This is a genomic window from Streptosporangium sp. NPDC049644 (assembly GCF_040675205.1).
Lineage (GTDB): Bacteria > Actinomycetota > Actinomycetes > Streptosporangiales > Streptosporangiaceae > Streptosporangium > Streptosporangium fukuiense.
Genome location: NZ_JBFAOJ010000043.1, coordinates 1 through 57,671 on the forward strand (window position 1 = coordinate 1; position 57,671 = coordinate 57,671).

The 57,671-nt window shown below is 70.2% G+C and carries 48 protein-coding genes; 29 read left to right on the forward strand and 19 right to left on the reverse strand.

Annotation, left to right across the window (positions count from 1 at the left end; genetic code table 11):
- Nucleotides 1–87 precede the first annotated feature (87 nt).
- Nucleotides 88–1,002 carry a TIGR03621 family F420-dependent LLM class oxidoreductase gene (locus tag AB0J58_RS23505; protein ID WP_364218729.1) on the reverse strand — a complete coding sequence of 305 codons (915 nt, stop codon included), beginning with the start codon at nucleotides 1,000–1,002 and terminating at the stop codon, nucleotides 88–90.
- Between the two features lie 119 nt (nucleotides 1,003–1,121).
- Between AB0J58_RS23505 and AB0J58_RS23510 the strand changes: the two genes are divergently transcribed.
- The 10 genes from AB0J58_RS23510 to AB0J58_RS23555 all read left to right on the forward strand — a co-directional run bounded on the left by AB0J58_RS23510 (nucleotide 1,122) and on the right by AB0J58_RS23555 (nucleotide 10,569).
- A complete protein-coding gene (locus AB0J58_RS23510) occupies nucleotides 1,122–1,901 on the forward strand; it encodes a phytanoyl-CoA dioxygenase family protein (protein ID WP_364218731.1) in 780 nt (259 codons plus the stop codon).
- 35 nt (nucleotides 1,902–1,936) lie between these two features.
- Nucleotides 1,937–2,953, forward strand: coding sequence for a phosphotriesterase-related protein (locus tag AB0J58_RS23515; protein ID WP_364218732.1), 1,017 nt, complete (start codon nucleotides 1,937–1,939; stop codon nucleotides 2,951–2,953).
- Nucleotides 2,940–4,142: a cytochrome P450 gene (locus tag AB0J58_RS23520; protein WP_364218733.1), complete on the forward strand. Its 1,203-nt coding sequence runs from the start codon at nucleotides 2,940–2,942 to the stop codon at nucleotides 4,140–4,142. Before AB0J58_RS23515 ends, AB0J58_RS23520 begins: the two co-directional genes overlap by 14 nt.
- On the forward strand, nucleotides 4,136–4,948 hold the full coding sequence (locus AB0J58_RS23525) for an SDR family oxidoreductase (protein WP_364218735.1): 813 nt from the start codon (nucleotides 4,136–4,138) through the stop codon (nucleotides 4,946–4,948). The genes AB0J58_RS23520 and AB0J58_RS23525 overlap by 7 nt, the downstream gene beginning before the upstream one ends.
- Nucleotides 4,945–5,799 carry a Gfo/Idh/MocA family oxidoreductase gene (locus AB0J58_RS23530; protein WP_343964031.1) on the forward strand — a complete coding sequence of 285 codons (855 nt, stop codon included), beginning with the start codon at nucleotides 4,945–4,947 and terminating at the stop codon, nucleotides 5,797–5,799. The genes AB0J58_RS23525 and AB0J58_RS23530 overlap by 4 nt, the downstream gene beginning before the upstream one ends.
- A gap of 424 nt (nucleotides 5,800–6,223) precedes the next feature.
- Nucleotides 6,224–7,177: an ABC transporter substrate-binding protein gene (locus AB0J58_RS23535; RefSeq protein ID WP_364218737.1), complete on the forward strand. Its 954-nt coding sequence runs from the start codon at nucleotides 6,224–6,226 to the stop codon at nucleotides 7,175–7,177.
- A gap of 72 nt (nucleotides 7,178–7,249) precedes the next feature.
- Complete coding sequence (locus AB0J58_RS23540; protein WP_364218827.1) at nucleotides 7,250–8,251, forward strand: iron ABC transporter permease; 1,002 nt, start codon at nucleotides 7,250–7,252, stop codon at nucleotides 8,249–8,251.
- A gap of 67 nt (nucleotides 8,252–8,318) precedes the next feature.
- A complete protein-coding gene (locus AB0J58_RS23545; RefSeq protein WP_364218739.1) occupies nucleotides 8,319–9,092 on the forward strand; it encodes an ABC transporter ATP-binding protein in 774 nt (257 codons plus the stop codon).
- A 176-nt stretch (nucleotides 9,093–9,268) separates the two neighbouring features.
- The gene (locus AB0J58_RS23550) at nucleotides 9,269–9,916 is read left to right on the forward strand and encodes an adenosylcobinamide amidohydrolase (RefSeq protein ID WP_364218829.1); all 648 of its coding nucleotides are present in this window, start codon (nucleotides 9,269–9,271) and stop codon (nucleotides 9,914–9,916) included.
- Nucleotides 9,917–9,942: 26 nt separating this feature from the next.
- Nucleotides 9,943–10,569: a Uma2 family endonuclease gene (locus AB0J58_RS23555; protein WP_364218741.1), complete on the forward strand. Its 627-nt coding sequence runs from the start codon at nucleotides 9,943–9,945 to the stop codon at nucleotides 10,567–10,569.
- Here the strand turns inward: AB0J58_RS23555 and AB0J58_RS23560 are convergent.
- On the reverse strand, nucleotides 10,550–12,331 hold the full coding sequence (locus AB0J58_RS23560) for a hydantoinase B/oxoprolinase family protein (protein ID WP_364218743.1): 1,782 nt from the start codon (nucleotides 12,329–12,331) through the stop codon (nucleotides 10,550–10,552). The two genes, AB0J58_RS23555 and AB0J58_RS23560, sit on opposite strands and share 20 nt — an antisense overlap.
- The gene (locus AB0J58_RS23565) at nucleotides 12,328–14,412 is read right to left on the reverse strand and encodes a hydantoinase/oxoprolinase family protein (protein WP_364218745.1); all 2,085 of its coding nucleotides are present in this window, start codon (nucleotides 14,410–14,412) and stop codon (nucleotides 12,328–12,330) included. The genes AB0J58_RS23560 and AB0J58_RS23565 overlap by 4 nt, the downstream gene beginning before the upstream one ends.
- A 642-nt stretch (nucleotides 14,413–15,054) precedes the next feature.
- Here AB0J58_RS23565 and AB0J58_RS23570 point away from each other — a divergent pair.
- The 4 genes from AB0J58_RS23570 (at nucleotide 15,055) to AB0J58_RS23585 (ending at nucleotide 20,189) form a co-directional block, all read left to right on the forward strand.
- The gene (locus AB0J58_RS23570) at nucleotides 15,055–16,632 is read left to right on the forward strand and encodes a hypothetical protein (RefSeq protein WP_364218747.1); all 1,578 of its coding nucleotides are present in this window, start codon (nucleotides 15,055–15,057) and stop codon (nucleotides 16,630–16,632) included.
- The gene (locus tag AB0J58_RS23575; protein WP_364218749.1) at nucleotides 16,632–18,179 is read left to right on the forward strand and encodes a serine/threonine-protein kinase; all 1,548 of its coding nucleotides are present in this window, start codon (nucleotides 16,632–16,634) and stop codon (nucleotides 18,177–18,179) included. Before AB0J58_RS23570 ends, AB0J58_RS23575 begins: the two co-directional genes overlap by 1 nt.
- A gap of 87 nt (nucleotides 18,180–18,266) precedes the next feature.
- The gene (locus AB0J58_RS23580) at nucleotides 18,267–19,448 is read left to right on the forward strand and encodes a histidine kinase (protein ID WP_364218751.1); all 1,182 of its coding nucleotides are present in this window, start codon (nucleotides 18,267–18,269) and stop codon (nucleotides 19,446–19,448) included.
- 78 nt (nucleotides 19,449–19,526) lie between these two features.
- Nucleotides 19,527–20,189, forward strand: coding sequence for a response regulator transcription factor (locus AB0J58_RS23585; protein WP_364218753.1), 663 nt, complete (start codon nucleotides 19,527–19,529; stop codon nucleotides 20,187–20,189).
- Here the strand turns inward: AB0J58_RS23585 and AB0J58_RS23590 are convergent.
- Nucleotides 20,129–20,833, reverse strand: a complete 705-nt coding sequence (locus AB0J58_RS23590) for a hypothetical protein (protein ID WP_364218755.1) — start codon at nucleotides 20,831–20,833, stop codon at nucleotides 20,129–20,131. The two genes, AB0J58_RS23585 and AB0J58_RS23590, sit on opposite strands and share 61 nt — an antisense overlap.
- Before the next feature lie 197 nt (nucleotides 20,834–21,030).
- On the opposite strand from AB0J58_RS23590, the gene gdhA reads away from it, so the two are divergent.
- The gene (gene gdhA, locus AB0J58_RS23595) at nucleotides 21,031–22,374 is read left to right on the forward strand and encodes an NADP-specific glutamate dehydrogenase (RefSeq protein WP_364218757.1); all 1,344 of its coding nucleotides are present in this window, start codon (nucleotides 21,031–21,033) and stop codon (nucleotides 22,372–22,374) included.
- Nucleotides 22,375–22,546: 172 nt separating this feature from the next.
- On the opposite strand, the gene AB0J58_RS23600 is transcribed toward gdhA, so the two are convergent.
- The 3 genes from AB0J58_RS23600 to AB0J58_RS23610 form a co-directional block, all read right to left on the reverse strand.
- Nucleotides 22,547–23,434 carry an aminoglycoside phosphotransferase family protein gene (locus tag AB0J58_RS23600; protein ID WP_364218759.1) on the reverse strand — a complete coding sequence of 296 codons (888 nt, stop codon included), beginning with the start codon at nucleotides 23,432–23,434 and terminating at the stop codon, nucleotides 22,547–22,549.
- A gap of 171 nt (nucleotides 23,435–23,605) precedes the next feature.
- Nucleotides 23,606–24,229, reverse strand: coding sequence for a hypothetical protein (locus tag AB0J58_RS23605; protein WP_364218761.1), 624 nt, complete (start codon nucleotides 24,227–24,229; stop codon nucleotides 23,606–23,608).
- A 149-nt stretch (nucleotides 24,230–24,378) separates the two neighbouring features.
- Complete coding sequence (locus AB0J58_RS23610; protein ID WP_364218763.1) at nucleotides 24,379–25,236, reverse strand: leucine-rich repeat domain-containing protein; 858 nt, start codon at nucleotides 25,234–25,236, stop codon at nucleotides 24,379–24,381.
- A 350-nt stretch (nucleotides 25,237–25,586) separates the two neighbouring features.
- Between AB0J58_RS23610 and AB0J58_RS23615 the strand changes: the two genes are divergently transcribed.
- The 5 genes from AB0J58_RS23615 (at nucleotide 25,587) to trpS (ending at nucleotide 31,655) form a co-directional block, all read left to right on the forward strand.
- A complete protein-coding gene (locus AB0J58_RS23615) occupies nucleotides 25,587–26,501 on the forward strand; it encodes a hypothetical protein (protein WP_364218765.1) in 915 nt (304 codons plus the stop codon).
- Between the two features lie 138 nt (nucleotides 26,502–26,639).
- Nucleotides 26,640–28,712 (forward strand): DUF6421 family protein, encoded by a 2,073-nt coding sequence (locus tag AB0J58_RS23620; protein ID WP_364218767.1) that lies wholly within the window; start codon nucleotides 26,640–26,642, stop codon nucleotides 28,710–28,712.
- Nucleotides 28,709–29,350: an SDR family oxidoreductase gene (locus AB0J58_RS23625; RefSeq protein ID WP_364218769.1), complete on the forward strand. Its 642-nt coding sequence runs from the start codon at nucleotides 28,709–28,711 to the stop codon at nucleotides 29,348–29,350. The genes AB0J58_RS23620 and AB0J58_RS23625 overlap by 4 nt, the downstream gene beginning before the upstream one ends.
- A gap of 77 nt (nucleotides 29,351–29,427) precedes the next feature.
- Entirely contained in the window at nucleotides 29,428–30,489 is a 1,062-nt protein-coding gene (locus tag AB0J58_RS23630; RefSeq protein ID WP_364218771.1) for a low specificity L-threonine aldolase, read from the forward strand.
- A gap of 200 nt (nucleotides 30,490–30,689) precedes the next feature.
- Complete coding sequence (gene trpS, locus AB0J58_RS23635) at nucleotides 30,690–31,655, forward strand: tryptophan--tRNA ligase (RefSeq protein WP_364218773.1); 966 nt, start codon at nucleotides 30,690–30,692, stop codon at nucleotides 31,653–31,655.
- A 99-nt stretch (nucleotides 31,656–31,754) separates the two neighbouring features.
- On the opposite strand, the gene AB0J58_RS23640 is transcribed toward trpS, so the two are convergent.
- Both AB0J58_RS23640 and AB0J58_RS23645 read right to left on the reverse strand, forming a co-directional pair.
- Nucleotides 31,755–32,054, reverse strand: coding sequence for a DUF3467 domain-containing protein (locus AB0J58_RS23640; protein WP_030921269.1), 300 nt, complete (start codon nucleotides 32,052–32,054; stop codon nucleotides 31,755–31,757).
- 74 nt (nucleotides 32,055–32,128) lie between these two features.
- Nucleotides 32,129–32,767, reverse strand: a complete 639-nt coding sequence (locus tag AB0J58_RS23645; protein WP_364218775.1) for a DUF305 domain-containing protein — start codon at nucleotides 32,765–32,767, stop codon at nucleotides 32,129–32,131.
- A gap of 133 nt (nucleotides 32,768–32,900) precedes the next feature.
- Here AB0J58_RS23645 and AB0J58_RS23650 point away from each other — a divergent pair, with 133 nt between their 5' ends.
- Nucleotides 32,901–33,620, forward strand: a complete 720-nt coding sequence (locus AB0J58_RS23650) for a DUF3105 domain-containing protein (protein ID WP_364218777.1) — start codon at nucleotides 32,901–32,903, stop codon at nucleotides 33,618–33,620.
- Between the two features lie 28 nt (nucleotides 33,621–33,648).
- On the opposite strand, the gene ald is transcribed toward AB0J58_RS23650, so the two are convergent.
- Nucleotides 33,649–34,767, reverse strand: coding sequence for an alanine dehydrogenase (gene ald, locus AB0J58_RS23655; RefSeq protein WP_364218779.1), 1,119 nt, complete (start codon nucleotides 34,765–34,767; stop codon nucleotides 33,649–33,651).
- A 654-nt stretch (nucleotides 34,768–35,421) separates the two neighbouring features.
- Here ald and AB0J58_RS23660 point away from each other — a divergent pair.
- Complete coding sequence (locus AB0J58_RS23660) at nucleotides 35,422–36,474, forward strand: excalibur calcium-binding domain-containing protein (protein WP_364218781.1); 1,053 nt, start codon at nucleotides 35,422–35,424, stop codon at nucleotides 36,472–36,474.
- Nucleotides 36,475–36,501: 27 nt separating this feature from the next.
- Here AB0J58_RS23660 and AB0J58_RS23665 read toward each other — a convergent pair whose 3' ends face one another.
- From AB0J58_RS23665 to AB0J58_RS23680, 4 genes are all read right to left on the reverse strand, one after another.
- Nucleotides 36,502–37,878 (reverse strand): NCS2 family permease, encoded by a 1,377-nt coding sequence (locus AB0J58_RS23665; RefSeq protein WP_364218783.1) that lies wholly within the window; start codon nucleotides 37,876–37,878, stop codon nucleotides 36,502–36,504.
- A 36-nt stretch (nucleotides 37,879–37,914) separates the two neighbouring features.
- Nucleotides 37,915–40,158, reverse strand: coding sequence for a molybdopterin cofactor-binding domain-containing protein (locus tag AB0J58_RS23670; RefSeq protein ID WP_364218785.1), 2,244 nt, complete (start codon nucleotides 40,156–40,158; stop codon nucleotides 37,915–37,917).
- Between the two features lie 129 nt (nucleotides 40,159–40,287).
- On the reverse strand, nucleotides 40,288–43,260 hold the full coding sequence (locus AB0J58_RS23675; protein WP_364218787.1) for a BTAD domain-containing putative transcriptional regulator: 2,973 nt from the start codon (nucleotides 43,258–43,260) through the stop codon (nucleotides 40,288–40,290).
- A 93-nt stretch (nucleotides 43,261–43,353) separates the two neighbouring features.
- Nucleotides 43,354–43,788, reverse strand: a complete 435-nt coding sequence (locus AB0J58_RS23680) for a helix-turn-helix transcriptional regulator (protein WP_343963969.1) — start codon at nucleotides 43,786–43,788, stop codon at nucleotides 43,354–43,356.
- A gap of 1,520 nt (nucleotides 43,789–45,308) precedes the next feature.
- On the opposite strand from AB0J58_RS23680, the gene AB0J58_RS23685 reads away from it, so the two are divergent.
- From AB0J58_RS23685 to AB0J58_RS23700, 4 genes are all read left to right on the forward strand, one after another.
- The gene (locus AB0J58_RS23685) at nucleotides 45,309–46,583 is read left to right on the forward strand and encodes a helix-turn-helix transcriptional regulator (protein ID WP_364218831.1); all 1,275 of its coding nucleotides are present in this window, start codon (nucleotides 45,309–45,311) and stop codon (nucleotides 46,581–46,583) included.
- A gap of 82 nt (nucleotides 46,584–46,665) precedes the next feature.
- Complete coding sequence (locus AB0J58_RS23690) at nucleotides 46,666–47,292, forward strand: copper resistance CopC family protein (RefSeq protein ID WP_364218789.1); 627 nt, start codon at nucleotides 46,666–46,668, stop codon at nucleotides 47,290–47,292.
- Nucleotides 47,289–49,331, forward strand: coding sequence for a cytochrome c oxidase assembly protein (locus tag AB0J58_RS23695; protein ID WP_364218791.1), 2,043 nt, complete (start codon nucleotides 47,289–47,291; stop codon nucleotides 49,329–49,331). The genes AB0J58_RS23690 and AB0J58_RS23695 overlap by 4 nt, the downstream gene beginning before the upstream one ends.
- Nucleotides 49,332–49,509: 178 nt before the next feature.
- A complete protein-coding gene (locus tag AB0J58_RS23700; protein ID WP_343963961.1) occupies nucleotides 49,510–49,923 on the forward strand; it encodes a hypothetical protein in 414 nt (137 codons plus the stop codon).
- 34 nt (nucleotides 49,924–49,957) lie between these two features.
- Here AB0J58_RS23700 and map read toward each other — a convergent pair whose 3' ends face one another.
- Nucleotides 49,958–50,806: a type I methionyl aminopeptidase gene (gene map, locus AB0J58_RS23705; protein WP_343963959.1), complete on the reverse strand. Its 849-nt coding sequence runs from the start codon at nucleotides 50,804–50,806 to the stop codon at nucleotides 49,958–49,960.
- A 44-nt stretch (nucleotides 50,807–50,850) separates the two neighbouring features.
- Here map and AB0J58_RS23710 point away from each other — a divergent pair, with 44 nt between their 5' ends.
- Nucleotides 50,851–51,033 (forward strand): hypothetical protein, encoded by a 183-nt coding sequence (locus AB0J58_RS23710; RefSeq protein WP_030921218.1) that lies wholly within the window; start codon nucleotides 50,851–50,853, stop codon nucleotides 51,031–51,033.
- A gap of 34 nt (nucleotides 51,034–51,067) precedes the next feature.
- On the opposite strand, the gene AB0J58_RS23715 is transcribed toward AB0J58_RS23710, so the two are convergent.
- Nucleotides 51,068–51,646: a hypothetical protein gene (locus tag AB0J58_RS23715; RefSeq protein ID WP_364218793.1), complete on the reverse strand. Its 579-nt coding sequence runs from the start codon at nucleotides 51,644–51,646 to the stop codon at nucleotides 51,068–51,070.
- 123 nt (nucleotides 51,647–51,769) lie between these two features.
- Between AB0J58_RS23715 and npdG the strand changes: the two genes are divergently transcribed.
- Entirely contained in the window at nucleotides 51,770–52,435 is a 666-nt protein-coding gene (npdG, locus tag AB0J58_RS23720) for an NADPH-dependent F420 reductase (protein ID WP_364218795.1), read from the forward strand.
- A 391-nt stretch (nucleotides 52,436–52,826) separates the two neighbouring features.
- On the opposite strand, the gene AB0J58_RS23725 is transcribed toward npdG, so the two are convergent.
- The 3 genes from AB0J58_RS23725 to AB0J58_RS23735 all read right to left on the reverse strand — a co-directional run bounded on the left by AB0J58_RS23725 (nucleotide 52,827) and on the right by AB0J58_RS23735 (nucleotide 55,094).
- Complete coding sequence (locus AB0J58_RS23725) at nucleotides 52,827–53,882, reverse strand: TIGR04500 family putative peptide maturation system protein (protein WP_364218797.1); 1,056 nt, start codon at nucleotides 53,880–53,882, stop codon at nucleotides 52,827–52,829.
- The gene (locus tag AB0J58_RS23730) at nucleotides 53,879–54,871 is read right to left on the reverse strand and encodes an MvdC/MvdD family ATP grasp protein (RefSeq protein WP_364218799.1); all 993 of its coding nucleotides are present in this window, start codon (nucleotides 54,869–54,871) and stop codon (nucleotides 53,879–53,881) included. The genes AB0J58_RS23725 and AB0J58_RS23730 overlap by 4 nt, the downstream gene beginning before the upstream one ends.
- Nucleotides 54,872–54,938: 67 nt before the next feature.
- Complete coding sequence (locus tag AB0J58_RS23735) at nucleotides 54,939–55,094, reverse strand: hypothetical protein (protein WP_364218801.1); 156 nt, start codon at nucleotides 55,092–55,094, stop codon at nucleotides 54,939–54,941.
- A gap of 263 nt (nucleotides 55,095–55,357) precedes the next feature.
- On the opposite strand from AB0J58_RS23735, the gene AB0J58_RS23740 reads away from it, so the two are divergent.
- Nucleotides 55,358–57,526, forward strand: coding sequence for a peptidase domain-containing ABC transporter (locus AB0J58_RS23740; protein ID WP_364218803.1), 2,169 nt, complete (start codon nucleotides 55,358–55,360; stop codon nucleotides 57,524–57,526).
- Nucleotides 57,527–57,671 lie beyond the last annotated feature (145 nt).

The window sequence follows — 57,671 nt, forward strand, 5'->3', positions numbered from 1 at the left end:
CCAATCTCCAGCCCCCCCCCCCCCCACCCGGCCCGCCGCCCCCGCCCCCCCCCCGGGGGGGGGGGGGGCCCCCCCCCCCGCCACGGGTCAGTGGCCCGCGAGCTCCTCGGCGACCGGGATGAAGGCGTCCAGGTCGCGCTCGTGGTGGAGCACGAAATAGGACAGGTCGTGGGTGTCGCGCCAGTGGCGGAGCTTGTCGACGACGTCCTGGCGGGTGCCGAGCAGCACCTGTGGCGTCTCGTCCTGCCGGGAGGAGTCGGCGGCGCTCCACGGCTCGTCCCGCTTGCGGACGCCGAGCTGCTGCACGCTGGTGCCGAGCTCGATCCGGTCGTAGCGGCCGGCCGCGGCCCGCCGTACCAGGTCGATCTTGGCGAGGAAGGCGTCCAGACCGCCGTCCCCGCCGTCGGGGCCGGTGCCGTCGGCGCGTACCCGCATGCCGAGGTTGATCACGTCGGCCTCGCGGGCGGCCAGCCCGAGCATGCGCGGGCCGCCGCCGCCGAGCAACAGCCGAGGGTGGGGGCGGCTCGGGGGCTTGGGGGTCTGGTCCAGGGCGGTGATCCGGTAGTGCCTGCCGTGGAAGGTGAAGGGGCCGTCCGCCCACAGACCCTTGAGCACGGTGATCGCCTCGGCCAGCCGGTCCACCCTGACCCCCGGCGGCTCGAACGCCAGCCCGGCGCCGGCGTAGTCGGCGGCCATCCAGCCGGTGCCGAGGCCCAGCTCCAGCCGGCCCTCGGAGAGCAGGTCGACGGTGGCGGCCTCCTTGGCGAGCACCGCGGGGTGGCGGAAGTCGTTGGCGAACACCAGCGTGCCGACCCGCAGGCGGCTGGTGGCGCACGCCGCCGCGGTCATCGCCGCGACCGGCGCGAAGCGGGGACCGACCAGATGGTCGGGGACGAGCAGCACGTCGAAGCCCGAGTCCTCAAGGCGGCGTGCCGCCTCGGCCCAGGCCCTGGCCGAACCGGCCTCGCGGATCACGGCGGCGAACCGGAACGGGCGATCCATCGGCATCCCCTTTTTTCAACCAAGCGCTTGCTAAGCATAGAGGTGCCGCCCGGGCACGGAAAGGCGACTGTTGTTACCAAGCGCTTGCTTTAGCGGGCGGGAGGTTCGACACTGAGCCAATGGCTGACGACAACCTGGTCCGCGAGGTGACCGACGACGAGGTCGCCTTCTTCGCGGACAACGGCTGGGTAAGGCTGCCACGCCTGGTCGAAGGCGGCTACGTGGCCCTGCTCCGCGACCGTGCCCGGGAACACCTCGCCGAGCGCTCGCGGGTGGTCGCCTCCAAGGTCGACCAGGCGTTCGGCCAGTCCAGGGACATCGCCGAGACCGACGAGCACTTCCGGGACCTGGCCTTCGCCCCGGCCCTCGGCCGCGCCGCCACCCGGCTGCTGCACGGGGTGGCCGGGGTACGGATCCAGGTGACCAACCTGCTGATCAAGGAGCCGGACGGCGGGCACGGCGCCACCGAGTTCCACCAGGACTTCCCGTGGATGCCGATGGACCGCTCGGCCATGCTCACCGTCTGGCTGGCCCTGGTCGACGTGCCCGCCGACATGGGCTCGCTCCGGTTCCTGTCCGGTTCCCACCGGTACGGCCTGCTGGGCCGCTCCTTCGCCAGGGACGGCGACGACCAGTTCAGCCAGCATCCGTGGCTGAAGGAACTGGAGACCTCCCCGCCGCTGGACCTCTCGGCCGGGGACGCGACCGTGCACCACGCGCTGACCGTCCACGGGGCGGCCGCCAACCGCAGGGACGGTGCCAGGCTGTCGTTCACGGTCACCTACTTCGACGCGGACGCGCTCTACACCGGCACGCCGTACGGGCAGACCGACGGTCTGGGGCTGGTCGTCAACCAGCCGTTCGAACACCCGAGGTTCCCGGTCGTCGCGCACGCGTGAACGGGACGGCGACGAGCGAGGAGTGGTGAGCGGACATGAGTGACAGCCCCGTCCCGAGCGTCGAGACGATCACCGGCCCCATCGGGGACCCGGGCGCGACGCTCATGCACGAGCACATCTTCGGGCTCAGCCCGGAGATCCTGTGGAACTGGCCGGACATTCCCGAGGGCTGGGACCTCGAAGCGCGCGCCCAAGAGGCCGCGGCCAAGCTGAACGACCTGAAACGGCACGGCATCGACACGGTGGTCGACCTGACCGTGGTCGGCCTGGGCCGCTACGTGCCCGCGGTGCAGCGGGTGGCCGAGCTGACCGAGGTCAACATCGTGGTCGCCACCGGTCTCTACACCTACGACGCGCTGCCGCCCTACTTCGGCAACCGCGGGCCGGGCTCGCTGTTCGGCGGCGCCGACCGGCTGGCCGAGTTCTTCGTCAGGGACATCACCGAGGGGATCGGCCGTACCGGGGTGAAGGCCGGCGTCCTCAAGTGCGCCACCGACCACCTCGGCATGACCGCCAACTGCGAGCGGGTCTTCCGCGCGGTCGCCGAGGCGCACCTGGAGACCGGGGTGCCGATCTCCACCCACTCGCACAGTGCCTCGGGCGGCGGCCTGGAGCAGCAGAAGCTGCTGTCCCGGCTGGGCGTGGACCTCTCCAGGGTCGTCATCGGGCATGCCGGAGACGCGACGGACGTCACCTACCTGGAAGAACTCATCGCGAACGGCTCCTACCTGGGCATGGACAGGTTCGGCATCGAGACGATCAGCTCGTTCGAGGACCGGGTGGCGATCGTCGCCGAACTCGCCGCGCGCGGCCACGCGGACCGGATGGTCCTCTCCCACGACTCCTACTGCTTCAACGACCGCTTCGACGCCGACGTCGTACGGCGACGCCACCCCAACTACCACCTGCTCCACATCTCCAGGGACGTACTGCCCGAGCTCCGCAGGCGGGGCGTCACCTCCGAGCAGATCGACCTGATGCTCATCGCCAACCCCCGCCAGATCCTCGCCCGGCGCGAGCCGTACCGAGAGGCAGGTCATGATCACCGCTGAGGACTTCGACGTCAGCGCGGCCTGGCACGTCGCCGCGCCCTACGACTTCCTGCGCAGGCTCCGCGACGAGCGCCCGGTGTTCCACAGCGAGCACCTGGGCGCCTACGTCATCAGCCGGCACGAGGACGTGCGCGCCGCCTACGGCGACCCCGGGCGCTTCTCCTCCGAGGGCTCGCTGACGATCTCCCGCAGCCTCGCCGGCGAGACCAGGCGGATGCTGGGCGAGCACGGCTCGTTCCTGTCCAGCTTCGTGGCCAACGTCGACCCGCCCACCCACACCCGGCTGCGCCGCTCGGTCTCGCGCGCCTTCACCCCGCGCGCCGTCGCCGCGATGGAACAGCGCTTCCGCGACCTGAACGAGGAGGTGCTCGACCGGGTGATCCCGAGCGGCGGGGGAGACCTGGTCGCGGAGATCGCGCACGTGCCCTCGGTCAAGCTCACCGCCCGCTTCATCGGCGTCCCCGAGGAGGACGAGGCCTTCGTCAAGGAGCACGTGAAGGACTGGTTCCAGCTCTTCCTGTCGCCGCAGCCGCCCGAGCGCCAGCTGGTGCTGGCGGCGAGCTTCCTGACCTACCTCGACTACGTCGACAAGCTGGTCGCCTCCCGCGCCGCAGAGCCGCGCGACGACTTCGTCTCGCTGATGACCTCGCTGATCGGCACCGAGCTGTCGCACCGCGAGGTCGTCGAGCTGATCTCCACGATCCTGCTCGGCGGCAACGACACGGTACCCAACCAGCTCGGCAACAGCGTGTTCAGGCTGCTGCGCGAGGGGATCTGGCCGGTGCCGCCCGCGCTGGTGCAGAACGCGGTGGAGGAGTGCATGCGCATCGACGGCGCCAGCCTCGGCTCCTTCCGGTATGCCACCGTCGATGTGGAGATGCACGGCGTGACCATCCCGAAGGGCTCGCTCTGCCTGCTCTCCACCGACTCCGCGGCCCACGACGAGCGCGTCTTCGACGAGCCGGACGAGTTCCGGATCGACCGCGGCAACGCCGACGCGCACATGACGCTCGGCTACGGCATCCATTTCTGCGTGGGGGCCGCGCTCGGCCGCCTGCAGCTCCGTACCGCGCTGAAGGTGCTGGGCCGCCGCCTCCCGGGGCTCCGCCTGGCATCGGGCGGACCGCCCGTCACCTACCGCACGTCGCTGGTCGGGCGGGGTCTGACCGCGCTGAACGTGGAATGGTGACGCGCTTCGACGGCCGGGTGGCGCTGGTCACCGGTGCCGCCTCGGGAATCGGCGCGGCGACCGCGCGCCGGCTGGCCGCCGAGGGCGCCTGCGTCGGGGTCGCCGACCTGTGGGCCGCGGGCGCGCGCTCGGTGGCCTCGGCGATCAGGGCCCGCGGCGGTACGGCGTGCGCGCTCCACTGCGACGTGTCGAACGAGGCGGAGGTGAAGGCGGCCGTGGCGCAGCTGACCGGCTCGTTCGGCGGGCTGGACGTGCTGCACTCCAACGCCGCCTGCCTGGACCGCGACGTCTACGGCCGCGACCAGGACCTGCTCGACCTGGACGTCGGGATCTGGGACCGCACCATGGCCGTCAACCTGCGAGGGGCGATGCTCATGGTCAAGCACGCGGTCCCCGCGATGCGCGACGGCGGCGCGATCGTGCTGACCTCGTCGGTGTCCGGGCTGGTGGGCGACGCCGACCACGCGGCCTACGGGACGTCCAAGGCGGCCCTGACCGGATTCACCCGCTACGTCGCCACCATGTACGGCTCGCGCGGCATCCGCTGCAACGCGGTCGCCCCCGGCCTCGTCATGACCGACGCGGCGCGCGGGGCGATGTCCCCGCGGCGGCTGGCGGAGAAGGCCGCCGAACGCCTGCTGCCCTGGGCGGCGGAGCCGGACGACGTGGCGGCGCTGGTCGCGTTCCTCGCCTCGGACGAGGCGCGGTGCGTGACCGGCCAGACGATCGTGGTCGACAGCGGGACGACGGCGCACCGTCCGGAGCACGCGATCAGGGCCTGGGAGCGTGCGAAACTGGATCCGTGACGTTATCTGTGGGTCTGGTAGGTGCCGGGCCGTGGGCCGAGATGGTGCACGCGCCGATGCTGGCGGCTGGTCCGAACACACGTCTGGCGGGCGTGTGGGCTCGTCGCCCCGAGGCAGCGGCCAGATTCGGCGCTCCCGTCTTCGAGCGGATCGAGGAACTGTTCGACAACTGCGAGGCGGTCGCGTTCTCGGTGCCGCCCGCCGTCCAGGCGGAGCTCGGCGTGCTCGCCGCCAAGGCGGGCAAGGCACTGCTGCTGGAGAAACCGCTCGCCGCCGACCTGGACGGCGCGCGGCGGCTGGCCGAGGCGGTCGCCGAGGCGGGCGTGGCCTCACAGATGGTCCTCACCTGGCGTTACTCGCCCGCCACCCGGGCCTTCCTGGCCAGGGTCACGGCCATCGAGCCGTTCGGCGGCCGGGCGGCCAACATCTCGGGGGCGATGCTCGGCGGGGACTTCGCCACCTCCTGGCGGCTGGAGCGCGGCGCGATCCTCGACGTCGGCCCGCACATGATCGACATGTTGGACGCCGCGCTCGGCAGGGTCGTCGGGGTCCGCGCCCACGGCAACCCACTGGGCTGGGTCGGCTTGCTGCTGGAGCACGAGACCGGCGCGGTCAGCGAGGCGTCGCTGTGCATGAGCGTGCCGGGCGAGAGCCCGCCCTCCGACGTCGAGATCTACGGCCGCCTCGGCCGGGAGAGCATGGACGACACCCGGCTGGGCTCCGACGTCTTCTCCCTCATGCTCATGGAGTTCGAGCGGACCGTGCGGCGCGGTGGCGGCCACCCCCTGGACGCCGCGCACGGCCTGCGCCTGCAGGAGATCATCGCCGCCGCCGAGGAGCAGCTCGGCTGAGAGGCGCCCCCGCCGAACGACGGCCCGCCGGACGAGCGCGGCCTGCCAGGGGGACGGAGAGCGGCTCTTTCGAAGAGCGGGCCGGGGGTCTGGCGGGCGGTCCGGCCGGAGCGCGGCCTGTCGCGGGACGGCTCGCCGGTGGCGTTGTACCTGGAGAGCGGTCCTTGGCGCGGCCTACCCGGGGAGCCACAGAGCGGTCTGTCCGAAGCCTCGGCATAGAGGCTGTTCGGGGGAGTTGATAGCGTTTGTCCAACGCGTGGTGTGAGCGAAGTCCGGTGTGAGTCCGGCGCTGTCCCGCAACTGTCATGGCCCCTCGTGGGTCGAGCCAGGTCGCCTCCGCCGCGTCGTCGACGCCGACCCTCGTGGAAAAGGGTGACCCGTCCTTGCCTGGGTCCCTCGGTTCCGGTAACTGAAAGGACCTCCCTTGAGGCCCGTACGCAGCGCCCTCGCCGGCGCCCTGCTCGCCACGCTGACCCTCGCCGGATGCGGCCAGACATCCCCCGCGACCTCGCCTTCCACCACCTCCGCAAGTGCCGCCGCGACTCCTTCGGCGGCGGGCTTCCCGGTCACCGTCGAGGCGGGCAACGGCTCCGTCACCATCGAGAGCAGGCCCGAGCGGATCGTCTCGCTCGCGCCCACCGCCACCGAGAGCCTGTTCGCGATCGGCGCCGGAGCACAGGTCGTCGCGGTGGACGACCAGTCCAACCACCCCGCCGAGGCGCCGAAGAGCGACCTGTCCGGTTTCAAGCCGAACGTCGAGGCGATCATCGCCCAGAAGCCCGACCTGGTCGTGCTCTCCGACGACATCGACGGCATCGTCGCCGCGCTGGGCAAGGTCGGCGTACCGGTGCTGCTGGAGCCCGCCGCCGCCAAGCTCGACGAGGCCTACGACCAGATCATCGACCTCGGCGCCGCCACCGGCAACGGCGAGCGGGCCACCGAACTCGCCGAGCGGATGAAGAAGCAGATCGACGAGCTCGCCGCCGCCGCGCCGAAGGACGCGAAGCTCACCTACTACCACGAGCTGGACGTCACCCCCTACGCGGCGACCTCCGCCACCTTCATCGGCCAGATCTACGGGCTGTTCGGCCTGACCAACATCGCCGACAAGGCCCCCGACGCGGCGGGCGGCTACCCCAAGCTCTCCGCCGAGTTCGTCGCGCAGGCCGACCCCGACCTGATCTTCCTGGCCGACACCAAGTGCTGCGGCCAGTCGAAGGACACCCTCGCCAAGCGTCCGGGCTGGTCCAAGCTGTCGGCCATCAAGAACGACCGGGTCATCCTTCTCGACGACGACATCGCCTCCCGCTGGGGACCGCGGGTCGTGGACCTCGCCCAGCAGGTCGGCGAGGTCGTTCAGAAGGCCGCGGCCAGCTAGTTGACAGATCTCCCCCGCTCCTCCGGCGTCCCCGGCGGCACGGCCGGGCAGGCTGCCCGGCTCAGCCCGGCGGTGACGGCCGCGGCCGTGGCCCTGCTGCTGGCGAGCATGCTCGCCGGGCTGCTGGTCGGTGCCGCGGACATCGCGCCGCGCAGCGTACTGATCCAACTGCTCGACTGGTTGCCGTTCGTCTCGGCCGACTCCGGGCTGGCCCCGGTCGAACTGAGCCTCCTGGCCGAGATACGGCTGCCCAGGGTCCTGCTCGCCGCGATCGTCGGCGGTCTGCTGGCCGTCGCGGGAGCCGGCTACCAGGGGGTCTTCCGCAACCCGCTGGCCGACCCCTACCTGCTGGGAGCCGCCGCGGGCGCCGGTCTGGCGACCACGGCGGCGATCGTTCTCAGCAAGGGCGACGGCGAGGCGATCGGCATCCCCGCCGCGGCCTTCGTCGGCGCCGTCGGCGGCGTCCTGCTCGCCTACGCGCTGGGCAACGCGGCGGGCCGGGGCGGCGGCACCGCCACGCTGGTCCTCGCGGGCGTGGCGGTCACCTCCTTCCTCACCGCCGTCCAGACGTTCCTGCAGCAGCTCAGGGTGGAGGAGCTCCAGCGCATCTACGCCTGGATCCTCGGCAACGTCGGCGGCGGCTGGGGTCAGGTCACGCTGGTGGCCCCGTACGCGGTCGTCTCGGTGACGGTCATGCTGCTGCACGGCAGGCTGCTCGACGTGCTCTCGGTCGGTGACGACGAGGCGGTCACCCTCGGCCTGAACGCCGCCAGGGTCCGCCTCGTCGTGCTGTTCGCGGCCTCCCTGGCCACCGCGGCGGCCGTGGCGGTCAGCGGGCTGATCGGCTTCGTCGGCATCGTCGTGCCGCACGTGGTCCGCCGCCTGACCGGCTCCTCGTACCGGGTCGTGCTGCCGATCTCGCTGATCGGCGGTGCCGCCTTCCTGGTCCTCGCCGACCTCATCGCCAGGACCGTGCTCGCCCCCGCCGAGCTGCCCATCGGGGTGGTGACCGCCTTCTTCGGCGCGCCGTTCTTCGTGGCCGTACTGCGCATGACCCGCCGGGTGGAGACATGAGCGTCCAGGTCCGTCCGTACGGGGCGCACGCGACCGTGGCCCGTGCGCCGCGCGGAGGGGAGATCCGGTGAGCCGCCTCGCGGTGAGTGACCTGTCGGTGGTGCTGGACCGGCGGACCGTGCTGTCCGGCGTCGGGCTCGACGTCGATGACGGCGGCTGGCTGGCCGTCATCGGCGCCAACGGCGCGGGCAAGTCCACGCTGCTGCGCGCCCTGGCTGGGGTGCTGCCCTGTGCGGGCGAGGTGCTCGTCGACGACGTGCCGGTCAGACGGCTGCGGCCCAGGGACCGGGCCAGGCTGCTGGCCTACGCCCCGCAGTCCCCGGCGCTGCCGGTCGACATGACGGTGTTCGACTACGCCCTGCTCGGGCGTACCCCGTACATCCCCTACCTGGGCCGCGAGGGCCGCCGCGACCGCGAGGTGACCGCGTCGGTGCTGGAGCGGCTGGACCTGTCGCACCTCGCCACCCGGCGGCTCGGCCGTCTGTCCGGAGGCGAGCGCCAGCGCGTGGTGCTCGCCAGGGCCCTGACCCAGCAGGCCCCGGTGCTCCTGCTCGACGAGCCCACCACCGCCCTCGACCTGGGACATCAGCAGCAGGTGCTGGAGCTCGTGGACCGGCTCCGGCTGGCCGACGGACTCACTGTTGTCACGACATTGCATGATTTGAGCCTGGCCGGCCAGTACGCTGACTCGATGATGTTGCTCTCGGGCGGCCGGATGGCGGCCTCCGGCACCCCGGCCGAAGTACTGACCGGAGAGCTGATCGGCGAGCACTTCGAGGCCCGCGTCCGCGTCGCCACCGGCCCCGGCGGCAGGCCCGAGGTCCACCTGGAGCGTCCTTGACCGGGTCTCATCCGAGCCCTCCCGAGTGGGGAGGTTCGTCCGAAGGGTTTCCGCGCGGGTCCGAGTTTCCTCCGGGTGTTCCTGAGCGGGTGCCAGGTTCGTCCGAAGGGGCGCCGAGCGGGTCCGAGGTTCAGACGGACGCATTCGATCGGCTCCGAGGTCCGGACGGGGTCTCCCTGAGGCTGAGTCACCGCGAGGAGGACGGCGCCCGGCTGGCCTCGCTGCTCTGGGAGTTCGGCCCCGGGTGGCGGGCGATCTCCTCGGCCATGGTCGGCGGCGGCATCGGCCCGGCCGCCTGGGCGCTCAACGCGCAGGTGGTCGGTGGATACTCGCGGATGGACCCGGTGGAGCACCTGCTGGAGCTCGCTCCGCCGGGCCCGGGGGTCGGCATGCTCACCGCCGCCTCCGTCGACCACTTCACCCGGGCCGCCGACGGGGGAGTGGAGGTCATGGCGACCGTCGGCCTGCGCGTACCCACCTGGGCAGCCGCCCCCGAGGGCGTCCCGGATCCAGAACTGGCCCCCATGTACCTGCCGGGAACCATCAACATCGTCGTCGCCGTACCGATCGCGATGAGCGACGCCGCCCTGGTCAACGCGGTCATGACGGTGACCGAGGCCAAGACCCAGGCCCTGCTGGAGGTCGGTTTCCCCGGCACCGGGACCGCCTCCGACGCCGTCTGCGTGGCGGTTCCGGAACACGGCCCGGAGGAACTCTTCGGCGGCCCCCGTTCCACCTGGGGCGCCCGCGTCGCCCGCGCCGTCCACACCGCCGTCCGCCAGGGCGCCCAGCAGTGGGCAAACCGTGATGTGTTGACCACTTAAAGTAATGGAGTTGTGGGAAGTAGCATGTGAGCGAGGGCGAGACTCCCGATACTGAGCAGGTGACCACGATGGCGACGAAGGAGCCGGCGGCCAGGCGGACGGTTCTCCAAGGAGAGCCGCCGTTCACTGTCGACGACCTGCTCAAGTTCCCCGACGACGGGAACCGCTACGAGCTCTTCAACGGGAGCCTGCTGGTGAGTCCTTCCCCTGTCCCCCTGCATCAGTACGCAAGTCTGCGTCTCGCGCGCATTCTCGAAGACGCTGCGCCGCCAGATTTCCAGCCGCTGCAGGAGGTAAACCTCCGGGTGGGTAGTCGTGACTTCTTCATCCCTGACCTTGTTGTGGTGCCGACGGAGACCGTCGATGAGAGAGGGCTGATGTTCGCGCCACGCGACATCCTCTTGGCCGTCGAGTTGGTCAGCCCGAGCACCCAGTCGCGAGACCGTCACCTCAAGAGGGCCGCCTACGCCGCTGCGGGCATTCCCGCCTACTGGCGGATCGAGTTGTCCGAAGGCCCGTCCGTCCACGTCCACGAACTCGCCGGGGACGAGTACAAACCCGCAGAAAGATACGAGGCGGGCGAGGTCGCGAACCTGCTCGCGCCGTTCGAGGTCTCCTTCGACCCCGCCGCGCTCACCCGGCCACGCGGGTAGCCCTGCCGTCGGGGTGAAGGGTGACCCCGTAGTCGGCGAGGGCGCCGTGCGGGGTGACGCGGCCGGTGTCGAGGTCGGCGAGGACCTCCGCGACGGGCCGCTCGTACGGGGAGCCGATGCCGCCGCCGCCGGTCGTCTCGATCACGAACGCCTCGCCCGCGCCGAGCCGGACGTTGTTCACCTTGGAGGCGAGGCGTTCCAGCGAGCCGTCCGCGCGCCGCAGGTAGAAGCCGCCGAGCCGGCCGGGCAGGCCACCGGAGCGCCCGGGCGGGGCGTTGCGCAGCCGGTCGCCCCGGGTGGTGACGTGGGCGTCGGCCAGAAAGCGGATCACCGTGCGGGAGCCGAGGCCGCCCCGGTGCCTGCCGGGGCCACCGGAGTCGGGAACGGTCTCCACCGACTCCACGACGAGCGGGCAGCGGGTCTCGACCGGCTCGACCTGGGGTACCGAGTTGCGGCCGATGCCGAAGTGCACGCCGGTCGCGTCCGGGCCGTCCTTGCCCTGCCGGGCGCCGACCCCGCCGAAGTCGTACGACAGGTGGATCCAGTACGGCGCCCCGACGGCCGCGATGGAGAAGGGCTGCAGGATGCCGCTCGCCGCGATGGCACGTTCGGGCATCGCGTCCGACAGCGCCTGGAAGACGGCCTCCATCGCCGCGTAGATGGGCACGAACCGGCCACCGCACGGGTAGGGGGAGCGCGCGTTGAGCAGCGATCCGGGTGGCAGTCGCACCTCGATCGCCCGCAGGCAGCCGTCGTTCATCGCGATGGACGGGTCCAGGAAGCAGCGCATCGCGAACACGGCGGCGGCCAGCGACTGTGACGAGGAGGAGTTGATCGCCGCGGGGACCTGGGGGTCGGTGCCGTCGAAGTCGAGCACGGCTCCCGCACCGGGGGTCAGGGTGACCGCGACCCTGACGGTGTGCGAGGTGGTGAGGTCGATGCCGTCGTCGTCGATCGGGTAGGACGCCTCGTAGCGCCCGGCGGGCAGGGCGAGAAGGGCCGCGCGGGTCAGCGTCTCGGTGTGGTCGAGATAGTCGTCGATCCCCCGGGCGAGCCCGGCCGGGCCGTACTCGCCGACCAGCGCCTCGATCCTGGCCGCGGCGACCGCGGTGCCCGCGACGAGCGCGCGCACATCACCCATGACCTTGTCGGGGGTACGGCTGTTGGCCCGCAGGATCGCCTCGATCGCCGGTTCCACGCCGCGCGAGGTGGCCAGCAGGACCGGGGGGAGTTGCAGGCCCTCAAGGAAGATGTCGGTGGCGAGCGGGGCCATGCCGCCCGCGGACAGGCCGCCGAGGTCCGAGACGTGGATCATCGTCGCGGTGAAGTAGGCGGGCTCGCCGGCGACAAAGACCGGCCGGTAGACGAGCAGGTCGTTGGTGTGCACCCCGCCCCGGTAGGCGTCGTTGAGCACGAACACGTCACCGGGCCGCATCCCGGCGGCCGGGATGTCCTTCAGCAGTTCGGGCAGCGCGACCTTCAGCGCCATGCTGTTCATGAGCGTGGTCGCCATCGACTGCGCGACCAGGCGCCCGCCCGCGTCGAGGATCGCCGCCGAGGCGTCGGACCCCTCGACGATGAACGTCGAGTAGGCCGAGCGCACCACCACGATGCTCGCCTCCTCGGCCGCCACCACCAGCGCGTTCCGCAGCACCTCCGCGGTCAGCGTCTCCGCCGTCGACCGACTCGCCCCTTCGGGGGGATCCCCGGTGAGGACCCCTCGTGCCGGCCGCCGGTGCGCCGTCGGGGGTTCCTGCGTCATGGTGTTCCGCCCTCGGTGAGGATTACCGACATGTCGTCCGCGAGCCTGGCCGTCCAGCCCGGTGGCACCACGATCGTCGCCTCGGCGTCCTCGACGATCGCCGGTCCCGCCGCCTCGCGCAGGGCCGCCCTGGTGAGCACCGGCACCTGTACGTATCCGCCGAGCTCGGGAAAGTACGCGGCCCGCCGCACCTCGGCGGTGCCGGAGGCATCGTGGGCCTCCGGGCGCTTCGGGGGCCCACCCGGTTCCCGGGCTCCGGGCACGGCGCGGGAAGGGGGAGGCGCGGGCGCGCTGCCGACCGGGGAGTGCCGGGCGGTCTGGGTGACGCGGACGCGGTAGCCGACGACCTCGATGGGGCCCCGCTGCTCGATGCCGTACACCTGCCGGTATCTCGCGAAGAAGCGGTCGGCCAGTTCGGTGGGGGAGTCGCTCCATCGCACGGTCAGGTCGTGGGCCTGTCCGGTGAAGCGGACGTCGGCTGAGCGGGTGACCGAGACGCCGGGGGAGCCGAGGGGCACGTTCAGGTCGGCGGCGGCGGTCTCGGCCAGGATGGCGAAGACCCGCACCGGGTCGGCACCCGGGGCGGACAGGACGCGGTCGGTGGACAGGTCGCCGGCCAGCAGGCCGGCCGCGGAGCCGACCCCGCAGTGCGCGGGAACGACCACCGTGGAGATGCCGAAGCGGGAGGCGACCCTGGCCGCGTGCATCGGGCCCGCGCCGCCGAAGGCGACCATGACGAACCCTCGGGGATCGATGCCCCGCTGCACCGTCACCACGTGGACCGCCGATCCCATCGAGGCGTTGGCGATCTCGTGGACGGCGTGCGCCGCCTCGGCGCGGGAGACCCCGAGCGGGCCGGCGAGGCGGCGGTCGACCGCCTTCTCCGCGAGGTCGAGGGAGAGCGACATCGTCCCGGCGGCGAACGAGGCGGCGTCGAGGTAGCCGAGCACCAGGTTGGCGTCCGTCACCGTCGGCTCGTCGCCGCCCAGGCCGTAGCAGGCCGGGCCGGGTTCCGAACCGGCCGAGCGCGGGCCTGCCCGCAGGGTGCCGGCCGGGTCCACCCACGCGATGCTGCCCCCTCCGGCCCCCACCTCCGCCAGGTCGATCGCCGGGATCTTGACCGGCACCCCGGTCCCGGCCCTGCGCCCGCCGAAGCTGCCCTTGCCGCCCACGTGGAACTCGTGGGTGATCTCCGGCTCGCCGTTCCTGATCACGCAGGTCTTGGCGGTGGTCCCGCCCATGTCGAAGGAGACGACGTCCGGATGGCCGGACGCGGCGGCGGCCAGCACCCCGGCCGCGGGCCCGGACTCGATGGTGGCCACGGCCCGCCGGGCCGCCAGTTCGGCGGACATCACGCCGCCGCCCGAGTCCATGACGTGCACCGGCGCGGTGATTCCGATGCCGGCCAGCCGAGCGGTCAGCCGCCGCAGGTATCCCGCCATGACGGGCCCGACGTAGGCGGACATGATCGTGGTGGTCGCCCGCTCGTACTCGCGCAGTTCCGGCCAGACCTCCGAGGAGATCACCACGGTCGGCACGACGCGCCGGAGGATCTCGGCGACCCGCCGTTCGTGCGAGGGGTTCGCGTACGAGTGCAGCAGGCAGACGGCGGCCGCGGTGACGCCCCGCCGCGCGATCTCCTCGCCGACGCGGGTCACGGCCGCCTCGTCGAGCGGTTCGAGCACCTCGCCCCGGTGGTTCACCCGCTCGGGCACCTCGAAACAGTCACCGGCGGCGACCGGCGGCGCGGGAGGGTCGAAGCGGAGGTCGTAGCGGTCCTCCTCGACCCGCGCGTAGCGGCCCAGGGGGATCGCCGAGCGGAAACCCCTGGTCGTGACATAGGCGACGCGGACGCCTCTGCGTTCGAGCACGGCGTTGGTGGCCAGCGTGGTCGCGTGCACGACCCTGGTCACCAGGGAGGGGTCCCTGCGGCCGAGCGCGGCGACGATGCCCGTGACGATGCCGTCGGCCGGGTCGTCGTGGGTGCTCAGGCACTTGGCGACGCTGATCCCGCCATCCGGCCCGCGGAGCACCACGTCCGTGAACGTCCCTCCGACGTCGACCCCGATCGAGTGGCTCAACGGCTCTCCCCGTCTGATCGTCCGGCGCTCCGGGCAGGTGGCCCGTCGCGACGCGGGGGCGGGTTCCGCGCCCGCCCGCCCACGAAGGGCAGGCTATTTCCCTAGCAAGCGCTTGTCCATGGGGGTGCCGGGGCCGCGTCCGGGCGATCGGCTCGCCCGTGTCCCGGTGGCCCTCGCCCTCCGCTCCTCTCGCGTTTTCGAATTCGTGGGCCCTCCAATCGCTTCGTGGGCCCTCCACCCGCGTACCGGAGGAGCCTCCTCGGGCGGACGGGGAGCAATGAGAGCTTTATCCCTTTTATTGCTTATTAGATGGAAATATCGAGAAATATGGGGTTTTCATCCCGCTGGATTTGGGTGACCGCGGGCCGTTGGGCGAGACGAGGGAGCCGGTCCCCTCGCGGTATACATTGTCGCGCCGGGGCCCGGTCGGGATTAGACTTTGCGTAACTGTCCGCGACGGGGGGTGGACATGGTGAAAGGCATGGTCGGCGCCGGGGTGGTGATGGTGAGGACGGGGCGGAGACATCCGTTTCGTGACCAGGTGCGGGCAACGGCGGAAAGAAAGCCAAGCCCTCGGGCCTGAATGGTTCACTTATTCACTCTGGTTTGCGACCCTTGTCCTATCCCCTGTAGGGAGTGGCGATGCGGCGGTTCGGTTCGGCGGCGGTGTTCGGAGGCCTCCTGTTGGCGGTCGCCGGGGTGGCGCCCGCCCTGGCTCACGAGCACCCCAGCGGGATCACCGACCTGGTGACCCCCGCGGTGGCCAGGATCGAGACCACGGCGCGCGTGGACATCACGCTCCTTGACCACATCGGCGAGCTGGTCCACGTGGAGCGTTCCTACGAGGTGCCGATCGGCAGCGGCACCGGCACGGTGATCAACCCCGACGGGGGCATGGTCACCCTCACCCGGGTGGTCAAGAACGACAGGGACGTCCGGATCTACGCCGCCAACAAGATCTTCGCCGAGCACCACAAGCTCAAGGTCCCCGCGGACTTCGAGCGGCACAAGCTCAAGGACGACCTGCTCGACCACCACCTGCAGGAGTGCTACCCGCCCAAGCAGCCCACCGCCACCTGCATCATCGACGTCACCACAGAGATCAGGGTCTTCCCCAACATCACCCCCGCCGACAAGGAGGGGTTCAAGGCCGAGATCGTCCGCGTCGGCGACAAGCCCGACAGCCCGGCGGTGCTGAGGCCCGTCGGCCGCGCCGACGGGAGCGCGGGCCTGCCCACCGCCCCGCTCGCCGCCGAGGTGCCCGCCAAGGAGGGCTCGCCGGTGGCGATCGCCGGGTTCACCGGGCGACCGGCCGCGAACCTGCCGGAGACCGTCGACATCGCCCACCTGCGGGCGGGTGGCGCCGGTGAGGGCGGCCGGCAGTTCAAGGACCCGGAGAACAAGGTCAACGAGCCGGAGAAACTGGGCGCCCTGGTCGACAGGGGGCTGCTCGGCGGCCCGGTGATCGAGGACAAGAAGGGCGAGGTCGTCGGCCTGCTGCTCGGCGGCGGCAAGGACGCCCGGATGATCGGTGTCAGGGAGGTCACCAAGGCCCTGGCCGAGGCGGACGTCGCGCCCGCCCGCGGCCCGATCGACGCCGCCTTCGAGCAGGCGCTGACCCGCTTCCACACCCACTACTACGGTGACGCGGTCCCCGCCTTCCAACGGGTGCTGGACCTCTACCCGGGCCACACCGTGGCCGCCGCGCACCTCAAGACGGCCCAGGCCAAGCGCGGCACCGCGGAGGACGAGGGCACCAAGAAGACGGCGGCCTCCACCGACGCGTCCGGCGGCGCGCCACTGTGGCCGTTCCTGGTCGGCGGCGGCCTGCTGGTGCTGGTGGTGCTGGCCACCGCGATCCTGCTCTGGCGCCGCAGGCTCTCCGACCACGAACCGGCGCCGGAGCCGAGCCCGCCCGCCGACACCCTGCCCCCCATCCCGCCTCCCAGCGTGAACCCGCCGCCCGTGCAGGCGAGATCGGTCTTCGACGAGCAGGTCGACTCAACGATCGTGGTCGGCCGCTCCTTCCCCGCACTGCCCAAGATCTCTTCGACCTCGCCCGGCCAGCCGGTGCTGGTGGCGCGCGATCCGGGCTCCAACACCGCTCCGGACCCCAGACCCGCCGAGACGACGGTGCAGAAGTACTGCACGGGCTGCGGGATGCGGCTGGGGCCCGCCCACAGCTTCTGCGGCTACTGCGGCCAGCCGGCCAAGACGTGATGTCAGCCAACGACAGGGCGCTGATCGGCCGGGAGGTGGCCGGCTACCAGATCGAGGACATCATCGGCAAGGGCGGCATGGCCGTGGTCTACCTCGCGGTCGACCCCAGGCTCAACCGCCGGGTGGCACTGAAGATCCTCAACCCGCTCCTCGGTGAGGACGAGCGGTTCCGTCAGCGCTTCGTGCTGGAGTCGCGCACCGTCGCGAGCATCGACCACCCCAACATCATCCCGATCTACGAGGCCGACACCGCCGACGACGGCACCCTCTACATCGCGATGCGCTACGTCAACGGCCCCGACCTGCGCAAGCTCTTCTACGACCGGGGCCCGATGCCGGTCAGCCAGGTCAACCGGACCTTCGCCCAGGTGGCCGCCGCGCTCGACACCGCGCACGCCCACGACCTGGTTCACCGCGATGTCAAGCCGGCCAACATCCTGATCGCCGCCCACACCGAGGGCGACCACGCCTACCTCACCGACTTCGGCATCACCAAGCACCGCACCTCGATCTCCGGACTGACCCAGACCAACCAGTTCATCGGCACCCCCCGCTACATGTCGCCCGAGCAGATCAACAAGGAGCACATCGACGGCCGCTGCGACCAGTACGGCCTGGCCTGCGTGGTCTACGAGGCGCTGGCCGGGAGGTTGCCCTTCCAGCGCGACAACGAGATCGCCCTGCTCTGGGCACACCTCGCCGAGACCCCCACCCCGCTCACCACGCTCCGCCCCGAGCTGCCGCTCGAGGTCGACGGCGTCATGATGCGGGCCCTGGCCAAGTCGCCCGAGCAGCGCTACGAGACCTGTGGCCAGTTCGTCGCCGAACTGCGTGACGCGATCAGCGGTGCCGGCCAGCCGTACCAGCTCACCCAGGCTCGCCCCGCCGCACCGACGGTGCCCACGGGGCGATCGGAGCCGAGCAGGCCCAGATCCGGTGGGAAGGGCATCCTCATCGGCGCGGCGGTGGCGATCACGGCGATCGTCGCGCTGGTGGCGATGCTCGCGACGTTCCTGCGCGGTGGCGACACCTGGGTGGCGTACCAGGGGTCGGCCGCGGTGCCGGTCGCCTTCCAGCATCCCGGCGCCTGGACCCTCCAACCGCACGCCGACGTGTTCGTGGTGGCCTCGCCGAGAGTGGAGCAGTTCCGGGCGCTGTTCGCCACGCCCGTCACCGCCGACTGGGCGACCGTGAACGAGATCATCAAGGACGACCCCCAGGACGCGGCCGGTCTCTACGCGCAGACGCTCGACACCCTCGACCCGCGCAGCAGTGCCAAACAGCTGCAGGAGACGATGCAGTCCTCGCTTCCAGGCACGGTCAGCGTCTTCTCCCAAGTCGTCCAGGTGAGCGTGGGCGGGCAGCCGGCCATCCGGCTGCAGGGGACGATCGCCGACCCGCAGCGCGGCGGCCAGCTCGAATTCACCGGCTGGGTCGTCGAGCGGCCGGACGAGCCGGCCCTCATGATCTATTTCTGCGCGCCCGGCAGGTGCGACAACGCGACCGCCAATCAGTTCGTGCGGAGTGTTTCATTCCCAATGTTCTGAACCGTTGACTTGCGTCCCACTTGTGATCGACTTGTCCGGGTGTTTTGTCCTATGGGCAAGACGGTCATCAAGCTTTAGTCTCCCCGCATGGCGGTTCTCCTCTCCCCTTTTCGGCACCTGCGCGCGGTGCCGAAGCCCGACTTGCTGATCGGCGTCGCGATCGTCGCCCTCGGCACGCTGGAGGCGTTCACCGTCGCCCCCGAGTACGGCGTGACCGAGACGACCGAGCTGTGGTGGGTCGGCCAGGCGCTCGTCACCGGCGTGCTCGTGTGGTTCCGGCGCCGGTCGCCGGTCGCCGTGTTCATCCTGATGATCATCGCTCAGTACGCCTGGTACCGGCAGGGGTACGAACACTGTCAGACCTGGCAGCTCGCCTCCCTGCTGATCGTCTTCCACACCGTCGGTGCCGAGCTCCCCTTCAGACCCGGGCTCGCCTGGGCCGTCACCGGCATCCTGGTGTTCGCCTCCGGTGCCGTCGACCACCGCCGGCTCCCCTTGGCGGAGGTCGTCTTCCTGGCCGTCCTCTTCGGCGCCACCTACCTCACCGGCCTCGCCCTGCACGCCTATGTCGCTCGGGTGCACCGCCTGGCCGAGCAGGCCGTTCACCTGGAACGTGGCAGGGAACGCGAGGCCGCCGAGGCCGTCGCGCGGGAGAGAGCGCGCATCGCCCGCGAACTGCACGACGTGGTCGCCCACAGCGTCAGCATGATGGTCATGCGGGCCGGGGCGCTCCGCCGCTCGCGAGGCGGAGACGACGAGACACTGCTGGGCATCGAACGGATGGGGCGCGAGGCGGTCGAGGAACTGCGCGTCATGCTCGGTGCGCTGCGGATGCCCCTGAACGAGGGCATCCCGCAGCCCGGCCTGGACCTGCTGTCCGGAACCGTGGACTCGCTCGTCTCCTCCGGGCTGCGGGTCACCCTCGACGTACGGGGGGAGGTGGTGAGGCTGGCATCCGGGCTGGATCTGTCGGTCTACCGCATCGCCCAGGAGGCCCTCACCAACGCGGTCAAGCACGCCGGAGAGTCCGAGATCCGGATCATGCTCTCCTACCACCGGGACTCCGTGGAGGTGGAGGTCACGAACGGGAGTGGGAACGGCGAGACGTTCTCCGCGCTGTCGACGGGCAACGGCCTCGTCGGCATGCGTGAGCGCGTCGCGCTCTTCGGCGGCACCTTCGAAGCCGGCCCGCGTCCAGAAGGCGGCTTCCGCGTCCACGCGTCCCTACCGACCTCGCTGGAGGTGTCGGCCGGTGAGCCGATCACATGAGTGGAACCGGCCGTATGAGCCGGTTGACCGACCGAACCATGAACCAGGCGCCGATCCGCCTGGCAAGAAGGAGAAGAAGTGAGCATCCGTATCGTGATCGCCGACGACCAGGCGATGGTCCGCGCCGGGTTGAAACTCGTCGTGGAGAGTGAGCCCGACATGGAGGTGGTCGGTGAGGCCCCCGACGGGGTCGAGGCCATCGCCGTGGTCCGCCGCACCAAGCCCGACATCGTGCTGATGGACATCTCGATGCCCCGTATGGACGGCCTCACCGCCGCCAAGCAGCTCCTGGGACAGCCGGAATCGCCGAAGATCATCATGCTGACCACCTTTGACACCGACGAGAACCTCTACACCGCGCTCCGCGCGGGGACCAGCGGGTTCCTGCTCAAGGTCTCGCCGCCCGAGCAACTGGTGGACGCCATCCGTGTCGTCATCGCCGGGGACGCCCTGCTCGACCCGGCCGTCACCACCCGGGTCATCGCCTCCTTCGCGGGCCGTCATGATCCCGCGCCCCCGCCGCAGCTGGCCGACCTCACCCCGCGTGAGCTGGAGGTGTTGCGCTCCCTGGCCCGTGGCCTGACCAACTCTGAGATCGCGGGGAAGCTCTTTGTCGGTGAGGCCACGGTCAAGACCCATGTGGCACGGGTGTTGATGAAGCTCCATCTGCGGGACCGCGCTCAGGCGGTGGTGTTCGCGTACGAGTCGGGCGTGGTGCGGCCGGGAGCGACGGTCGGGTAGTAGGAGATCCACTCCTCGCGGCTCATCCGGATCATTTTGACGCCGAGCCAGCCCAGCGCGACCGCGGGGGCGGCCCACATCGGAACGGTCACCGGACCGTACGGGACCACCATCGAGGCGAGGTAGCCGACGCCGGCGACGAGTGGCACCCACCAGTGTGCGAATCCCGCCCGCCAGACGCCGATCAGCAGGACGGGCAGGCCGAAGATGGCGAAGAACAGCCAGGGCATCTGGAACCCGAAGACGACGCCGGGCAGGTTCAGCATCTCCTCGAGGATCCGCTGCGCCTGCTCAGGGGTGTTCCGCTGCCCGAGCCACCACTCCACCGGGTCGGTCATGAGCAGGCCCGACAGGCTGATGTAGCCGAGGATGGTGAGCGAGCCGACGATGTGGCCGAAGACCACCGCGCGGCGGCGCATCACGTGCAGCAGGCCGAAGACCGCGAGGGCCATCAGCAGGTAGGCCCAGTGATACATCACCGACTGGACCTGGGCGAGGGCGGGATTTTCCGCGAAACTGACCGCTTCGCGCTCGTCGCCCCAGGTGCCGGGGTCGAGGATGACAGCGACGGCCTGGAGCAGCGGGGCGACGATCAGCAGTAGGCCTGATGTGACGCGCCGGAAGTCGGCTGAATCCTTGAACATGGTCTTTCTTCCTGTGGGGGGCCGCTTAGTTCAGGAAGGTAGGCGGCGGGCACCCGCCGGGTCGTCCGTCGCCGGGCTGATCCGGGGTCCCTCTCACGGGGTAAGAAGTTCTCACCATGGGCCGGTGAAAGGTGTGAGAAGTGCGTCTCATAAGGTCTAGACCACAGTGTGTGGGCTGGCGATCAGAAAGATAAGTGATGTTGCACGAAAAACTGGACTCGATCTACGACAGTGTCCTGCGCCGCAACCCGGGTGAGATCGAGTTCCACCAGGCCGTTCGCGAGGTGTTGGAGAGCATCGGACCGGTCCTCGGCAAGCATCCCGAGTATGCCGAATCCAAGATCATTGAGCGGATCTGCGAGCCGGAGCGACAGATCATCTTCCGGGTGCCGTGGGAGGACGACCAGGGTGAGGTCCACATCAACCGTGGCTTCCGGGTCGAGTTCAACAGCGCGCTCGGGCCCTACAAGGGTGGACTGCGTTTTCACCCCTCGGTGTACCTGGGCATCGTCAAGTTTCTCGGCTTCGAGCAGATCTTCAAGAACGGGCTGACCGGCCTGCCGATCGGCGGAGGCAAGGGGGGCTCGGACTTCGACCCCAAGGGCCGCTCCCAGCGCGAGATCATGCGCTTCTGCCAGAGCTTCATGACCGAGCTCTACCGGCACATCGGTGAGTACACCGACGTCCCCGCCGGGGACATCGGCGTCGGCCAGCGCGAGGTCGGCTACCTGTTCGGCCAGTACAAGCGCATCACCAACCGGTACGAGTCCGCGGTGATCACCGGCAAGGGGCTCAGTTACGGCGGCGCCCAGGTCCGCACCGAGGCGACCGGGTACGGCTGCGCGTTCTTCGTCGACGAGATGCTGAAGGCACGCGGCACCTCCTTCGACGGCAAGCGCGTCGTCGTGTCCGGCTCGGGCAACGTCGCCGTCTACACGATCGAGAAGGTGCAGCAGCTCGGCGGCACGGTGATCGCCTGCTCCGACTCCTCGGGGTACGTCGTCGACAACAAGGGCATCGACCTGGACCTGCTCAAGCAGATCAAGCAGGTCGAGCACCTCCGGATGGACGCCTACGCCAAGCGTCGCGGCGGCGAGGTGTCCTTCGTGGCGGGGCGGAGCATCTGGGAGCTGCCGTGCGAGGTGGCGATGCCGTCCGCCACCCAGAACGAGATCACCGGCAAGGACGCCGAGGCTCTGGTACGCGGCGGGTGCATCGCGATCGGCGAGGGCGCCAACATGCCCACCACGCCCGAGGGCATCCGGATCTTCCAGGAGGCGGGCGTCGCCTTCGGGCCGGGCAAGGCCGCCAACGCGGGCGGCGTGGCCACCAGCGCGCTGGAGATGCAGCAGAACGCCAGCCGCGACTCGTGGACCTTCGAGTTCTCCGAGCGCCGCCTTCAGGAGATCATGAAGGACATCCACGGCCGCTGCCTGAAGACCGCCGACGAGTACGGCATGCCGGGCAACTACGCGGCCGGCGCCAACATCGACGGCTTCAAGCGCGTCGCCGACGCGATGCTCTCCCTCGGCCTGATCTGAGCCCTGACCTGAGTCGTCTGCCGTGACCGCCAAAGGCGTCGGTCACCGGCACACCTTCCGTCGTGGCCCCGGACGCTGAGCCCGCTCCCCGCACACCGGGATGCCGGCGGCGTCCTGAGTGGACGTTCTCCAGCGGAACCGCACTCTGATCGCTGGAGCCCCGGCAGGGGCTCTACACGGGGAAGAACCACTCCAGCGCGGTGAGGGATTTGCTGACGTAAGAGTTCTGGCCGGTTTCGAGGCCGTAGGCCAGGTCCTCCACGAGGCTGCATCCGCCGTAGAAGAGGGCGCGCTCGCGTAGGGCGGTGAGGTCGCCGGACCGGTAGCCGCCGAGGGCGGCGTCCAGGGCGACCGGGCCAAGGTCGCGGTACAGCAGGCCGAAGTCGTAGGCCGGGTCGACGATCGCGGCGTCGCTCCAGTCGATGACGCCGGTCACCGCACCCGTGGCTGGGTCGACGAGCACGTGCTCGATCCCCAGGTCGTTGTGCGAGAAGACCGGGACATGGTCACCGTCCGGGGGAGAGGTCTCCAGGAACGTCTTCACCGCCCGGTGCCGGGCCGTGGGAATCTCCCCGGCGATCGCCGAGTAGATCTCCCTCGCCTCGTCCAGCCATTCGGACAAAGGTGGGTTGTCCACCTCGACCAGGCCGGCCAGCCGATCGACCGGAACCGCGTGTACCGCGGAGAGCAGGCCGCCGAGCGTGGCGGCGACCGACGGACCGCAGGCCGACCGCTCCGCTGGAGGCAGGTCGAGCAGTGGCAGGCCCGGGAGCTTGGAGTAGGCCAGGCAGCCCTGCTCCGCGACGGTGAACCTCGGTTCGGGGACGGGCACCGGTGAGAAACGCGCGACGGTGGTCAGGAGGCGGGCCTCACGGTCCACGAGCATGGCGCGCCGTACGGGATCGGCCTCCTTGCTGAAGCGTACGATCAACTCGTCGTTGACCTCGTACGCGAGGTTGTCCTGACCCTCGCCGAGCGGCGTGACGGTGTCGACGCGGTAGCCGGGCAGGTGCGCGGCCACCGCGTCGCGGGCGGCCTGGGCGTGGTCGTGGCTCTGCATGCCGTGACCCTACCGATCACCGGGCCGGGCCGGAGCGGCTCCGGCCTGTCAGGGCGCCGTGACGACACGAACCGACGAGGTTCCCGCGGCAACGCCGGGTGGCCCTGGCCGCCCGGCGTGCGAATCGCCGGACCGGCTCCTCCGCTGTCACCCGTGACGTCGGGAGTGCGCTCAGCTCGCGCCGGGGACGGTGACGTTCTTCTCCTGGAAGCCGTAGCCGTTCTGGGTCGCCTTCTGCTGCAGGCCGGTGAAGGAGTTCTTGGTGGCGTTGAGGTCGGCCTCGGTGGCGGTGCCGTTCTTCAGCTTGGAGGTCAGGTTGCTGAAGCTGGCGGTGACCGCCGTGACGCCCTTGCACAACGTCGGGTTGGCCAGGGCGAAGCGCTTGGCGACCTTCAGTTCGTGAACGGTGAAGAGACCGGCCACGGCCGCCTTCGCGAAGGTCCGCTTCCGCTTCTCCGCCCCTTCCTTGAAGCCCCCGCTCCGCAGTGGTCTGTAGATGTAGCGGTAGAAGGCTCCCAGCGCGAGGCCCGCGTGCAGCGCGAAGCGGGTCTTGGCGAACCTCTTGGTGTTGCCGGTGGCCGGGCAGTCGTCCGAGGGGTACTCCTGGTCGGCCTCCGCGCCCTGCGGGGCGCCTTCGGCGGCGGGCGGGACGGCGGCGGCGGGCGGCGCGGTCGTGGCCACCGCGGCTTCGGGCTTCAGGGCGGTCGGCCTGTCACCGCCGCAGCCGCCCACCAGGGCCACGGCCAGCAGTACCGCTGCCGGGACGGCAAGGGATCGGGTACTCCGTGCAAGCATTTTCCCCCCCGGAGAACTTCACGGTGTCGCGATTCGCACCTTTTCTCCCGTTTCTACCCTTTGTGGTGGCTTCGATACGTTATGTGATCCTAGTAGCCCTTCGGGGCGTCTTGTGGGACGGGGTGAGGGCGTGTTCGAGAGGCTCGTCATTAGTTGAGGGTTGCCAGGAACCGGCGCCAGCGTGATGAGGTCCGGGCGAGACGGCGCAGGGAGTCCGGGACTGTCGGCGGCGGGCGGTGGCCACTCACGTCGAGCTGCTCGAGGGCGGTGAGGTCGCCCAGCCATTCGGGAAGGTCGGTCAGCCGGTTGTGCCGCAGGTAGAGGTATTTGAGGCCGGTGAGGTTGCCCAGCGAGTCGGGAAGGCTGGTCAGCTCGTTGGCGCTCAGGGCGAGCAGGTAGAGGGCGCTGAGGTTGCCCAGGCACTCGGGGGCCTCGGTCAGCCGGTTGGTCCGCAAGGTGAGGCGCGTGAGGGCGGTGAGGTTGCCCAGCGAGTCGGGGATCTTGGTCAGCCGGTTGTCGTCCAGCCCGAGGTCATTGAGGGCGGTGAGGTTGCCCAGCGAGTCGGGAAGGCCGGTCAGCTGGTTGTTCCACGCATAGAGCCTGGTGAGGGCGGTGAGGTCGCCGATCGAATCGGGGAGGCGGGTCAGCCGGTTTTTGCTCAGCTGGAGATGGGTGAGGGCGGTGAGGTTGCCCAGCCAGTCGGGGATCTCGATCAGCCGGTTGCCGTCCAGGCGGAGTTCGGTGAGGGTGGTGAGGTCGCCCAGCCAGCCGGGAAGGCCGGTCAGCTTGCCGTCCAGGCGGAGGTGGGTGAGGGTGGTGAGGTCGCCCAGCGGCTCGGGGATCCCGGTGAGGTGCAGGCGGAGCTCGCGCAACCCGGTCAGCTCACGTAGCTGCTCGGGCACCGTTTCCAGCGGTACGTGACTCAGGTCGAGCGTGTCCGACTCGTTCCGCAGGCACTTGTTGATCCGTAGTACGGCGGTCCTTGGCAGCTTCTTGTCGCCGGTCATGACTCCCCTTTCCGAGAGCGTCGGCCCCGAACGGCCCGGTCGGTACCGGAGGCCGACGATCACGCTAGGCGCTGCTACTGGAGGCTGACTTGTGGATCATTGGCATCCCTGCGGGCCACTTTCCAGGTCCGATGAGCGGGCGTGGGGAGTAGGGCAGAACGGAGCCGGGCGGCCCGTTGGCCCGCCTCTCGGCCGCCGAGTGTTTCCTTCACCGAAGACCCCGCCCGCCACGGCACTGATCACGGCGATCGCCGGCCCCAACTCGGCTCCCAGTGGCCCGCAAGGGCGGGTTCCTAGCGTCCGTCCCGTAGGAGTGATCATCGGGGACGAGTGGGGCGGGACGCGTGGACATGAGGTTGTTGCTGGGGCTCGACGGGCCGGATCTGTCCGCGTTGGCACGGGCCGTCGTGGGCGCGTTCGGGCCGGGCCGGCCGCCCGACGCGAGGTTCTCCGTGGGCTTCGCGGACGAGGTGCCCGGTGCGGACTGGTTGGAGCGCTTCGCCGCCCGCCAGGAGAAAGGGGCGGAGAGCGCCGTCGGGTGGAACGGTGACGGCGAGCCCTTCGCCTTCAACATCGGTAACGCCATCGTGAAGGCGGGCCGTGACGGCGACTGGACCGCGGAGTCGCTGCTGGAGGTTCTGGAGGTGCTGCCCTTCGCCGTGGCCTCCATCGGAGGCGTCCATCACTGGACCGGCAACGGAGGCTTCGCCGATCTCCACTACAGCCACGGGTGGGCGTGCGCTTTCCGGGGGGCGGGCCATGACCGCCTGCTGTCGCGGCGGTGGCTGGAGTACGGCCCGTGGCGGCTCCTCACCCGTGGGGACATCACGCTGGTGCAGTTCCACGACCTGGCCGCCGACTCCGAGACCGCGCGGCGGCAGGCCTGGCCGGGACACGAACTTCTCACGGCGGGGATCGGCTACCTGTCGCCGCCGCCCGGCGGGGCGCGGCGCCACCCGCGGTCGAGGGTGCGCGGCCTGTACGACGTCGACACGCGGACTCTGCGGATCGTCGTGCACGGTCGCGCCGTGCACGACGCCGAGATGCGCGACGCCCGCCTGGCCGTACTCGAAGGCTCCGGTGACCCGCCGATCGCCGGAGTCGCGTACGTGTTCATGGAGGAGGTGGTGGCCCGCGCGCACCTGCACCGGCTCTGGCTGCACGAGCTGGAGTGCTGGGCGATCGTCCACGGCCGCGAGGTCCGCCTTGACGAGGACTACCGGCCCGCGCGCACCCCACCGCAGTGGGCGGTGGCGCTGACCTGACACCGCCCCGCGCCGGGGTGGAGACCGGCTCGTGAAATGTCGATCTCCCAGAAAGGTCTCCGCGTAAGGGATGTGCCAAAAATGGGATGGATTGTGTATATTTTCCGTTGTTAGCTCTTGCTTGAAGGAGGATTTATCGTGGTGGCTCTTCCGCGGGTACTGTTCGACGAGGCTCACAGCGAGTCGTGGACCATCCGGCGGGACGTGGCCGAGACGATGAATCCCGGCCATCCCGACGACAGCGGCTACGTGCGCGCCGCCGAGCTGCTGCGCCGGCTGGGGCACACCGTGGACGCGCACACCGAGGGGCCGCTCACCCCGGCCCTGCTGAGCGCGCGGGACGTGCTGGTGATCGCGCATCCCGCGGACGGGCGCTGGGAGCGGACCACCGGGCTGGGCAGCCCGGTCCTGCCGGTCGAGGAGCTGGACGCGATCGAGGAGTACGTCGCGGGCGGCGGCGGACTGGTCGTGCTGGCCGAGTACGAGCAGGAGAAGTACGGCAGCAATCTCACCGAGCTGCTCGCGCGCTTCGGCGTCGGGGTCGAGCACACCCTCGTCCACGACCCGCGGAGCGCCCACAACGGCGTGGCCGCCTGGGTCATGGGCACCCCGCGAAAGGTCGACGTCGCGGGCCAGGACCTGCTGGCCGGGGTGCGGAGCGCCTGCTTCTACCGGGCCGGGGTGCTCACCGCCCCCGAGGACGCGGCGGTGCTGTTCGAGACCTCGCCCACCGCGACCCCCGCGGGCCGCCCGCTGGCGGTGGCCGTACGGCACGGCGAGGGCCGCGTGGTGGTCGTCGCCGACTCCGACCTGTTCGGCGACGACTCGATCGGCGACCACGACCACGCCGCGCTCTGGGGCAACCTCGTCACCTGGGTCGCCCGCGTCCCCGACCCGGCCGCGACCAGGGAGTCCGAGGCCCGCGCCCTCTTTGCGGACCTGAAGCGGGCGATCGAGGAACTGCGGCCGATGCAGGCCAAGGACGGCTCGGTGGAGGGGGACCACGCCAGGGCCGCCGAGCTGGTCGCCGAGATCGCCGGGCACGTCGAGCGGCTCGCACCGCGCTTCCCGCACGACGCCGGCTACCTGGCCGCCGTGGTCGCCGACCTGCGCAAGTGGGCGGACCAGGGCCTGGGCGTGCCGGACTTCCTCGACTCACTGGACGCCTTCCACCCCGACGCCCAGCGGGTGGACGGTCTGGAGCACCTCGTGCTCTTCCCGATGTACACCCAGAACGGCAGCACCTCCCGGCTCATCGAGGCCGTGTGGATCCGGACGATCTGGCCGGAGTGGCTGGCCGAGCTGGAGCGGACCCGCTACGACAACCCGATGTTCGTGCCGATCGCCTTCGAGGACTTCACCTCCGGCTACGACACCAACTCCGCGGTGCTCTTCCCGGAGACCGTCGCGGTCAGGAAGACCCCGGCCCGCTTCACCTGGGGCGGCATCTTCGCCGACCGCGAGGCCGCCAGGTTCCGCGCGGTGAGCGGGGCGGCGGCGGACACGCTCAAGCTGGCGCTGCCGCCGGACGCGGCCAGGCTGATCGCCTCCCAGGATCTGGCCCAGGACACCTTCGTGCTCTGGGACCTGATCCACGACCGCACGCACAGCCACGGCGACCTGCCGTTCGACCCGTTCATGATCAAGCAGCGGATGCCGTACTGGCTGTACTCCCTGGAGGAGCTGCGCTGCGACCTGACCGCGTTCGGCGAGGCGGTGAAACTGGAGCGGGAGGGCGTGCCGCACGCCCGCTACGTCCAGCTCGCGGTGCTCTTCGACCGGCTGTTCCGCTTCCCGATCACCGGTGACCGGGTCCGCAACTACGACGGCCTGGGCGGGCAGTTGCTCTTCGCCTACCTGCACCGCAACGACATCGTCAGGTGGACCGACAACCGGCTGAGCGTCGACTGGGACCGGCTCGCCGACGGCGTGGCCGATCTGCGGGGCGAGGTGGAGAAGCTCTACCGGGACGGCATCGACCGCTCCAAGCTGGCCCACTGGCTGGCCGCCCACCAGCTGGTCGCCGCCTACGTCGAGCCGCACCCCGCCTCGGTCTGGGCCCGGGGGGTGGAGGCCCTCCCCGTTGAGGGGTTCCCCAAGGCCGTGGTCGACGCGGTGCTGCCCGACGAGTTCCCGCTGAGCATGTTCTACGAGGCCCTGCGCCGTAAGCTCACCGATGTCATCGACTCCACGAAGGGCATCCGAGCATGATCATCCTTGTCACCGGCGCGGCCGGTCCCGCCGGTCAGGCCGTCGTCCGCAGGTTCACCGGCCAGGGGCACACGGTGATCGGCGTCGACAAGAGCGGTGCCGACGGGACCCTGGCGGTCGACCTGCTCGATTTCGACGCGGTCAAGGGGCTGGCACGGGAGGTGGCGGCCGAGCACGGCCACCTGGACGGGATCGTGCACCTGGTCGGCGGCTGGCGCGGGTCCAAGACCTTCGCCGAGACGTCGCTGGAGGACTGGGCGCTCCTGCACGACCTGCTGATCCGCACCCTGCAGCACGTCACGCTGGCCTTCGAACCGCTGCTCAAGGCCAGTGAGCGCGGCCGGTTCGCCATCGTCTCGGCCAAGACGGCCGCGCGTCCGGGCCAGGGCGACGCGGTGTACGGCACCGCCAAGGCCGCTTCCGAGGCGTGGACCCTGGCCTTCGCCGACGCGCTGAAGGACACCGCCTCCACCGCGAACATCCTGGTGGTCAAGGCACTCGTGCACGACGGCATGCGCGCGGCCGCCCCGGAGCGGAGGTTCCACGGCTTCACCGACGTCGACGACCTCGCCGAGGCGATCGACAGGCTCTGGGAGACCGACGCCAACGGGACCCGGATCGACCTCACCGAGAAGTGACCCGTACTGCGGCCAAAAAGAAGTAAGGCGACGCCCGGCCACGAGGCGGCCGGGCGTCGAACGAGGGGAAAGAGCACGTGACGGACGCCATCCGCAGGCACGACCCGCTGGTGAAGGGCTTCGCCAGCGACAACTACGCCGGGGTGCACCCGGAGATCCTCCAGGCGATCGCGCTCGCCAACGGGGGACACCAGACCGCGTACGGCGACGACGTCTACACCGAGGCGCTGCAGGAGATCTTCAGGAGGCACTTCGGTCCCACGGCCGAGGCCTGGCCGATGTTCAACGGCACCGGTGCCAACGTGGTCGCGCTCCGCTCGATGACCGCCCACTGGGAGGCGGTGGTCTGCGCGGAGTCGGCGCACATCCACACCGACGAGGGCGGCGCCCCCGAGCGGTCGGCGGGGCTCAAGCTGCTGCCGGTCGCCACCCCCGACGGCAAGCTCACGCCCGAGCTGATCGACAGGCAGGCGTGGGGCTTCGGCGACGAGCACCGGGCCCAGCCCAGGGTCGTGTCGATCACGCAGACCACCGAGCTGGGCACGCTCTACACGCCGGAGGAGATCAGGGCGATCTGCGACCACGCCCATGATCTCGGCATGGTCGTCCACCTCGACGGCGCCCGCGCCACCAACGCCGCCGCCGCGCTGGACGTGCCGCTGCGCGCGTTCACCACCGACGTGGGCGTGGACGTGCTCTCCTTCGGCGGTACCAAGGCCGGCCTGATGTTCGGCGAGGCGATCGTGGTGCTCAACCCCGACGCCGTCCGCGGCCTGCGCTACCTGCGCAAGAGCGCCATGCAACTCGCCTCCAAGATGCGGTTCGTCTCGGCGCAGTTCGAGGCGCTGCTCGCGGGCGACCTGTGGCTGCGCAACGCCCGCAACGCCAACGCGATGGCCCGGCGGCTCGCCGAGGCGGTGCGGGATGTGCCCGGCGTGGAGATCCCGCGTCCGGTGCAGGCCAACGCGGTCTTCGCGATCCTGCCCGGGGACGTGACCGAGCGCCTGCAGAAGCGATTCCGGTTCTACACCTGGAACGAGGCCACCGGCGAGGTGCGCTGGATGACCGCGTTCGACACCACCGAGGCCGACGTGGACGCGTTCGCCGCCGCGGTGGCGCAGGAGGTGGGCGCCGCCTGACCGCGGTGGTCAGGGATCCGAGGGAGCGCCTATACTCGCGGGTATGAGCAAGCACAGTCTGGGTCTGTGGCGGGCCGCTGAGAGGCGGATCCGCTAGCCAGTCCCGACTGCGCACAGAAACGGCCGCCGTTCACCGGCGGTCGTTCTCGTTCTCCCGTACGGCCGGTGCGCGGCGGTCCTCCCTTCCACAAGGAGTGACCATGACAAAGCGCGTCTTCACCGCCTTCAAACCGACCGGCCACCTCACGCTGGGCAACCTGCTGGGCGCGATCGTGCCCGCGGTACGGCTCCAGGACGAGGCCGACTGCGTCTACGCCGTCGCGGACCTGCACGCCCTGACGATCAAGCACGACCCGGAGCGGCTCCGCGCGAACACCCGCGAGGCGGCGACCCTGCTGCTCGCCTGCGGCCTTGATCGCTCTCTCCTCTACATCCAGTCCCAGGTGCCCGCGCACACCGAACTGGCCTACCTGCTGGAGAGCACCGCTCACTACGGCGAGATGCGGCGGATGATCCAGTTCAAGGAGAAGTCGGCCGGACAGGAGGAGGTGCGGCTCTCACTGCTCACCTACCCCGCGTTGATGGCCGCCGACATCCTGCTGCACCGGGTGGACGTCGTGCCCGTGGGGGAGGACCAGCGCCAGCACGTGGAACTGACCAGGGACCTGGCCCTGCGGTTCAACCGCCTGTACGGCGAGGTCTTCACGGTGCCCGAGGCGGTGCAGCCGCGGGTCGCCGCCAGGGTCATGGACCTGAGCGATCCCACCTCGAAGATGGGCAAGTCGGATGGCTCGGCCGCGGGAACCGTCTATCTGCTCGACCGGCCCGACGACATCCGGCGCAAGGTCATGCGGGCGGTGACCGACTCCGGCACCGAGGTCCGCCACGATCCGGTGGGCAAGCCCGGCGTCTCCAACCTGCTCGCCCTGCTCGCCGCCTGCGCGGACCGGCCGATCGAGTCGTTCTCCTACGGGTCGTACGGCGCGCTCAAGCGGGATGTGGCCGAGGCGGTGGTGGAGCGGCTGCGGCCCGTCCAGGAGCGCCACGCCGAACTCTCGGCGGACCAGGCCGAGTTGTCGCGGCTCCTGTCGGACGGGGCGGCGCTGGCCACCCGGCGCACCGCCGGCCTGCTGGCCGAGGCCCGGCAGGCCATCGGCCTGCCATGAAGGCGGCCTGAAACCGGGTCTCGCCTGTCGGGTTCGGCGGGCGGGACTCCCCGCGCCCGGGGCGCGGTGGACCGGATCCGCCACACCGGCGGGCCGGACTCAGTTCTTCTGGCCCGTCTCGTGCTCGTACGCGGTCAGCTGCTGTTCGAGGGCCTTCATCAGCTCGAAGACCTGGCTCGGCGGGATGCGGATCCGGCTGACGATCCGGGTCGGCACGCTCACGAAGTGATGCCCCGAGGAGGGGTCGTTGGCCAGTTGGGGCGGCCTGGTGATCACCGCGAAGTCCAGGACGAACCCATCCTGGGTGTGCCACACGGAGGCGAAATTGGCGTACTGCCCCATTTCTACCTCGGCGGAGATGCTCACCTCCAGGCGGTTCTCCGGCTCGTCGTTCACCATTCTCTTTCCTCCGGCCAGGTTGACTCCATGTTGCCCTGGCCGGAGACCGGCCACACAGGGACGCGCCGACGCTATTAAAGGATGGAAGGCAGCCGCTGGGCGCCGCGCTGCCGCAACATGTCGGTCATCAACTCGATCTCGCCTGTCTGGCCGTCGACGATGTGCTGCGCCATGGTGGCCACCTCGTCGCGGTCGGACAGTTTCAGCAGCCCCCGGCCCATCTGCACGCCGCCCTCGTGATGGCGGATCATGAGCTGCAGGAAGAGGATCTCCTGGTCCTTGCCTGTGGCCTCCCGGAGCCTTTTGAGCTCGTCGTCGCCGGCCATACCGGGCATCGCGGCGGAGGCGCCCGGCGTTACAGAGTGGCCGCCGTGACCGGCCATCCACGCCATGACCGGTCGCTCCGTCGACTGGTTCAACCCCCACTGCTGCAGCCAGCCCATGAAGATGCCGCGCTGGGCCGTCTGGGTGACGATGATGTCGTAGGCCAGCTGCCGGAGCGCCTCGTCCTCGCTCCCGTCCCTGGCGATGAAGGACATCTCGACGGCCTGGGCATGGTGGACCGACATGTCGCGGGCGAATCCCGCCTCCGCTGAGGCGTCGGTCGGGGATGCCGTCCTGCCCACGACGAACAGCAGCGTGACCGCCACGACCAGGCAGCCGAGCAGGACGCCGAGCGCCACGCCGCGCCTGGACTTCGCACTGTCTTTCACCGGAGTCTCCATTGCCTGCCCAGCGTACCCACTGCTGCGAATCATCGCTCTATCACGTGTTATGAGCCCTTTATTCTCCACATACGCCGGTAGGGCATAGGGTGACCGGAGTTGTTTGCTGGCTGGAGGGTTGATGACCAAGGAAAAGGCGCAGGCGAGGCGGGAGCACCTTGCCCGGATGCGTGCGGAGCAGCAGCGCAAGGAGCGTAGAACGGCCTTCCTGATGTGGGGTGCCGGAGGCCTCGTCATCGTTCTGCTCGTCGGGCTCGTCGCCTTCTACATGGTCAGCGAGCGGGCCACGACCTCGCTGGACAGCGTCATCAGCGCGAAGTACGCCGGCAGCCAGCACACCCAGACCAAGGTGACGTACAAGGAGAACCCGCCGCTCGGCGGCGAGCACCACCCGTCCTGGCAGAACTGCGGCATCTACGACCAGCCGATCAACAACGAGAACGCCGTCCACTCCATGGAGCACGGCGCCGTGTGGATCACCTACCGGCCCGACCTGCCCAAGGCCGAGCTGGACAGGCTCAAGGAGCTGGCGTCCAAGGACTACATGCTGCTGAGCCCGTACCCGGGGCTGTCCGCCAAGGTCGTGGCCAGCTCCTGGAACAAGCAGCTCAAGCTGGACAGCGCGGAGGACCCGCGGCTGCCCAAGTTCATCACCAAGTACAAGAACGGCCCGGACACCCCCGAGCTCGGCGCGTCCTGCAGCGGAGCCGTGGGCACCACCACCGCCGAGGCGCCCATCCCGGAGACCGCGCCGTCCGCGGCGCCCGACCAGAGCGGCGCCCCGGCCACCGACGCTCCGGCCACGCACACTCCGGCACCCAGCGCCACCCCGGCGCCCTGACCGGGTCCTTGGTCCGGCTCGGTCCCCGCTAGGCCCGCAACGCCCACTCCAGGGGCACCGCCTCCAGCCCGTGAGCCTCGGCCACGGGCCGGTTGGTCAGGTGCCCCTCGTGCGTGTTCAGGCCCCGTGCCAGCGCGGGGTCGTCCCGCAGGGCCTCCCGCCAGCCCAGGTCGGCGATCGCGAGGGCGTAGGGGACCGTCACGTTGGTCAGGGCGTACGTCGAGGTGTGCGGGACCGCGCCCGGCATGTTGGCCACGCAGTAGAACACCGAGTCGTGCACCCGGTAGGTCGGATCGTCATGGGTGGTGGGCCGGGAGTCCTCGAAGCAGCCGCCCTGGTCGATGGAGATGTCCACCAGGACCGAACCGGGCCTCATCCGTGAGACCAGGTCGTTGTCGACCAGCTTGGGGGCCCTCGCGCCCGCGACCAGCACCGCGCCGATGACCAGATCCGCGTCCAGCACCGCCCGTTCGATCTCGTACGCGGTGGAGGCGACGGTCCTGCAGTGACCCCGGTAGATCATGTCCGCCTGGCGGAGCCGGTCGATGTCGCGGTCCAGCAGCAGCACCTCCGCCTGCATGCCCAGTGCGATGACCGCGGCGTTCATACCGGAGACCCCGGCGCCGATCACGACCACGCCGGCCGCGCGTACCCCGGACACCCCGCCCATCAGCACGCCTCGCCCGCCGCCCTGGCGCATCAGGTGGTAGGCGCCCACCTGCGGGGCGAGCCGTCCGGCCACCTCCGACATGGGGGCCAGCAGAGGCAGGGAGCCGTCCGCTTTCTGCACCGTCTCGTAGGCGATGCCGGTGATCCCCGATTCGAGCATGGCCCGGGTGCAGGCCGGCGACGCGGCCAGGTGCAGGTAGGTGAAGAGCACCTGGCCCTTGCGCATCCGGTGGTACTCCTCGGCGACGGGCTCCTTGACCTTCAGGACCAGGTCGCCCTCCGCCCACACGTCGTCCGCGGAGTCCAGGATGGTCGCGCCCGCGCGTCGGAAGTCGGTGTCGGGAATGGCGGACCCCACCCCGGCGTCCCTCTCGACGAAGACCTGGTGGCCGTGCCGGATGAGCTCATGGGCTCCGGCGGGAGTCAGGGCCACACGGTATTCACGATTCTTGACCTCGCGGGGAACAGAGATCTTCACGGCTCCTCCAGGGTGGGCACGTGTCCTCTTCCTCACGTGCGTTCCCCGAAAGTGAGTAATCACGCGCAGGGTGACAGGAAAGGGGCGGTGCCCCGGCGGTTCGTGGACGCCCGGCCGGTCGGTATCCGTCCTGACTTGCGGGGTTACCGGCTTCCGGTGCTGATCGATAGGCTCGCCGCGAACAGATGCGAGGAATACGGGGATATGACGATGGGGATGCACGCGGGGCCGGGTGGGCCGCCCGTACCGCAGGGACCTCCAGCAGGGTCTGACGAGCCCGCCGGCGCGTCATGGGGACCCTCGTCCTCCTACGACGCCTTCACGCCGCCCGAGCGTCCCGGCGCCTCAGCCGGACGCCACGCCCGCGGCCCCCGGGAACCGGGCACCGGGACTCCCGGTGAACCGAGGCCCGAGGGCCCCGATCGGGGTGGTTCCGGTCCCGCCGGTTTTGGTCCCGCCGGTCCAAGGTCCGGTGATCCCGGCTCCGAAGGCCCGGGGCCCGGTGGTCAGGACCCCGGTGACCCGAGGTTCGCCGGCCCAGGTCAGGGCGGGCAGGGTCAGGGCGGGCAGGGGCCGGATGCGCCGGGACCGGCTGGTCACGGGGCTGCCGGTCAGGGGCCGGGTGGTCCGGGGCCGGGTGCTCTGGGAGTGGGCGTGCCCGCAGCGGGGGTCCCGGGAGCGGGCGTGCCGGCCCCCGGCGGCAGGCAGGCCGGGGGGTTGCCGCCGGGCGGGGCGCCGGGGGTGCCCCGGGCGAGCCGGATCACGACCGCGATCCTGGTGTCCACCCTGGTCGTCGTCGTGCTGATCACCGGCGTGCTCGGCACCATCGCGGTGCTCATGACCCGCAACCCCGACATGCCGCTCGGCGCCAAGCCACCCAGCAGGCTGGCGGTTCCCATCCACTTCGCCCCGGTGACCGAGGCGAAGGCCGGAGCCTGCACGCTTCCGGAGACCTACCCCGACGACCTCGGGCAGAACTGCTACTCGGTCGCCGCCGGGGTCACCGTGAACGCCGTGCGGAAGATCGAGGCGATCCAGGAGAAGAACGGCACCTACTCGGTCAGGATCGCTTTCGCGCCCACCTTCCGCGAGCAGATCACCGACCTGACCGAGGAGGTGGTCAAGGAGGACGACCCGGTCAGACAGCAGATCGCGATCGTGGTGGGGGAGAAGGTGGTGGCGGCCCCCCGGGTCGCCCAGGCGATCACCGCCGACAGCCTGAGCATCGCCGGCTCCTTCACCAAGGAGCAGGCGGACGCGATGGTCGTCCGGCTGCTCGGCTCAAGCGGCATCGGCACTGAGCCGACCACCGACCCCCAGCCGAACGACACCTCGGTCTTCACTCCGCCGGCCGATCCGTCCACGAACCCGCAGCCCGACCAGCCGGTGAACCCGTCGAACAACGGCGTCCCGGACACGACCGCGACGAACCCGCCGGGGACCGGTGGAACAGGGACCGGTGGAACAGGGACCGGTGGAACAGGGACCAACGGAACAGGGACCGATGGGGCAGGGACCAACCCCGCCACCCGGAACACCTCTCCGGCCACGTCGGGCGATGGAGACCTCGACCCCAGGTACGCCACCTGCAAGGAGGCGAACGACAACGGATACGGCCCCTACCACAAGGGGATCCACCAGGAGTACGACTGGTACATCGACGGGAACAAGAACGGTATCGCCTGCGAGCTGAACGACAGGTCCTGAGCGCGACCCCGTGCGATCCGGACCGGCTCAGAAGAACAGCGTCCCGATGCCGTCGACGCCGAAGTAGATCGCGAAGATCAGGCTGACCACCCAGAGCAGCCACGGGATCCTCCCGGCCCGGCCGAGGGCCGCCTGGATGACGGTGTAGGAGATCACGCCCGCGCCCACCCCGTTGGTGATGCTGTAGGTGAACGGCATCAGCACGATCGTCAGGAACGCCGGGATCGCGATGGCCAGGTCCTCCCAGGGCACGTTCCTGACCTGGGTCATCATCAGCGCGCCCACCAGGACCAGCGCGGGCGCCGCCGCGGCGGCGGGGACGACGGTGGCGAGCGGGGTGAAGAGCAGGGTGAGCGAGAACAGGGCGCCGGTGACGACGGCCGCCAGGCCGGTCCTGGCTCCCTCCCCGACCCCGGCCGCCGACTCCACGAACACCGTGTTCGCCGAGGAGCTCGTGAGGCCCCCGATCGCCGCGGACACGCCGTCCACGGTGAGGATCGCCCCCAGCCGGGGCACCCGGCCCTGCTCGTCCACCAGGCCCGCCTCGTCGCTCACCCCGATGATGGTGCCCATCGCGTCGAAGAACCCCGACAGTACGAGCGTGAACAGCACGATGGTGGCGGTCAGCGCACCGGCGCGGGCGAATCCGCCGAACAGGTCCACCTGGCCGACCAGTCCGAAGTCGGGTGCCCCGACCACCGCTTCCGGCATCCGGGGGATCACCACACCCCAGAGCTCCGGCGGGACCGTGGTGAAGGTGTTGACCACGACGGCGAGCACAGCGGTGATCACGATGCCGATCAGGATGGCGCCCTGGACCTTGCGCACGAAAAGGGCGATCATCACCAGCAGCCCCAGGCAGAACAGCGCCACCGGCCAGCCCGTCAGGCGCCCGGTGGTGCCGAGCTGGACCGGCGATCCCGTACCCCTGCCGACGAAACCCGCGTCCACCAGCCCGATCAGCGTGATGAACATCCCGATACCCACGCTGATCGCGTGTTTCAGTGCCAGCGGGATGGAGTTCATGATGAGCTGCCGCAACCCGGACACGGCCAGCAGCACGATCACCAGCCCCTCCAGCACGACCAGCCCCATCGCCTGAGCCCACGTCATGTGCGGTGCGGCCTGGTAGGCGACCACCGCGTTCAGCCCGAGCCCGGTCGCGACCCCGAGCGGCGCGTTGCCGATCACTCCCATGAGCAGCGTGCTCACCGCCGCCGCGAGGATCGTCGACGTGGTCAGCTGATGGGTCGACAGCTTGGCCCCCGTGACGTCCGTCGCCCCGCCCAGGATGATCGGGTTCAGCAGGATGACGTACGCCATCGCCATGAAGGTGGTTATCCCACCCCGGACCTCGCGGCCGACCGTCGTCCCCCTGGCCGAGAGCTCGAAGAAGCGATCCATGGTCTCCCCTCCGGAGGCGGAGGGGATGAGCGGTTCCTACCCGTTCAAGGCGATGTCATGGGGGCGAATGGGCACCCGGGGCAGCGGCAGGCCGGTCGCGGCCCGTACGGCGGCGGCCACCGCGGGGGTGGCCGAGAGGGTGGGGGGCTCGCCCGCGCCGCGCAGGCCGTAGGGGGCGTGCGGGTCCGGGTTTTCCATGATCGACACCCGCATCGGCGGCATGTCGAGGATGGTGGGGATCAGGTAGTCGGTGAACGAGGGGTTTCGCACCACCCCGTCCTGGACCTGGATCTCCTCCATGAGCGCCAGCCCCAGCCCCTGGGCGGAACCGCCGTGGATCTGGCCCTCCAGCGCCAGCGGGTTCATGATCCGGCCCACGTCCTGGACCGCGGCCAGCTCCACCACCTTGACCAGGCCGAGTTCCACGTCCACGTCCACGACCGCGCGGTGCACGCACAGCGCGAGCTGGGTGTGGGAGTCGCCCTGTCCGGTGAGGGGGTCCAGCGGGAAGGTGGGCCGGTGCCGGTACTCCCTGGTCTCCTCCACGGCCCCGGCCACCTCCAGGGCCCGTACCAGCGACGATCCGTCGGCCCGCAGCTTGTCCAGCCGCTCCCGCACGGCCTGGCAGGCCGCCCTGACCGCGCCGCCGGTGACGTAGGACTGGCGGGACGCCGATGAGGACCCGGCCGACCCGACGGAGGTGTCCGCCCGCGCGACCGTCACCGTGTCGATCTCCAGTTCGGTCCTGGCGATCTGCTCCTGGACCATCAGCAGACCCTGTCCCACCTCGGCCGCGGCCGTGTGCACCAGGACGTGCGGTTCCCCGCCGATCAGCTCCACCCGCACCCTGGCGGTCGAGTGGTCGTCGAAGCCCTCGGAGAAGCAGATGTTCTTGATGCCCACGCCGTAGCCGACCCCGCGCCGCACGCCCTCGCCGTGGGTGGTCTGTGAGATGCCGCCCGGCATGTTCAGCAGGTCCGTCCCGCCCGCGTCGTCCGAGGCGTCGTCCGAGGTGGTGGGGGCGGCGGGCAGCGGCATCGCGGCGAGTTCGGCGAGCATCTCGGCCAGCGGCGCGGGTGAGTCGATCACCTGCCCGGTGGCCAGCCTCGACCCCTCGGAGACCGCGTTGCGGATCCTGACCTCGACGGGGGAGATCCCGCACGCCTCGGCCAGCCTGTCCATCTGCGACTCGTAGGCGTAGCAGGCCTGCACCGCGCCGAAACCGCGCATCGCCCCGCAGGGCGGGTTGTTGGTGTAGACGCCGTAGGCGTCGATCCACACGTTGTCCACCTCGTAGGGGCCGACCCCCAGCGAGGCCGCGTTGCCGACCACGGCCGGGGAGGTGGAGCAGTAGGCGCCGCCGTCCAGCAGGATCTCCGCTTTGACGTACAGCAGCCTGCCCTCGCGGGTGGCACCGTGCTCATAGCGCATCCGGGCCGGGTGCCGGTGGACGTGGCCGTAGAAGGACTCCTCGCGGTTGTAGACGATCTTCACGGGACGGCCCGTGCGCAGGGCCAGCATGCACGCGTGGACCTGCATGGACAGATCCTCACGGGCGCCGAACGCGCCGCCCACCCCGGCCAGCGAGAGCCGCACCTTCTCCTCGGGCAGTCCCAGGCACGGCGCGATCTGCCTCTGGTCGGCGTGCAGCCACTGGGTGGCGATGTACAGGTCCACCCCGCCGTCCTCGGCGGGCACGGCCAGCCCGGACTCCGGGCCGAGGAAGGCCTGGTCCTGCATGCCGACCTCGTACTCGCCGGTGACGACCACGGGGGCCTCGAACACCGAGCCGACCCGGACCGGCTGGTGGCGCAGCACGTTGCCCCCCTCCTGGACGGCGGGGCAGGAGGCGTCGAAGGCGGCCCGGCGCGGGTCGGTGACGGCCTCGCGGACCTCGTACTCCACGACGACGGCCGCGGCCGCCCGCCTGGCGCGCTCGGGGTGGTCGGCGGCGACCAGCGCGACCGGCTCGCCCTGGTAGCGGACCTGGTCGACGGCGAGCACCGGCTGGTCCCTGTGCTCCAGCCCGTAGAACTTCTCGCCGGGCACGTCCTCGTGGGTGAGCACCGCGTACACGCCGGGCATGGCCAGCGCGGGGCCGACGTCGATCGAGCGGATCCACGCCGACGGGTGCGGACTGCGCAGGGTGACCCCCCAGATCATGTCCGCCAGATACAGGTCGGAGGAGTAGGCGAACTCGCCCGTGACCTTCAGCGTCCCGTCGGGACGCAGGACGCTCTCGCCGATGCCCAGGCTCTGCCGCGTTTCGATGCCGCTCACTCCGGTAGTACATCAGCCTGGCACGGGGCCGGACATGGCAGACACGGGGGAACGCGGGAGGCGGTCGTTAGCGACTCTTACGGTTGTGCCCGGCGGGTGTGCGTGATCGGCCCACCGGGCCGGCGGTCCTCAGAGGGCCATCATCCGGCCCGGGGAGGTGGACGGTTTCTCGCGGGTGGCCCCGACGGCCGCCCGCTCCGCCGACGCCTTCCTCTCCACCTCGTCGTTCCCCGTCGCCCTGGCGGACGCGATGGAACGCCCCAGGTGGGTCACGGCCTGCTCGGTCTCGCCGAGGAGCAGCAGGGAGCGGGCCAGGCCGAGCAGCAGGTACGGTTCGGCGACGACCACCTGCGCGGCGCGCGCGCAGTCGAGGCCGGCCTCGAAGGAGGCCCTGGCCGCCGCGGCGTCCCCCAGGTCGAGGTGAACGCCGCCCAGCCTCTCGTGCACGGCCGTCTCCTGATACAGGTTGCCGTCCCTGCGGCACTTGAACAGGGCCTCGTCCAGCATGGCCAGCGCCTGCTCGAACCGGCGCAGGCCGTGGTATCCAGAACCGATCATGGTGAGCGCGTAGTGCTCACCTGACCTGTGCCCGATCGCGTCCGCGACCTCCCGCTGTTTCTCGGCGCAGCCGATGCACTTCTCGTAGCAGCCGAGTTCGAGATAGTTCATGGCGAGATTGCCCAGCGCCTTCTGCTCACCGTGCCGCTCGGAGAGCCGACGGCACAGGATCAGGTGCTGCCGGAAGTGGTGCAGGGCCTCTTCGAGATGGCCGACCATGTTCAGCGCGAGGCCCACGAGGCTGTGCGCCCCCGCCTCCAGCCGGTGATCCTCCAGCCGCTGCCCGGCCGCGAGGGTCCGCCGGCTGATCGTGAGGAGGCGAGCGGGAAGGCCGGCGTGGTGGAGGTGCCAGAAGAGCGCGAAGACCAGGGCGACACCGAGACGCGAGGTCCGCTCCCGGGGAGCGGACATCGCCTGGAAGGCGGCGGACAGGAGATTGGCCTGCTCCCGGTTCAGCCACTCGTGGGCCTCCTGGTAGGAGCCGAGCGGAAGAGGGCCGGCACCGAGATCGACGTCCGCCGACTCCGCGCGAGGGTAGCGGGCCAGCTTCACGGCCAGCCGGGTGGTCCCGACATAGAAGCTCAGCGCCCGGTCCAGCATGGCGTCGCGATCCGTCTCCGTCTCCTCGCGGGCGACCTGCTCGCATGCGAACAGCCGGATCAGGTCGTGCGGCCGGTACCTTCCCGGCTCGTCCTCCTCCAGCAGGTGCGCGTCGACCAGTCGTTCCATCGCGCGCTCCGCGGTGTCCGCGGGGACGTCCAGCAGGGCGCCGACGACGGGTGCCGTCACATCGGCCGTCTGCAGTACGCCGAGCGCGCGCAGCGCGCGGGCGGCCGTCCGCTCCAGGTGGTGGTCGCTGCCGGCGAGCATGTCGTGACTGACCGCGAGGCTGGATCGGACCGCGAGATCGCCCGCCGCCAGCTCTCGCAGCCGCCCCCGCTCGTCCTCCAGCCGGCTCACCAGATCGGCGACGCCCCAGCGCGGCCGGTTCGCCAGCCGGGCTCCCGCGATGCCGACGGCCAGTGGCAGGCCCCCGCAGAGGTCGATCAGGCGCGCCGTCGCCTGAACGTCCTCGGCGACCCGCTCCTCCCCGATCAGCCTCGCGAGCATCGTGCAGGACTCGGCGCGCCGCATCCTGGAGATCGGCATACGGACACAGTCGTCGAGCAGGGTGAAGCTCTCCCGGCTGGTCGTCAGGATCGTGTTGCCCATCGGCACCGACAGCAGCGGACGGATCTGTGCCAGATCGGCGGCGTCGTCCAGCACGACGAGGATCTGGCGGCCGTCGAGTTCGCCCCGCCACAGGGCGGCGGCCTCATCGAGGTCGGCGGGAATGTCGCGCGGGGACATACCGAGATCACGCAGGAACCTGCTGATCACCTCGATCGGTTCCAGCCGCCTCATGCCAGGCGTCGCCCCGCGCAGGTTCACGTACAGCTGCCCGTCGGGGAAACGGTCGCGGACCAGGTGCGCGGCCCGGAGCGCCAGGGTCGACTTGCCGGATCCGGGTGCCCCGGTGATCGCGACGACATGCCGGGGCGGGCGGCCGTCCCAGGGAGAGAGCAGCGTTCTGAGCCGCACGAGTTCCTCCGCGCGTCCGACGAAGTCGGTGGGGTCGCGCGGCAACTGGTGGGCCACCTTCCCCCGGGCGGCGGCGCGGTGTCGCGAATGTGAGGGCTCCCGGAGCGGGGGAACCCGTTCCGGGAGCGTGGGGAGCGTCGCCGAGGGCAGATCGAGCAGGGGATCGGCGCGCAGGATCAGCTCGTGGCACCTGCGGAGACTCTCGTGCGGCTGGATGCCGAACTCCTCGGCCAGCAGGTGCCGGATCTCCTGGTAGACCTTCAGCGCCTCCACCTGCCGGCCGCAGCGGTAGAGCGCGACCATGTGCAGCTCGCGGAGCCTTTCGCGCAGCGGGTGCTCACGGGTCAGGGGGACCAGCAGGGCCGCGGCCTCCTGGGGGCGCCGGAGCAGGAGCAGCAGGTCCGCGTGCAGCTCCAGCGAGGTCAGGCGTAGTTCGTTCAACCTGTGCCGCTCGAACTCGGCGAACGGGCCGGGAATCCCGCCCAGGCACGTGCCCCGCCACAGTTCCGAGGCCCTGTTCAGGGAGTGCAGGGCGGTCTCGTACGAGTCCTTCGCGTGCGACTTCCTGGCCAGGTCAAGGCAGCGCTCGAAGACCAGGGCGTCCACCTGCTCAGGCGCGAGCCGCAGCGAGTATCCGCCCGGCACGGAGACCAGCGGTCTCGAAGGTCTCCGCGGATCCCGGTCCGGGTCCAGTGCCCGTCTCAGCCTGGACACGTACGTGTAGACGCTCTGTTCCGCCGTCTTCGGCGGCCTCTCGCCCCATACTCCGTCGATCAGCCGGTCCCTGGTGACCGGCTGTCCCGCGTTGATCGCCAGGATGCAGAGGACGGCCTGCTGCCTGGGCTCTCCCAGATCGAGTTCGAGTGAACCCCTCCGGCCGGTCACCGGTCCCAGAACGTCGACGCCGAGTCTCTCCGCGGGAAGGTCTTCGCCGGTGGTGGTAATGGCTTCCGTCTCGTCCACCAGGCCTCCACACGCGGTTGGGCATGACACAGCGAAGTCGAGGAGAACGACCTTATCTGACAAGTTCGCGGCGCGGAGTTCCCCGCCGGCCGCCTAGACGATCCCTGCCTTGGCGATGCGGACCCCGGCCTGGAATCTGCTCTGCGCTCCGAACCGCTCCATCGCGGTGGCCATGTGGCGGCGTACGGTGCGGGAGGTCAGGCCGAGATGGCGGGCGATCACCTCGTCCGTCAGGCCCTCCGCGGACATCCTTAGAACGGTCCTTTCCTGGTCCGTCAGCGAGGAGAGCGGCTCCCGTTCGCGGAGGCGTGGTTCGGCCTGTGACCAGACGCGCTCGAACAGCTCTCCCAGCAACGTGACCAGCGCGGGGGCGCGCACCACCGCCATCCGGGAGGTGTGGCCGGTCATGGCGACGCGGCCGTCGACCATCAGGAATCTCTCGGAGATCAGCGGATCGACCCTCAGTTCCACCGACTCGGGGAAACCGGCCGCTCCGGACGGTGAGTCGACGACGACCCTCGTCCGCACACCAGGTGGAATGACGGCCGAATTGAAGACGCGAGAAAACGCGACGCCGGTTCTGGGATTGGGCAGCAGAACGGCCACGCTGCGCCTCGCGGACGAGCAGAGGGCGTTGATATCGGGGCGTATCTGGTCTCTCCCCTCGGCCGAAGGAGAGGTCAGGAAAGAATGGGTCATGTGCCCCCCGCGAACTGTGCTTGACCGAACACCCGCGTGTTCCTTCCGGCAGGTGACGCCGCTCTCGGATCGGACTCCGATGGATTTCCGAGGTGATTCGCGATGCGGAAGGGGAGGCGCGTGACACGTGTGCCGGATCCGCCGTCGTACGCGCGCGAGGAAGGGGCGTCCATCGATCGTCCCTCCGTCCTGTCGTTCCGGTCCGCGATGACGAGAGAGGCGCCGGGAAAGGGATTCTCAGACCGGAGGCCCGGAGCAACAGAATCCCGGCCGGTGGTCCTCGCCGGATCTTTCTGGAATTCCCGCCATCCGACTGTCGCAGGCGGTCCTAGAGATCATCTAGAGATGCCCGGGGGCGGGCCGCGCGGGTCCGAGCAGGAGGTCGGGATCCGGGGGGGCGAGGGCGGGCACGGGGCGGGCCGCCCGGCGACCTCCCTTCGGACGGGCCGCGCTCACGGCCTCACCCGGGGGTGCTTTTCCCCGCCTGAAGTGGACAGGCCGCTCCGTCTTCGGGGAAGTCGGCTGACCGGTTTAGGACATTGACTTGATAGCGGATTAGTTCAATGTATTTCTAGAGTAATGGCTGGTTCAAAAGCGGGGGGTCGAGAGACACGGTCGGTGACACGGGGGCCGGCGACAAAGGAGCCGTGAGTCGACAAGTCCGCGGACCGGTCGGCGGCATGGGCGGTCGGCTCGAATTCCGCGAGCCGACCGGCCTGCGGGCCGGTCGGCGATGAAAGGCGGGCGGAAAGGCATGGCCGATGAGAGGGGGCGGGTGGGCGCCGTCGCCCCCCTCGGTTCGAGCCGTGACCTGCAATAAAATCTATACGTGTGTAATGGGATCCGTATGTAGGTGTTGCCTGCGGCCGGGATCCTCCGTGAAGGGTGACGCTCTTCCACGGAAGGGTTCTGGATCCCGGCTCCGCCGCTACCCGCGGGTCCCGTCTCGCGGAGCGCGCACGCCGGAGGCCTGCACGCTCACACCGGTGCGGGCCGCACCGGCTCCGCCAGGGTGGAGTGGCTCGCCGGTTGGAAGCTCTCCACGAGGGCGGGAGGGGTTCTTTCCGTTCCCTGTCCTTACGGCGGGCTGAGCCGTCGCTCAGTCCGGGTAGCCCCAGCCCAGGTGGGACTGGGCGGCGCTCGTCTGCAAAGAATACTTACCGGTGTCCTTCAGGGGGGCAGACGAATCAGCACTCGCGGTCGTAGCATTGCCAGTGACGGCAAAAGCAGCCGTAAATAGCATGGCGAGGGCAGACAAGGCAAGACGTCGGCGCACGGGGAGACTCCTGTCGTAGGTTCTGCTGCTCAAATGATATCTTTCAAGGGGTAACGTGACTGGTCAAGACTTGGTGGGGCAGCGCATCAAAACCGTCCGCCGGCAACGTGGTTTTTCCCAGGCGCAGCTCGCCCATCCAGAACTGTCGGACAGTTACGTATCTCTCATCGAGAGTGGCAAGCGTACTCCGACCCCCGCGGTGCTGGAGCTGCTGGCCGAAAAACTCGACTGTTCCCTTACGTATTTGATCAATGGTGTCACGGCCGAGCAGATGCAGGAGATCGAGCTCGCGCTCAGCTACGCGCAGCTGGCCATGGACAACGGCGAGGTCGTCGAGGCTCGCACCCGTTACGCCGAACTCCTCGCCGACAGCGGACTGGCGGGCCTGCCCCAGCTGCGGCAGGACGCCGAGTACGGCCTGGCCCTCTCGACCGAGGCCTGCGGCGATCTGGAGCAGGCGATCGTCCTGCTCAACGGGTTGCGCGAGGGTGACGAGGCGGCCCTGAGCCCCGAGCGTCACGTCGCGGTCGCGGTCGCGCTCTCGCGCTGTTACCGGGAGAGCGGGGACCTGGCCCGGGCGGTTCAGGTCCCCGAGGAGATCCTCACCGGCGCGGTCCGGCCGGCCTGGACGGACGGCCTGATGCGGTTGGGCGGCCAGTTGCTCGCGGCCTACATCGAGCGCGGCGACCTGCTCCGGGCGCGTCACTTCTCCACCGAGATGATCGCCGCCGCCGAGCTCCTCGCCAGCCCGCAGGCGCTCACCCTGGCGCACTGGGGCGCCGCGATCGTCGCGGTGGAGAGCGGCCACGCCGACGAGGCGGTCACGCAGGCCGAGCGTGCCCTGGCCATCCAGTCCGAGTACGGTGACGCCCGAAGGCTGGCCCGGCTGCGCGGCGACTACGCCCAGGTGCTGCTGATCGTGCGGCCCATGGAGGCCGAGGCCTGGCGTGACGTGCTGTTGAAGGTGGAGAAGGAACTGGCGGAGAGCTCTGCCAGCTCGATAGACAAGATGCGCTGCGCGATGAACCTCGTCCGGGCGGAGCTGCTGCTCGCCCAGCCCGAACGGGCCGAGGAGCGCATGCGCTTCGTCTGCGATCTGCTCGACGGCATGCCGAAGGTCATGCAGGCGGAGGCCCGCCTGCTGCACGGTGAGACCCTGGCGGAGCTGGGCCTGCAGGAGCAGGCCTCGCAGGAACTGCTCGCCGGAACGGAGTGCCTGGAGCAGGCGCCGGAGACCCGCTTCACCGCCCATGCCTGGCTGACCGCGGCCCGGGTCCTGGAACGTATCGACGAGCCGGACCGGAGCGTCGACGCCTACCGGCGGGCGCTGGCCGGCGTCGGGCTGTAGGAGGGGCGGGGGACCCGCGCCGAAGCCAGATCGGACAGGGGGGTCGAGACCGCGTGGTCACGTGGGTAGCCTTGGGGTTGCCATGAAGACTTCCCCTGTCGCGGTCGCCCTCGCGCTTCTCGCCGCCCTCGTGCTCGGCACGGCCTTCGCCTCGCCGGCCTTCGCCCATGACCGGCTCAAGAGCAGTGACCCCGCCAAGGGCGCCAAGGTCGAGAGCCTGGAGGAGGTGAAGCTGACGTTCACCGCCTCGGTGCGCTTCCCGAACGTCGTCGTACGTTCCGGGGACGAGAACCACCAGGACGGCAAGCCCGTCCTCGACGGCGCGGTGGTGACCCAGAAGGTTAAGGAGGATCTCCCTCCGGGTGACTACGTCATCGCATATCGCGTCGTCTCCTCCGACGGCCACCCGATAGAGGGGGAGATTCCCTTCACCCTGCTCGGTTCCGCCTCCTCACCGGAGTCGCCGTCGGAATCGGCGTCGCCTTCCGCCACCGCCGCCGAGTCCCCGGCGGCGGCCGAGAGCCCGGCCACCGCGGAGACCTCGGCAGAGAACGCGCCGGCCGCCGCGCTCAGCCCGGCAGCCGCGGTCGGCGACGAGGAGCCCGGCTCCTCGCAGGGCGTGCCCGGCTGGATGTGGATCGTCGTCGGCGGCGTGACCGGCGTCGGCATCGGCATGTTCCTCAGCGTGCGCAACAAGAAGCGGCCATGAGCGGGCCCGCGCGGGCCGCGCAGACGGCGCGGAGCGAGACGCCGGGGAACAGCCGGGCGGTGAGGCTCGCCCTGGCGGCCGCGGTGGCGGCCGCCGCCGCCCTGGTGATCGCGATGATCGCCGGAGGCGCCGCGACCCCGCGCATCATCCCCGGCCTGCCCGACCAGGGAACCTTCACCCGCTGGGGACTGCCGCTGGCGAAGCTGACGATGGACGCGGCGGGCGTGCTCACCGTCGGCGTGCTCCTGGCCGCCACGGTCCTGCTCCCCAACGACAAGGGTCTGCTGGGCAAACCCGCGCTCGGTTACGTCAAGGCCGCCTCCTGGATCGCGCTCGTCTGGGCCGGGGCCGCCGCCGCCACGATGGTGTTCAGCCTCTCCGAGGCGCTCGGGCTGCCGGTGGCCGACGTGCTCGGCGGCAACGAGCTCACCAGCTTCGCCAGCCAGGTCTCCCAGGGCATCGCGCTGACCCTGGTCGTGCTCTTCTCGGTCGCGATCGCGCTCTTCGCCCGAGGGGCGATCACCGCCGGCGCGTCCGGCGGCCTGCTCGTCCTCGCCCTGGTCACCCTGCTCCCACCCGCGCTGACCGGCCACTCCGCCTCCTCGCCCAACCATGACCTGGCCACCACCGGCGTCGCGCTCCACCTCGTCGTCCTCGCGCTCTGGGTGGGTGGCCTCGGCGTGCTCTGCGCGCACGCGCTGCGCCGGCAGCCGTACCTGGAGATCGCCGCCGCCCGCTTCTCGGCCCTGGCACTGTGGTGCTTCGTCGGGGTGGGACTGTCCGGCCTGTTCAGCGTCCTGGCCAGGCTCACCTCGGTCTCCGAGCTCTTCACCTCCGCCTACGGCCTGCTGCTGCTGGCCAAGACCGCCGCGTTCGCGCTGCTCGGCGTCGTCGGCTGGTGGCACCGCAAGCGGACCCTGCCGTCGCTCGCCGCGGGCGGCCCCGGCACCTTCGTCCGCTTCGCCACCGGTGAGATCGTCGTCATGTTCGCGGCCATCGGGCTGGCCGTCGCGCTCTCCCGCACCGCGCCGCCCCCGGCGGTGCTGCCCGTCGACAGGGCCTTCGAGGTGCTCGGCTACACCATGCCGCCGGAGATATCGCTGGCCAACCTGGCCTCGCTGTGGTGGTTCGACCTGTTCTCCGGCACGGTCATCGCGCTGCTGGCCGGCCTCTACCTCGCCGGTGTCGTACGGCTCACCCGGCGTGGCGACTCCTGGTCCAAGGGGCGTACGGCCGCCTGGTTCACCGGTGTGCTGATCCTGCTGGTCGCCACCCAGAGCGGCGTCGCCCGCTACGCCAAGGTGCTGTTCAGCGTGCACATGGCCGAGCACATGACGCTGTCGATGATGGTGCCGATCTTCCTGGTGCTCGGCGCGCCCGTCACCCTGGCCCTGCGTGCTCTGAAGCCCGCCGCCCGCAGGGGCGACCGAGGGCCGCGCGAGTGGCTGACCACGATCCTGCACAGTAGGTACGTCCGCTTCGTCACCCATCCGGCGATCGCTACCACGATCTTCATCGTCTCCACCTACGCGTTGTACTTCACACCGCTGTTCGCCGCCGCGATGGAGGAGCATCTCGGCCACATCGTGATGACCGTGCACTTCCTGGTCAGCGGCTCCCTGTTCTTCTGGGTGATCATCGGTATCGACCCCGCTCCCTACCAGCTGCCGCACGTGGCCCGGCTCCTCCTGCTGTTCGTGACCATGCCGTTCCACGCCTTCTTCGGCATCGCGCTGATGAGCATGACCACCGTGCTGGCCTCCGACTGGTACGACCAGCTGGGCAGGACGTGGGGCGCCTCCGCCGTCGAGGACCAGCAGACCGGCGGAGCCATCGCCTGGGGGTTCGGCGAGATCCCGACGCTCGTCGTGCTCCTCGCGCTGGCCTTCCAGTGGTGGCGCGCCGACGACCGCAGAGCCCGCCGGGCCGACCGCCGCGCCGACGCCGCCGCAGCCCGGACCGGCGGCAGCGGCGATGCCAAACTCGACGCCTACAATGAGTACCTGGCCAAACTCAATAAGCGCGACGGCGTGAAATAGCCGGACGGCCACGGCCTGCTATCTTCCAGCCCTCTCACCGGCACCTCCCGGTAGCCTGGTGTTTCAGGGGGCTCGTGCTCACCGCAGCGGGCGCAGCGCTTCGTCATCGCGCGCCACGCCCAGTCACATATTCGGTCGGGGGGCCGGTGGCTGCAACGTGCATCAGGAAGGTTGAGCAGTGTCCGAGGAACTGCGCGTACGTGAGGGCCGGAGTCGTAGCCTGGCCCAGGCCCTTGAGGGGCATCTCACCGAATGGTCCGAGCGCACCGGGACCACCGTCGAGATCTGGGCGCTGCCCGCCGGCGAGGTTCCGGCCGCGATCACCAAGGCCGTGATGGCCACGCTCGGGGAGGCGCTCACCAACGTCGAGCGGCACAGCGGCGCACGGGTCGTGGCCGTCGCCGTCACCCTCGGCCCCAGTGGCCTGCGCATGACGGTGAGCGACAACGGCGTCGGCTTCTTCGGGCGGGCCGAGGGCCGGGGCGTCACCGCCATGCACGCCCACTTCGACCAGGTCGGCGGCACGCTCAGCGTCAACGGCGTTCCCGGCGAGGGAACCACGGTCAGCGGAGTGGTGCCCCGCCAGGACTAGGCGGCCCGAAAGGCGCGGCGCCGGGCGAGCTCCGCTAGGGCAGGGTCAGGATCTCGTGGCCGGTCTCGGTCACCAGAATGGTGTGCTCGAACTGGGCGGTCCGCTTGCGATCCTTGGTGACGGCGGTCCAGCCGTCGGGCCAGACGTCGTAGTCGATGGTGCCGAGCGTCAGCATGGGCTCGATCGTGAACGTCATGCCCGGCTCCAGCGTGACCGCCAGGGACGGGTCGTCGTAGTGCGGGACGATCAGGCCCGAGTGGAACGTGGTGCCGATGCCGTGGCCGGTGAAGTCACGGACCACGCCGTAACCGAACCGCTTGGCGTAGGCCTCGATCACGCGACCGGCCACGTTGAGCTGCCGGCCGGGGGCGATGGCCTTGATGGCCCGGTTGGTGGCCTCACGGGTGCGCTCGACCAGCAGCCGTGACTCCTCGTCGACGTCGCCGACCAGGAAGGTGGCGTCGGTGTCGCCGTGCACGCCCCCGATGAAGGCGGTGATGTCGACGTTGACGATGTCGCCGTCGCGCAGCACGGTGTCGTCGGGGATGCCGTGGCAGATCACCTCGTTGATCGAGGTGCACAGCGACTTGGGATATCCCCGGTAGCCGAGCGTGCTGGGATACGCCCCCCGCTCGCAGAGGAACTCGTGGCCGATCCGGTCGAGCTCGTCGGTGGTGACGCCGGGCGCCACGTGCCTACCGACCTCTTCGAGCGCCTGAGCCGCCAGCTTGCCCGCGATCCGCATCCGCTCGATGATCTCGGGGGTCTTGACGTCGGACTCCCCGGTCTTCGGGGACTTCTTCCCGACGTACTCCGGCCGCTGGATGTGAGAGGGAACCTTGCGGAGGGGAGAGATCCGCCCGGGCTGGAGCAGTGTCGTCATGGTTGCACAGTCTAGTTGCGCTTCCCACTGGGCAGGATTGCCGCATGACTGACCAATGGTGGTTCTGCCTGAAGCACATGGCCGTCGAACCCGACGAGGGGTGCCCGAACAAGGACCGGATGGGGCCGTACCCGACGCGCGAGGCCGCGGCCAACGCGCTGAAGACCGCGGCCGATCGGAACGAGGACTGGAAGAAGGAGGACCAGGCATGGGAGGACGACGACTGAGGACAGAGCGTGGCCGGTACGCCTGCCGGTATGTCTAGTCGGTGACCTGCGGGCCGCTGACCCGCTCGAGCAGCCTGGCCAGGCGGTCACGCAGGGTGGGGCGCCGTTCGACCTCGCCCGCGGCCATGCTCACCAGGTGCTGTGCCCCGTCGAAGGAGAACGGTGCCCGTTCGGGTACCGTCAGCGCGTCGTGGGCCAGGCCCGTAAGGTCCGTGTCACCGCCGTCCAGGGCCAGGATCGTGGTGCCGGTCCTGCGGGCGTCGCTCACCCGCTCCAGCAGCGCCTCGGGGGCGCGCTCCTCGGCGACCACGAACAGGGTCTCGCCCCGCCCGGCCTGCCGGATCCGTTCCAGCCCGACTCGCAGGTGCGCGGGCGCGCCGGGGGCGGGTGCCCAGCGGACCAGCGTCGGGGAGAGCTGGGGCAGCCCGGAGAGCCTGGCCTCGTCGCTCAGGTGCGCGGTCAGGTGCCAGGGCTCCTCCTCGGGCGTGCCGACCACCAGCAGGCCGCCGGCCGAGCGGGTCGCGCGCAGGGCGAGGCCCAGCTCGCGGGTCCGCTCGATCCAGCCCGTCGAAGCCAGGATCTCGCGCAGCAGTGTCACCGACCCAGCGTCCATGGGCACCATCGTGCACCAGCCCCCCCGCGATGATCCTGGGAATGCGCCCCTGAGAGGATTCGGGACAGACGTTATGGTCGATGAAGTCCGATCTTGAGGGTCGGGGATGATGAGGAGCGGTGAGTGAGCACTGACAGTCCGGACGTGGGCGGAATCTCGATCGGGATCCTGGGCGGGACCGGGGACCAGGGCAAGGGGTTGGCGCGGCGGTTCGCTCTCGCCGGGCACAGCGTGCTGATCGGCTCACGCAGCGCCGAGCGGGCGCAGGCGGCGGCGGAGAGCATCGGCGGACCGGTGCGCGGCGCCGACAACCCGACCGTGGCGGCCGAGGCCGACGTGGTGATCGTGGCCATTCCCTGGGACGGGCACCGCTCCACGCTGGAGTCCCTCCGCGCCGAGCTGGCCGGAAAGATCGTCATCGACTGCGTCAACCCGCTCGGCTTCGACAAGCAGGGCGCGTACGCACTCGCGGTCGAGGAGGGCAGTGCCGCCCAGCAGGCAGCCGCGGTCCTGACCGAGAGCCGGGTCGTCGCCGCCTTCCACCATGTCTCCGCCGTCCTGCTGCTGGACCCCGAGGTCGACAAGATCGACCTGGACGTGCTCGTGCTGGGTGACGACCGCGAGGCCACCGACACCGTCCAGGCGCTGGCGGGCCGCATCCCCGGCATGCGCGGCGTGTACGGCGGCCGCCTGCGAAACGCCCACCAGGTTGAGGCGATGACCGCCAACTTCATCTCGATCAACCGCCGCTACAAGGCCCACGCCGGCCTGCGCGTCACCGACATCTAGGGCCTGTACGGAGTTGAGGTCAGAGGGATTCACCTGCGCATTGGCCTCCGGTCCTGGTAGGCCGTTGCCATGGCGCGTGGAGACCTCTGTCCACCGTCTACGACCGGTTCCGCTCGTGGGCCACGGCGGGCGTCTTCGAGCACCTGACGCAGGCGATGATCACCGAGGCCGCGGCCCGTGGGCAGGCCGACCTTGACCTGGTCAGCGTGGACTCCACCATGGCCCGCGCCCACCATCACGCCGCAGGGATGGTCTTGGACGGTGAGCTGGTGAAGGCGCTGGAGGAGGCCGCCCGCGCACCCGCCCACCGCGGCCGTCACCGCACCAGGGCGGTTCGCCGACCGGCCTCGACGCCGACTTTCAAGCACCGCTCGGCATCACGACGGACCCGTCAGGATCGCAGGTCGGCGGTGAGTTCATCGGTACGCGACTTGTTACCCCAAAACCATTCCACGTGCGCGTGCCGACGCTGTTCCCGCAGCCATTCGTCCAAGAGCTGCTCTTCGATGAACTTCCGGGTGAACCGATCCAGCACCGCCGGTTCCACGGCCAGCACATACGCGAAGCAGAAACCACCCTCCAGAGCGGCAGGCCCGATGACCGTCCCCGCCTGCGCTTCCACGGCCTCCGCACCGTAGGAGGTGATGAGATCCTCCCGGTAACCGCCCTCTATCCGAGAGGTGGCCAGTCCGGCCAGGGACTCCTCGGTGGCCATGGCGACCACTTCGGCTCCCCGCACATCCGCGGCGCGAAGCCGGGCCACGGCGGTTTCGGCGTGAGCCTGGTCGGCATACCGTGATCTCACGACCCGCAGCCGGTCGAACGCGTCACGATGATCGGCGAAAAAGTCCTCCACCCGCCCACCGGCCACTCTCTGCCGCAGGGCCGCCACCGCGGCCTCAACGGCGACGATCCTCTCCAGCTGGGCATGGCTGACACCGCGCTCCGCCATCCATGCCCTGGTCGCCTGCGCGGTCAGCAAGCCCCGAGCCCGGCGGAAGGCGTCCATGGCCTCCTGCAACCGGTCGTCGGGCAGGCCGATGTCCTCGACATCCGCGGCCTGCCCTATCAGGCAGGCGTTGACCAGACGCCGGGAAAGAGCGGCGTCGTCCCACAGGACGTCCAGCAGGGAGATGACCTGCTCGATGAGCATGTCGGTGCCGTTGACCCGGAGCACCAGTTGCTCACCTGCTCGCTGGCTGTTCCGCAGTGGCCATGGAATGGCCCGGTCCGGGGCGAACGCCAGCGAGGTCGTACCCTCTGCCGAGGGAAAAAGCAGATCGTAGTGGTACTGGTCTGTGGCGGCCTCACGCTGCCACACCAATCGCATGGCGATGCCCGGATAGCGGGCGCGTAGCGCGCCAAGTCGTTCGCGTGCCTCCTTCGGCCGTACGTCGCCCAACTCCCTCAACCACTCCAAGGCGTTTTCGAGCAGCTCGGCGGTCACGATGAGGCTCCTTCCAATAGCACGTCACAGATGGCCTGGCTGATCGGCAGACCGGTCAGCCGCTCGATCCACAGCCATTGGCCGTTGGGGTTGACCTCCAGGAACACGTACTGGTCGTCGGGGGTGAGGATCACGTCGAAAGCCCCGTACAGGAGCCCCAGGCGTTCTGTCATATCCAGGCAGCGCCGAGCCACCTCCTCCGGAAGCCGGTGTATGCGGTGCGGGGTGGTCTCGATGTCGTACCGGCGCCAATCCAAACTGGACCGGTTGGCCACCTGGGAATGGATCTCCGCGGCGAACACCTGTTCACCGACGACCGTGACCCGCAGTTCCAGGCGTTTGGGAACGTACTGCTGAACAATGACCGGGCAGAATCGCAGAGCGGCCGCGTACGCCACGTCACGAGCGGAGACCGGCTCGCAGAACCGGGCGATCGTGCCGCCCCCCACCAGGTTCTCCGCCCACGGCTTGCCCAACGGCTTGGTCACGACATGACCGTCATGGCGTTCATGGAACTCCCAGAACGCCTCCGCCTCGGTCGCGATGAGGGTCTCCGGGATCGCGAATCCCAGTTCCGCCGCGAGGAGAAGCTGGGAGGACTTGCGTCCGGCCCGCCGGATCACCGAATCGTCCGCGGGCATCTTGCGGCACGGCAGGTGCTCCCACAGATCTGTGAGCAGGTCCTGACACTCGCGTGCGGCGTAGTCGGCCACCGCGGGATCGGTAAGGTCGGGATGCGTCGCGGGTGGTGTCGGACGCCGCCACCACAGGGCTGTCAGAGTGTCCAGATCGAGTGTGCCCGTTCGAGTGCGCAGAAGGCGCCGGGCAAGACCACGAGCGGTGTACGCCAGTTCCACGCGCGCCTTGACGGGGTAGTCACCGGGATCGAAGATCGTGATCTGGGCGCCGCGGTCGGCGAGCAGGGCGCGGACGTGTAAGGCGTGCGGGTCCTCTTCGCTGGTGAGGATCAGGACACCCGGTGTCGGCATGGGGGCGCTCCAGGAAAGCGAGGCGGCGCGGGAACGCCACGACGGCATCCCCGCACCAGATGATCGTTCAGCCGAAGACGTCTACTTTGCAGATGCCGGGCGGGTCCTGCCAGGTCTTCAGCTCGGCCGGGAGACCGCCGTTGATGGTGCGCAGCGCGCTCTCATCGAGCTCCGCGCCGACCGGCGCGATATCACCGATCTGGGTGCGCGGTTCGTCGCTCATGCGGGTTTTCTCTTCTTCGGAAGCCCGGGAAGGGCTCGGGTGGGTCCACTCTCCGGCATGGGGCTATTGATTCCCTTGTGATTTGCTTGGGGGGATCACGATGCGCGCGTGGCCGGGCGCGACCACCTCGACGACGGCTCCAGGCGGTCAGGGCCCGTCGAACGGAGCGGCGTTCGGAACGGGCCAGGTAGTGGCCCGGCTCCAAGCGGCGGCGGTCCGGCTCCAAGTGAAACGCAAGGAGAGCACCCGACACTGATCGTGTTGTGAGAGTTCCGATCATCCTTCAGCACAGCGCGGTCGAGTGTGGAGCGGCCTGTCTCGCCATGGTCCTCAGCGCTCACGGGCACCGCGTCTCCGTGCGCGCCCTGGCTGAGGAGATGGACATCGGGCGGGACGGGGTGAGCGCGCTGACCCTGGTCCGCACGGCTCGGGCGCGTGGGCTGACCACTCGTGCGCTGTCCACCCCGGCCACGGAGATGGCCTCGGTTCCGCTGCCCGCCGTGGCCTACTGGCGTAACAGCCATTTCGTGGTGGTCGAGCGCGTGAGCGAGACCCGCGTCACCATCGTCGATCCGGGGCCGGGCCGGGTACGCCTCACCCACGAGGAGTTCGCTCGAAACTACAGCGGTGTGGTGCTCACCCTCGAGGCCGGAGCGGACTTCTCCAGAGGGCGGTTCGGCGAGCGCGGGAACTGGTGGGCACGGTACTCTCGCGTCCTGCTGTCACGTCACCGCGCCGTGCTGGTCCTTCTCGCGCTGCTCAGCGTTGTCATGCAGGCCCTGGGGCTGGTCCTGCCCGCCGTGACCGAGCTGGTCGTGGACCACGTGCTGGCCGCCGGCGAGATCGACCTGCTGTCCTTGCTCGGGTACGGCGTGGCCGCGGCGGTATGCGCTCAGCTCGTGGTCGGCGGGGTGCGGGCATGGGCACTGGTCGGATTACGCACCCGAGCGGACACCGCGCTCCTCGACGATCTGGGGAAACGTCTGCTCGCGCTCCCTTTCCGGTTCTTCGCCCATCGAAGCTCGTCCGACCTGGTCTCGCGGATCTCAAGCGTCGGCGTTCTGCGGGAGATGCTCACCGGTCAGGCACTGACCGCTCTGCTCGACGGGCCTCTCGCGGTCGGCTACATGGCGGTGGTGACCGTGCGGTCCCCGCTCCTGGGTGGAGTGCTCGTCGCCTTCGCGGCGGCACAGATCCTTCTGCTCGTCGGCACCCACCGGTGGCTCTGTGAGCTGGCCCATCGGGAGCACGAGGCACGGAACGACGCCCAGGGCCAGTTGATCGAGGCCGTCCGGGGAATCGAGACGATCAAAGCGTCGGCGGTCGAGCCTCATATCCTTGACCGCTGGGTGCGTCTGCTCGGCGTTCAGATGCGGCAGGTATGGCGGAGTGGAGTCGCCCAGGGAGGCCAGGACACCGCCCTGGCCGCGCTGCGGTTCGGCGCCCCCCTGACCCTGCTGTGGGTCGGCGCCTGGCAGGTCGTCACCCACCACCTCAGCCCCGGCACCATGCTCGGCCTCCTCGCGCTGGCCGCCGCGACCCTGGCGCCGCTGGCATCGCTGACCGGCAGCATACGAGCCGTCCAGATGGCCCGCGTGCAGGCCGAACGACTGGCCGACATATTGGACACCGATCCTGAGTCCCCCTCATCAGGTGTCGCTCTCCCGCCCCGTCAGGCCGATGGCGCGGACAGCCCGATCGAGCTGCGCCAGGTCGGTTTTCGGTACACGCAGGAAAGCCCATGGATCGTGCGGGGCGTCGATCTGAGAGTTCGCGCCGGGCAGAAGATCGCCCTGGTCGGACGGTCCGGGTCGGGGAAGAGCACCCTCGCTCGCCTGCTGCTCGGGCTGTTCCCGCCGACCGAGGGAGAGATCTCCTACAACGGAGTCCCGGCCGGCCGCCTGGATCCAGGCCTGTTGCGCCGCCGGTTCGGGGTGGTGACCCAGGAGCCCGCCCTGTTCACCGGAACGATCTTCGACAACATCTCCCTCGGCTCGCCGGAAGCCTCCCCGGACGAGGTGGCGGAGGCGGCCCGACTGGCCTGCGTGCACGAGGACATCGCGGCCATGCCCATGAGGTACAAGACGCTGCTGACCGAAGGCGGCGGTCTCTCCGGCGGACAACGGCAGCGCATCGCCCTGGCCCGGGCGCTACTCGCCAAGCCGGAGATCTTGCTGCTCGACGAGGCCACCAGTCACCTGGACACCATGACCGAGGCCGAGATCGAGGCCAACCTGACCGGGTTCGAGCAGACACGCATCGTGATCGCACACCGGCTGAGCACCGTCCGGGACGCCGATGTGATCCTCGTGGTGGATCGGGGTCGCGTCGTCGAGGCGGGCCGCCACGAAGAACTCCTGGCAGCCGCCGGGCCGTACGCCCGGCTGGTCGACGCGCAGACCCTGCCGGGCGACCTCCAGGCGCGCCGGTGACGAACAGACCCTGTACGTCCAGCGCCGCGCCGCGAGCTGACGGCCTGCCCGCGCCGGTCACAGCCGGACGGGGAGAACAGCCTTGACCACGATGCCGCCGTGCTCGCCGCCACAGTGGCCTTTCCGGTGCCCTGGGCAGGGTGAT

Coding starts and splice junctions, on each gene's coding strand:
- AB0J58_RS23590 (WP_364218755.1), bottom strand. CDS start 20,833: ATGTTCAAGGATTCAGCCGACTTCCGGCGCGTCACATCAGGCCTACTG.
- AB0J58_RS23560 (WP_364218743.1), bottom strand. CDS start 12,331: ATGACGCAGGAACCCCCGACGGCGCACCGGCGGCCGGCACGAGGGGTC.
- AB0J58_RS23515 (WP_364218732.1), top strand. CDS start 1,937: ATGAGTGACAGCCCCGTCCCGAGCGTCGAGACGATCACCGGCCCCATC.
- AB0J58_RS23575 (WP_364218749.1), top strand. CDS start 16,632: ATGTCAGCCAACGACAGGGCGCTGATCGGCCGGGAGGTGGCCGGCTAC.
- AB0J58_RS23605 (WP_364218761.1), bottom strand. CDS start 24,229: ATGCTTGCACGGAGTACCCGATCCCTTGCCGTCCCGGCAGCGGTACTG.
- AB0J58_RS23610 (WP_364218763.1), bottom strand. CDS start 25,236: ATGACCGGCGACAAGAAGCTGCCAAGGACCGCCGTACTACGGATCAAC.
- gdhA (WP_364218757.1), top strand. CDS start 21,031: ATGTTGCACGAAAAACTGGACTCGATCTACGACAGTGTCCTGCGCCGC.
- AB0J58_RS23625 (WP_364218769.1), top strand. CDS start 28,709: ATGATCATCCTTGTCACCGGCGCGGCCGGTCCCGCCGGTCAGGCCGTC.
- AB0J58_RS23695 (WP_364218791.1), top strand. CDS start 47,289: ATGAGCGGGCCCGCGCGGGCCGCGCAGACGGCGCGGAGCGAGACGCCG.
- AB0J58_RS23690 (WP_364218789.1), top strand. CDS start 46,666: ATGAAGACTTCCCCTGTCGCGGTCGCCCTCGCGCTTCTCGCCGCCCTC.
- AB0J58_RS23570 (WP_364218747.1), top strand. CDS start 15,055: ATGCGGCGGTTCGGTTCGGCGGCGGTGTTCGGAGGCCTCCTGTTGGCG.
- AB0J58_RS23600 (WP_364218759.1), bottom strand. CDS start 23,434: ATGCAGAGCCACGACCACGCCCAGGCCGCCCGCGACGCGGTGGCCGCG.
- AB0J58_RS23505 (WP_364218729.1), bottom strand. CDS start 1,002: ATGGATCGCCCGTTCCGGTTCGCCGCCGTGATCCGCGAGGCCGGTTCG.
- map (WP_343963959.1), bottom strand. CDS start 50,806: ATGACGACACTGCTCCAGCCCGGGCGGATCTCTCCCCTCCGCAAGGTT.
- AB0J58_RS23525 (WP_364218735.1), top strand. CDS start 4,136: ATGGTGACGCGCTTCGACGGCCGGGTGGCGCTGGTCACCGGTGCCGCC.
- AB0J58_RS23735 (WP_364218801.1), bottom strand. CDS start 55,094: ATGAGCGACGAACCGCGCACCCAGATCGGTGATATCGCGCCGGTCGGC.
- AB0J58_RS23715 (WP_364218793.1), bottom strand. CDS start 51,646: ATGGACGCTGGGTCGGTGACACTGCTGCGCGAGATCCTGGCTTCGACG.
- AB0J58_RS23580 (WP_364218751.1), top strand. CDS start 18,267: ATGGCGGTTCTCCTCTCCCCTTTTCGGCACCTGCGCGCGGTGCCGAAG.
- AB0J58_RS23650 (WP_364218777.1), top strand. CDS start 32,901: ATGACCAAGGAAAAGGCGCAGGCGAGGCGGGAGCACCTTGCCCGGATG.
- AB0J58_RS23520 (WP_364218733.1), top strand. CDS start 2,940: ATGATCACCGCTGAGGACTTCGACGTCAGCGCGGCCTGGCACGTCGCC.
- trpS (WP_364218773.1), top strand. CDS start 30,690: ATGACAAAGCGCGTCTTCACCGCCTTCAAACCGACCGGCCACCTCACG.
- AB0J58_RS23615 (WP_364218765.1), top strand. CDS start 25,587: ATGAGGTTGTTGCTGGGGCTCGACGGGCCGGATCTGTCCGCGTTGGCA.
- AB0J58_RS23665 (WP_364218783.1), bottom strand. CDS start 37,878: ATGGATCGCTTCTTCGAGCTCTCGGCCAGGGGGACGACGGTCGGCCGC.
- AB0J58_RS23710 (WP_030921218.1), top strand. CDS start 50,851: ATGACTGACCAATGGTGGTTCTGCCTGAAGCACATGGCCGTCGAACCC.
- AB0J58_RS23730 (WP_364218799.1), bottom strand. CDS start 54,871: ATGCCGACACCGGGTGTCCTGATCCTCACCAGCGAAGAGGACCCGCAC.
- AB0J58_RS23640 (WP_030921269.1), bottom strand. CDS start 32,054: ATGGTGAACGACGAGCCGGAGAACCGCCTGGAGGTGAGCATCTCCGCC.
- AB0J58_RS23510 (WP_364218731.1), top strand. CDS start 1,122: ATGGCTGACGACAACCTGGTCCGCGAGGTGACCGACGACGAGGTCGCC.